This is a genomic window from Chryseobacterium sp. CFS15 (assembly GCF_031118795.1).
GTDB classification, from domain to species: Bacteria; Bacteroidota; Bacteroidia; order Flavobacteriales; family Weeksellaceae; genus Chryseobacterium; species Chryseobacterium indoltheticum.
This window is the reverse complement of the sequence record NZ_JAVHYL010000001.1, coordinates 519043-576713: the sequence shown is the minus strand read 5'-3', so window position 1 is coordinate 576713 and position 57671 is coordinate 519043. Positions and strand designations below refer to the sequence as shown.

Sequence of the window (57671 nt, the reverse complement as noted above, 5' to 3'; positions counted from 1 at the left end):
TTTTCTACTGTTGTATTCAATTTTTTCGAAATCCTGATCAAAAACATTCGTGAGATTAAACTCTTTTGAATGATTGATATTTAAAACATTATTGCTTACATTATTATTTTTTAAGTTCTGGTGAATCTGATGCAATGAGTTTAAGATTAAATTTTCATCAGCTACTTCATCAGAAAAGATCAAACTTGTACCGATAAAAGTGCCTGTTCTGTTAGAATTTTTCTCTTTTGCGTAGGTATAAACAGAGTAAGAGATCAAAAACTTATCGGTAACACCTTCTTTTCTGATTGAGTAAATACGGTCATTGGGAGATAATAATTGTATGGCATCTGTTTTTAGATCGAAGGTTTTTAAAGCTTTTTCTAAATTTTTATTTCCATAAATACAGGATTGTGTAAAACCGTTTGGAGTTCCAAATGTTGCAAAGCCGAAGACATTTATTTTTTTCATCTATTTTGAAAAGCTAAATTTTATTTTTTCCCAGAAAGTACCTTCATAATCCAAATCGTAGCCAACGATATTGTTATACAGCCATTTTGCAATAACTTCTGCTGACTCCAGATTCAGGAGTGTTATTTTTTCAATTCCGGCCTGATTCTGCACATTTCCTATGGTAAAATAGGTTTTGCTGAGGTTGTAAGTGTCAATTCGGTTATTGGTCATACTCAATCTTTCGCTGATGAAATTTTCAAGATGCTGCTCGTTATCTACGCCTGTATTTCCGGATTTATCCCATTTGGAAATCACAAGAAGTACATTTACATTTTTCAGATTTTTTCCTTTTTTTTCCAGATAATCTAAAAACTCCACGATTTTAGAATCTTCATGATGCGCTTTGTCATAGCTTGTTACAATCAAAAAGTTCAGCGGAATGTCTGAGTTTAAGTAGGCTTCAATATCTGCGTGATATCTTCCGCCTCTTGATATTTCGTTATGATTTTCTCCAGCAGTTTCTAAAAATGAAATATTAATGGAAGGAACTTTTTTCGATTGATTATTCGGGTCAAATACAAAATCTAATCTTGTGACCTGATCTCTCGTACTTCTATTGGGAAGGATACCTTTTTTTATATTTTCAAAAAAATCAGCCAATAAAATTTGTGCTTCTCTGGAATTTGGGCTTCCTAATTTCGGTCGCAAAACTCCGGCATAAGAATTCAGATAATACAAAATCGCTGATAAAATAACCGATTTTCCCGAGGCAGAGGTTCCGTAAAAGAAAACGAAATTGCTGTCTTTATTTTTTACAGTGGTTGTGCTGCCGTTTGAGGTGGGAACAAAACCATCATCTTCTATTTCAGGAAGCGTGTAAATATTTTCATTCGTTACAATCTCGTTTTGAGGCTCTGTAAAGTCATCGAATTTTTTAAAATCGTTGTCATAATCATAGTTATCAAAAGAAAAAGGTTTGTCATTATTCATCATGGTAATTTATTTATTAGGGATTAACGTTCTGCCTTTTTTTCTGTTTCCTAAAACGCTGTTATTGGTTCTGTTATCGGGACTTGTCACCAACAAAATAATGATCACAATAACGAAGTCTAATAAAATACATCCTGCCAAAACAACGAACTGATACATTCCGAAGTTTTTAATTGCGTGCTCAAAAGCATAACCGATTTTTCCAACGTTTTGTGTCTGAGAAAGTAAAGGTTCGAATTTAAATTTATCTTCTCCTAAAATGTTACTGCCTCGGTTTCCAAGTTTATTATAATCTGTTAAGGCATTATCTATAAGCGATTGTGCCAAATCATCCTTCTCTTTTTTAGGTAACAGTAAAAACTCCTGTACTCTTTTATTCCATTTCAGAACAGAATTATTGATATCTGATTTTAGATTTTTTTCATCCGGTGACAAATCCATTACCATATTATCGATTTGACTTCCCATTCTTTGTGCTAAATCTTCATAATCATTTCCAATTGGCGTTAAAAGATCTACTTTCTGACCCGTCATTTTCTCGATGTCTCTAATCAATGATTGCGCTCTTGTCCCGATTCCCTGGTTTGCGGGATCAACAATTTGAGCCATTAATTGTTTTTTCTTAATCTCAATATTCCGTGTGGTTTCTTTCGGGTATTTATAATTTAATTTTGCTTCTATATTGTTTTCCAATGTATTAAAATCTTCATTAATTGTTTTTAATTCGTTGGTATAGATGTCGGTACGCATAAATCTTGTGTACAAAGCGTTGAAATTGGCAATAAAACAAAATGATGCAATGAATATGTAAATTCCCACCAAGCTTCCGGTAGATTTACTTTCAAGTTTTGCCGCACGAAGCATCCAGCAGAGAAATAATAAAAGCAAAGAAAGCACGAGTGCGATTACAAATGATGCATTGCCAAAAATTTGCTCAAGCCCAACCCAGGTTTGATAAAAGCTCACGCTGATTAATAATATTGCGAGCACGCCTAGAAATAGATCTGATGCTCCTAAAGAATTTTTACTCATGGTTGATAGATATTTATAATATTGTTTTTTTCTTTTTTGTAAAACAAGAATCGGTATTCTAATTTTCTCCAAAACTACAGTGGCATTCTTGTTTTTTTTTACGGGAAACCATAAAGCATAGAGGTTTCCGGAAAAAAATTATATTTACAGAAAAAAAACGATGGAAAATTATTTAGAAATTAACAGGAAATCCTGGAACGCTAAAGTGGAGCCGCATTTGAAATCTGATTTCTATTTTGTAGATGAATTTTTGAAAGGAAGAACTTCATTAAATTCAATAGAATTAGGACTTTTAGGAGATGTAAAAGGTAAAACAATCCTTCATTTGCAGTGTCATTTTGGGCAGGATTCTATTTCGCTTTCGAGAATGGGAGCAAAGGTTACCGGAATTGATCTTTCAGATAAAGCAATTGAAGCGGGAAGAGATTTGGCGAAACAATGTAATACAGATACAGAATTTATTTGCTCTGATGTGTATGATTTGCCTACTATTTTAAATGAAAAATTTGATATAGTTTTCACGAGTTACGGCACAATTGGCTGGCTTCCCAATCTTGAAAAATGGGCGGGTGTAATTGATCATTTTCTAAAACCTGGCGGGCAGTTTGTCATGGTAGAATTTCATCCTGTTGTTTGGATGTTTGATGATGATTTTAAAGATATTTCGTATAATTATTTTAATGAAAAACCCATTGCTGAAACGTACGAAGGAACATATGCAGATTTTTCTGCCGAAATAGTTCAGGATTATGTGATGTGGAACCACTCCTTATCTGAAGTAATGCAAAATTTAGTTGATAAAAATATGGTTATAGAAAAGTTTCAGGAGTTTGACTGGTCACCATATCCGTGTTTTAAACACATTGAAGAGTTTGAAAAAGGAAAGTGGCGAACAGAGAAATTTGGAAATAAAATTCCTATGGTTTATGCCCTTTCAGCACAAAAAAAGTCATCGTAATGATGACTTTTTGTATATGAATGTTAAATTTTTAAGTTTATAAATTCAGATCTTATATATTAGATGCAGAATCTTCTACTTTTGTTTTCGCTTCGTCAAATTTACTTTGCGCCTGGGAAGCCACTTCATTTGCCTTATCTTTCAAATCATTTCCCCATTTGTTCAAATTATCCTTCGCAGAGTTGATTTTGTCTTTTACAGCTTGCTGCTGCTCCGGAGTAGATTTTTTGTATTTCCAATATGCTAATGCACCTATTCCTAATAAAGCTAATAAACCGTTTGTCTTATTTCCCATGATTTCTGATTTTAAAAGTTATAATATTAAATTTGTTATTAATAACTATGTAAAATGTGTGCCAAAAATTTTTCGGGAATAATAAAAATATGTTAAAATTATTTGAAAATATCAAATTGATTTCCATCAAAGCTTGCAAAAACCATGGTAGGATAAGAATCCTGATGATAAATATTTCCGTTTTTATCAATGGCGATAGCTCCGGCAAAACCATCGATTGTCTTTAACTCTGCAAAAGTTTTGTCAAAAGCTTCTTGTAAGCTCATTCCGTCTGTCACTCTGGTTACAATTTTCGCTGATGTAGCATTGCTTACAATATCTTCACCAACTCCGGTGCAGCTTACGGCACAAAATTCATTGGCATAATTTCCGGCTACCGTTGCAGAATCCGAAATTCTTCCCGGAATCTCAAAACCTTTACCTCCTGTAGAAGTGGCAACAGCTAATTTTGCGTTTTTATCGATGGCAACACAACCAACAGTTCCTTTTCCGCCATTATGTAATTTGGCTTCGTATTCTTTTCTTCTTTGAGGAATTTCTGTTGAGAAGTTTTCAAAACCGTTATTGTTAGCATAAATTTTAGCTCCATTTCCGCCTAAAACTCTGTCATCTTCTTTCATCAGTTCCTTTGCTACAAAAATCGGATTTTTCACATCCTGAATATTGATAACACCGCTCATTTTCTGAGTTTCACCATCCATCAATGCTGCGCTCATTCTGATAACGCCGTCACTTTGAATTTGCGAACCGATTCCAGCATTATACAATTCATCATTTTCCAAAAGAGAAACTGCGTACGCAACAGTATCGACCGCAGAATGGGTTTCTAGATATTGATATGCTTTTTCAGCAATGCTTTTTAAAGAATCTTGTTTGGCAATTTTCACTTCATTGCTTTGGTCACTTTCAGAGAAAAAACCTCCGTGGATAATGATTTTCATAAAAAGGATAGTTGATTATTGATAAATGATAATTGATCTAAGTTTTTGATTTTAAATGATTTTAATTTTTAAATACAAATCAAAATCATTTATTATTTATCGATTATCAATGATTATTTATTTTATGTCTGAGGTATCGGATTAAACTGAGAGTTTTCTATCGTCAGTTTTCTTGTCGTCAAATCATAATGATCATTCATCGACATGACATGAACGGTAAGATTATCTATTGAGATAGGTTCACCTAAATTGATGTTGGTAAGATTGGTGTCTTTAATAAATCTTCCATCAACAATAATTACCAATCCAGATCCTACAGCGGTCATGGTATCATTGTGAATGAAAAGTCCGGTATCTTCACCTAAACCGATGCCTAAAGTTCTAGGATTGTTTACAACAGCCTGAAAAAGTCTTCCGATTCTTCCTCTTTGTACGAAGTGCGTATCTACAATCACATTATCGATTAAACCTAAACCTTGAGTCGTTTTAATTTCACCTTTCAACAAAGCCTCAGAACTGCTTCCTTGGTAAATCATATTCTCAGAAGCTGCAGCAGCTCCTGCTGAAGTCCCGGAATAGATAAAATCCTGCTCCTGATATTTAAGTAAAATAGCATCGTGAAATCTTGTTCCGCCCAAAATGGAAGTCAGTCGTAGTTGATCGCCGCCTGTAAACATGACAACGTCGGCTGCATTTGCTCTTGCAACAATAGCATCCGAATTGGCTTCTTCACGGTTGTGAATATCCAATATATTTACGTTTTTGGCTCCTAAAAATTCAAAAGCTTTTTTATATTCAGAACCCACTATTTGCGGGATCTGCGAAGCCGTAGTAATGACTTCGATAACTGAGTTTTCTTTATTCTTAGATTCAGTAATGATTTTTCTTAAGATTCCTCTTTCAAAAAAGTTAAGATTTTTTTCAACATTCTGATCGTAATCGGTTTCAGAAAAACTGCCTTTATTAACAGCTCCACCGATAATAATTAATTTTCCAACAGGTTTCATAGCTTGCAAATTTAAAAAATAATAAATTGTTAATGAAATGTAAACCGCTTTTTAACGTATTTACTTTGATTTATAATTAATTACAGAAAGTGTATTTTTTTAATAAATCTTTAATAGCGCTATGGTTTTGTTTGAGGTTTTGCATTATCTTTGATTTAGAAAGATGTTTTTATTAATAAAATAAGGTATAGCTAAACTATGAAAATTGAGAAGATACAGGCGTTGCGTGGTCCAAATATTTGGAGTATACGAAGAAAGAAGCTGATACAGATGCGTTTGGATCTGGAGGAAATGGAAAATTTCCCTACAAATAAAATTGAAGGTTTTCGTGAAAGGATAGAACAGCTTATGCCGTCACTCATTAGTCACCGTTGTTCTGAAGGTACAAGAGGAGGTTTTTTTCATAGAATAGAAACCGGTACCTGGATGGGGCATGTGATCGAGCATATCGCTTTAGAAATTCAGACTTTGGCGGGTATGGAAACCGGCTTTGGGCGTACTCGTGAGACAAAAACTCCCGGAGTTTATAATGTAGTGTTTGATTATATCGAAGAAAATGCCGGAATTTATGCTGCTGAACAAGCGGTAGAAATTGCTTTAGCTTTAATTGAAAATAAAGAATACGATATCAATGCTTGTATTCAGAAACTGAAGGAAATCAGAGAACGGGTAAGATTGGGACCTTCAACAGGAAGTATCGTTGAAGAAGCGGTTTCAAGAAAAATTCCTTGGATAAGATTGGGAAGCAACTCTTTGGTGCAGCTAGGTTACGGTGTTAATCAGCAAAGATTTCAGGCGACAATTACGGGAAATACAAGCTCGATTGCTGTAGACATCGCATGTAATAAAGAACTGACAAAAAGAATGCTTCATGATGCTGCGATTCCTGTTCCGATGGGAGATTTAATTGTAGATGAGGAAGAACTTAAAAATGTTATTAAAAAGATAGGCTATCCAATTGTGATCAAACCTTTAGACGGAAATCACGGAAAAGGTTCATCAATTAATGTTAATGATTGGGTTTCATCGGTAACGGGGTTAGAGCACGCTCAGAAATACTCGAAAAAAGTAATTGTTGAAAAATACATTACCGGATACGACTTCAGAGTTTTGGTCATCAATAATAAAATGGTTGCTGCAGCGAGAAGAGTTCCTGCTCACGTTGTGGGTGATGGTGAATCTAATCTTAAGAAACTAATTGAAAGAGAAAATCAAGATACGAGAAGAGGATATGGCCACGAAAATGTCTTGACCGAAATTACGGTTGATAAAGATACTTTAGAATTACTTGAAAAACTTCAATATACTTTAGAAACGGTTCCTCAAAGAGGAGAAGTGGTTTATCTGAAATCTACCGCTAATCTTTCTACAGGCGGTACTTCTATTGATGTAACCGATATGGTACATCCTGAAAATATTACAATGGCAGAAAGAATTTCAAAGATTATTGGTTTAGATGTCTGCGGAATTGATATTATGGCAGAAAATCTTACCCAACCTTTGAAAGAAAGTGGTGGAGCGATCATTGAAGTAAATGCAGCACCTGGTTTCAGAATGCATTTGGCTCCGAGCGAAGGTCTTCCGCGAAATGTTGCTGCTCCGGTTGTCGATATGCTGTATCCGCAAGGAAAACCGTTTACCATTCCGATTATTGCAGTTACGGGAACCAATGGTAAAACGACAACCACAAGATTAATTTCCCATATCGTTAAAAATAACGGCTACAGAGTAGGTTTTACAACATCCGATGGAATTTATATTCAGAATACGATGTTGACGAAAGGGGATACTACCGGACCTGTTTCAGCAGAATTTATCCTAAAAGATCCAACCGTAGAATTTGCTGTTCTGGAAACCGCCCGTGGTGGAATTCTCCGCTCAGGATTAGGGTTTTCTCAATGTGATATCGGCGTTTTAACCAATATTAAAGAAGATCATTTAGGAATGAATGATATTCACAATCTGAAAGATTTAACCAAAGTAAAAAGAGTTGTATTAGATAGCGTAAAGAAAAACGGATGGAGTGTTTTGAATGCTGAAGATGAGTATTCAATGAGAATTATCAATGATTTGCCGAGTAATGTCGCGATTTTTAGTTTGGACGAAAATAACGAATACATCAAAAAATTCGCTAAAGAAGGCCGCATAACCTGTGTTTACGAAGAAGGTTTTGTAACCATTAAAAAAGGGGACTGGAAAATCAGAATCGGCAAAGTAAAAGATTTCCCGATTACAATGGAAGGGAAAGCAAAATTCATGATCGATAATGTTTTGGCAGCGAGTTTGGCTTGTTATCTTTATGGTTTTGGGATTGAAGATATTTCCAATTCACTACGGACATTTATTCCAAGTGCGCAGCTTACTCCGGGAAGACTGAATGTATTTAAATTCAAAAACTTTAAAGTTTTAATTGATTTTGCACACAATCCTGCAGGCTACGAAGCGATTGAAGATTATCTTAAAAATGTAGAATCTACCAAGAAAATAGGAATAATTTCCGGTGTGGGAGACAGAAGAGATGAAGATATCAGATTATGCGGAAAAATTGCCGGAAGAATGTTTGATCATATCATCATCAGAAATGAAAAACACCTTCGTGGAAGAACAGAAGAAGAAATCAATGGTTTGATTATAGACGGAATGCAATCTTCGGGAAGAGATGTAAGCTACGAGACAATTCCTAAAGAAATTGATGCGTTGAAACACGCAATGGGAATGGCAGAAGAGGGAACTTTTATCACTGCCTTAAGTGATGTAATTTCCAATGCAATCGACCTTGTTCAGGATTATCAGGCAAGAGAATTGCTCGAAGACGATAAATTTTAAATAAAGAAAAGGAGTAAAGTTAATTTACTCCTTTTTGATTTCCGGTTGTTCAGAATTAGCGTAAATCATGCCTAAAGTAAGATTTTTGTAATCCTTTAAAATCTGTGCATTAGATTTATTTTTTAAGCTGTCTCTATAAAATCCGATCCTTTTTGTTTCAGAATAAAAAAGTTTATTGGTTTCAACGTCTTGTTCTTTAATGAAAAGCGTTAATCTTGCGGGTTTAATTCCTTTTTGCTGAAGTTGATATTCATCTTTTCGATTATTAAATCTTAAAACAATGAAACTCATTTCTTCAGACCAGCCACCGCCAACATATGCTATCTCAAAATTTACTTTCAGGTTTCTTAAAATGTCTTTTACTTTTTTATTGAGGTAAAATTGTTCATTTTCTTTAAATTTTCCGATTTCCTGTTTAGAATAAACTTTTTGTTGAGCATTCAGCTTAAAAGTCAAAACTAAAATAATTGGCAAAATGATTTTTAATACATATTTATTCATGTTTCATAAACTATTCTTCCCCAAAAAACGCATGAGAACTTCCAATCCAAATTGCATCTTTTTTATTAAAATCTACATTTACCATTGCGGCTTTGGTCATTCTGGAAAGGTTTTGAAGTAAAATAGGTCGCTCTTCATTTTCTTTCCAGATATATAGTAAACGGATTTCTGCTCTTGAAAAATCTCCATTGATATCTTCAAAAATAGGTTCGTAATTTACTTTTCGCTGCAAGATATAATTTTCTTTATCTAAAATAGCATCAGTAATTTCTTTTGTTGGATTTAAATTTACACCGCTTCCTGCAAAAGAAAACAGAGGTTTTAAAACAAAATTTTCAAGTTTTTCATTTTCAGGAAATTCGTGTAGAAAATAGCTTTTCGGAACAAATTCGTGCTTAAGTAAAGGCAGAATATATTTAGAAATCTTAAAAAACCAATTAGGATGAGTAACCCATTCTACATCGGCCTCTTCACGGAAATTAAATTCAGTTTTTAGATCAGGAATTTTATCTAGCTCATCGAAAATTACGCGGTTATAAATTCTTTTAATTCTGATCAGTTTTCCATTATGTTCGTAAAATAATTGATTTTCCTGCTTTTTTACTTTTGTAAGACAAACTGTTTTTATGCCCAAAAGTTTCTCGGTTAAAGTAAAATCAATTGCGGTTTTCTGTTTTTCAGGATAAATTTCAAGTAAAATAACGTTTTCAGGATTTTCTTTACCAACGATCAGTTCATATAAATGCTTTTGATAATCTTCATCCGAAATATTGTTTCTCAATTGATTTAAGAAAGGATAAACTTCACAAAAAGTACCTTCATAAACATTCTGAAAAGCATAAAGAGAGGGGAAGGCCTGCAATTCTATCAGTTGAGGTTCTATTTTTCCGTTTTCACTTCTGCAGATTCCAAAATCTATGGTAAAAAAATGAGGCTGTTTGGTATCATTGGGAACTTTACAGTTTTCCGGAATTGAATTTTCTAAAGTTCCTTCAGGAAAATTTTTAATCTGATCAATAATACTTTCACTTGCAGAAACTAATTTTTCTTTGAATTGATGAGTTAAAAAAATAGGACTTTCAGACAATCTGAATGTTGGCAATAGGCCGCTTTTTTCTTTTAATATTGATTGAAGCTGATTGTACTTTTCGCTGCTGAATTCTTCGTTAAACTGTTTTCTGTATTTAGGGATCATATATTTTTCTTTTTGTGATTTAAAAAATCGAGCATTAATGCTCGATTTTAATTGTTTTTATTTGAATTTTTCATCAGGCTGTTGCCTTCTTTTGTTTCAAAATATTTTTTTTAGCATCGCTCAAAAAGCGAGGTAAAATTTGAGATTGTGTAAGAACGATTTTATCTTCGTCATTAATGCGGTCTACGGTTTCGAGATATTTTTCCATACCGTAATTTTCAATCATTGCTTCTTTATTTTTCTCGTCTTTCAGATTTTCAATCATTCCATCGGGATTAGCTTCAGGATGAAACTGTGTTCCGAAAATTTCATCAGAAAAACGAACTGCCATAATTGCCCGTTCCAGATCAATATGAGGACGAGATTTTTCAATAGCCACCATTTTCATTTCCAATTCTTCAAAACGCTCCACATTAGGCTCAATAAACTGATAGGCTCTGGAATCTACTGCATAAAAAGGATCTGGTAAGTTTCTGAATAAGAATTCCTCTTCGCCTTCTTCCGTCTTATGAATTGGCATTATTCCAAAAGAATAAGATTTTCTTTTACAGATATTTCCTAAATTCCAATGAATACTCGCCAATTGAAAAGAATGACAAATCAGAAAAAGATATTTTTTTGCCTCATTATGCTTGTTATGTTCATAAACTGCATTCAAAAAATCTGCAAATTTCTGTTCCCATTCAAAACCTTCACGGTGCGGATTTCCCGGTCCGCCGGAAGAAATGAATATATCAAAATCTTCAATATTTGGAATTTCGTTTTTATATCTTACATCAAAACCTGTAATGCTTATATTTTCGTCTGATTGCTTCTTAAAATTTTCAGAAATTTCTTTAATATTTTTAAACCCTTGATTCGCCTGATTGTTATTCATATCCAGCAAAGCAATTCTTACATCTTTCATAACTTCATAATTTCTGCAAAGTTATGAATTTATAATGAAGCAAATTCACCGTGCGTAATGCCGTATTCTGTCTCAGATATCATATAATCAACGACTTTCTTCAGATCTCCGGTTTCTTTATAGACCGCCAATTGTCGATCTGCACCCGTTCCGTTTTCCAGAATTTTCCAGGCATATTCTACTTCTTTTCTGCATCCCAAATCATCAACCACATCATCAATAAACTCTAAAAGTTCCTTTAAAAGATCAGGATAAGGCACCGATTCTTCTTTACCAAAATCAATCAGTTTAGAATGAACCCCATCTCTGGAAGCACGCCATTTATTTTCGTTAAGTAAGAGTCTTCTGTAGCTTCTGAAACTTAAATTTTGCTGATGTAGTTTGTAGATTTTAGCTACTAAGCTTTGCATAATCGCCGCAAGACAAACTGTTTCTTCAATTCTTAAAGGCATATCACAAATTCTGAACTCAATCGTAGGATAAAACGGATGAACACGCAGATCCCACCATATTTTTTTGGCATTATCAATAGTTCCTGTTTTCACCAAAAGATCTACATAACTGTCAAATTCAGCCAAAGAATTAAAGTAACTTGGAATTCCGGTTCTTGGGAATTTTACGAAAATTTCCTGTCTGTAAGACTTAAAACCTGTACTTCTGCCGATCCAAAAAGGTGAATTCACTGAAAGCGCATAGACATGCGGCAAGAAATAACGCATGACATTCTGTATTCTCACGCCTTCTTCACGATTGGGAATTCCGATATGAACATGCAGTCCGAAAATAAGATTTCCACGGGCAACATCGCCCATATCGTCTACAATTTTGTTATAACGTTCGCCGTTTGTAATGGTATTGTGTTCCCAGTTTGAAAAAGGATGAGTTCCGCCGCCAGAAACACGAAGTCCCTGTTCATGGGCTGTATTGATCAGATGTCTTCTTAGATTGGTGAGTTCAGCCTGAGCTTCCTGAATGTTTTGACAGATTCCTGTTTCCATTTCAATCATTGATTCGTGCATTTCGTGTTTTAAATTTTCACTTAAAACAGCCTTTCCGCCTTCAATGATTTTTGAAACATGAGAGATTAAATCGCGGCTTTCAACATCGATGATCTGATATTCTTCTTCTATTCCTATTGTAAATTGATGCATTTTTTTTTCAGTGTTTTTTTAATTTTTTATTTTACAGAATCTTTTACAAAAGTTCCCCACGAGATATTAGGTTTTCCGGGAACGTATTCTTTAGCTTTTTCAATGGCTAATTTTGCAGAATGTTCTACAATCCATGCGAAATTTTCTTCTCCAACAGAGTTCTTGTCTGCATCAGGAGCTGGATTACAGAAATCAATCGCATACGGAATTCCTTCTTTTACCGCAAATTCAACGGTGTTGAAATCATATCCTAAAGCCTGGTTCATTTTAATCGTGTAATCATGAATTGTTTTCAGTAATTTTTTTAAATCTTCGCCTTCTGTCTGATGCGTTGTTTCATATCTCAGATGAGGTGCATTTCTTGGCTCGTAAGGCATAATGTGAACGTATTTTTGCCCTAAACAATACACTCTGTAATAATCCTGAAAAACAATTTCTTCCTGAACCATCATGACCAATTGCTCTGTTTCGCTTAGTTTATCCCAAAGATCCTGCGGATTTTCTACTCTGTAAACGCTTTTCCAGCCACCGCCGTCGTGAGGTTTCATGTATGCCGGAAATCCTACATAATCAAAGATGTATTCCCAATCGTGTGGAAATTTTAAATTTCTGAATGAAGTTTCTGAAGTGTCGGTAGGTCTTTCATGTGAAGGAAGCAAAACTGTTTTAGGCAAAGGAATTCCTAGTTTTGTCATTAATGCATTGTTGAAGAATTTTTCATCAGCGCTCCACCAAAAAGGATTATTAATGACATAGGTTCCATTTAAAGCTGCGTTTTTCAGATAAGCTCTGTAAAAAGGGACATCCTGAGAAATTCGGTCAATAATTACTGCATAACCATAATCTGCGCCTTGCTCCAGTTTATCTATATTCACTGCTTCAGCGATAATTTCTCCCTTTCCGAGCTCGTTTACTTTATCAATAAATGCCCACGGAAAAGTGTCTTCCATCCCGAATAAAATTCCTACTTTTTTTGCCATAATTTTGTTTTTTTATTAGTATTAATATTTTGAATTATTTGATTAGAAAAATGTGCCTATATATGTTGGGAAAGTCATTCTCCAGAGAGGCCAGTCGTGATTGATCCATCTTTTTTCATCGTACCAGAAATCAATTCCTTTGGAGGCTAAAATAGCTGCCATTTCCACATTTTTATCTTTACAGATGTCTTCATCTGAGGTGCTCAAAACAATATGCATGTGTTTGTATTTCCAGGCGTCATCATTTTTAACAAACTCTCTCGGACAGTTAAAATAAACCAGATCATCATCATATCCATCCATAAAATTTCTGATGCTGAATGCGCCCGAAAGACAGAATAAATGAGAAATCACATCAGGAAATCTGAATGCAAAATTCGCTGCATGATAACCCCCGAAACTTGCGCCCGCAATAGCAACTCGATGTACTTGATGAATCTTTTGAATGTAAGGAACGAACTCCTGAATCAGAAACTGCACATATTTTTCATAATTTCTGATTCTTTGCTGAGGAGAAATTTTTTCGTCATAAAAACTCCACGAATCAATCGTCTGTATATTGTATAGTTTCACTTTTCCCTGCTCAATAAAATAATTGATACTGCTGTTCAGGTGAAAATCATGGTTTTGAGTATATAAACCCTGAGAAGTCGGAAACATAATAATCGGATAGCCATAATGTCCTGTAATTTCTACTTTTAGGCTTGTTCCTAATATGTGTGAGTAATAATCAGTATGTTCTATGTGTGGCATATTTTTTATAATTGATAAGTAATGAGTAATAGATAATAATTTTGCATCTAGCATCTAGCATCTAGCATCTAGCATCTAGCATCTAACATCTTAGCTTGATGGTTTGTCTTTCGGCGGAAGTACATTCAGCATTTCAGCGTGAATCTTTTCTGCTGCAAAATCTAATCTTTCCTGAACAATAGCAGAATCGCTTGATTTGTAAACAATTCCTACATGATAATCAATTGGAAGAAATTTTACGACCTCCTCACACTCAAAATCCTTATAATTGGGAGCTAAATCTTTTATTAATGCGACAATTAATCCTGAATAATATCCTGTAGGTTTTGAAACTTCATAATGATTTCCTCTTAAAAGCGAATCTTCAATTTTTGCCCATTCGCGCCAAATATTAATATTGCTCGAAGCCTCGACTAGATCAGGAATATGAGCGCCTCCCACTCTTGAAGAGGTTTCAAGGAAATACCATTTTCCATCTTCTTTACCACGAATAAACTCTGTATGGGTAGCCCCGTTCTGCAAACCGAAATTCGATAAAACTTTTGCATTGGCTTCTTCTAAAGCTTTGAATTCTTCTGAATATCTACCTAAAGTTTTGGTGCGGAAAACGCCACCTTCGTGAGAGACCTGCATCGGAGGAGCAAGATATTTTGAAGCCGAGGTAAAAACAATTTCTTTATTAAATGTTAAGCTGTCAACGTGATAAACGTCACCGGGTTTAAAGCTTTCGAGAAGAAATAAATGTCTCTCTTCGCCCAGCTTTTCAAGTGCTTCCCAAAGTTCTTCCTGGTTTTTTAACTTTTTGATTCCTGAGGCCGAAGCTTCTGATCGTGGTTTTAACACCCAGGGCGGAGAAATTTTATCGCAGAAATCTTTTACTTCCTGATCATTAAACACGGCGATGAATTCAGGAACATTGATTCCGGAATCTTTTGCTTTCTGCCGCATGGCCAGTTTATCTCTGAAATAACGATGCGTTGTCTGTCCCATTCCAGGGATACGGAATGTCTCACGAATCAGTGCGGCTTTTTCAACATCATAATCATCTAAGGCGATAACCGCATCTACTTTTCGGCTTTTCATCAAATGAGAAAATCCCTGAATAAGATGGTCGAGATTCCAAACCGAAGGTTTAAGTTCGGGCATGTAGAAAACTTCATCAACAGCGTGCCATGGCCAGTTTTTGTCTTTTAAATTCTCCGACGTAATGAGGATAATTTTATTTCCGAGTTTTTTCATCTCATCCATAAAATCGTAACCTTTATAGTAGCACGAAATGCACACGATGGTTTTCTCCTTCATATAATGATTTTTAATTTTTATTAAATTATAAAAAATAAAAGCTTATGATTATTGATTATTTAATACTAAAAACTAGTAATCGATATGCTTTTGAAAATTACTAATCAAGTATAAGAAGAAAATTTTTAAAAAACTAATTTTTAATGATAATTTTCAATTAAATCGGCCAATAGTTGTACTCCAAAGCCGGTTGCCGCTTTATCTTTAGCATATCCTACGTTTCCAAACGCCACTCCTGCAATGTCGAGATGTGCCCAGTTTGGATGACCTTCGATAAACTGCTCCAAAAATTTTGCGGCGATAATACAATCACCCAGAGGCTTCATTGATATATTTTTAAAATCGGCAACATCAGATTTGAAATCATCCAACCAAACATCCCATAAAGGTAGATTCCAAAGGCGCTGATTGGTTTTATCGCCAGTTTTAATCAACAGGTTTTTCAAGTCTTCATTGTTCGAAAACATTGCCCCGCACGTATCTCCAAACATCCTTACCGAACTTCCTGTAAGGGTTGCAAGATCGATCAAAATATCGGTTTTATAATTTTTTGAAAGATAAGATAAACCGTCTGCAAGCGTCATTCTTCCTTCTGCATCGGTGTTTAAAACTTCAATTGTTTTTCCGTTGTAAGCAGTAATTACATCGCTGGGTAAATAGGCATTTTCTGAAACTGCGTTGTCTGTAATCGGTAAAATCGCGGTAATGTTAACGGGAAGTTTCATTTGTGATGCATAAATGAGAGCACCAATCACGGCTGTTGCGCCTCCCATATCAGATTTCATGTAGTGCATATTGTCTGACGCTTTGATGGATATTCCTCCTGTATCAAATAAAACGCATTTTCCTACAAGCCCGAAAGTTTTGGCATTTTTCTCCGTTGTTTTATATTCTAAAATGGTAAAAGCCGCATCGTAAGCACTTCCCTGATTTACCGAAAGGAAGGCTCCCAGACCCAATTCTTCGCATTTTTTTCTATTAAAAACGGTATATTTCAATTGGTTTTTCTTGGCTAGATCTTTAAGATAAGTATTGAAAATTTCAGGCTTTTTTAAATTAGCTGGTTTATTAAGCCAATCCTGACAAGCTGCTTGTCCATCGCAAATGGCGTCTATTCTTAAAGAAATAGTTTCAAGTTTTTTCTGACTTAAATTTCCGAAGTGAAGCTCAAAAGACTCGTTCCAAAAAGGATGATTTTTATCAAATGGATAGGCGTAAGTTCCCAGGAGCATTCCTTTTGCGAACTCTTCAAACTGTTTTTCGTTAATAAATTCAGAGATCAGTAGGGTAGGAACGGTTTGTATGTTTTTTTTCTGAGTCTGGGAGAATTTCATTCCATTCTGTTGAAATTCAAAATTCTGTAAAGTTTCTTTTCCTAGACCTATATAATAAATAATATTTTCTTCACTGGTTTCAATGAAAATTTCGTGTTTTTTACCTGCGAAAAGCAGTGTTATATTTTTGTTGAAATTTTTAGAATGTAAAGCCCAGGTTTCTTCTGTAAATAATTGAAAGATCTGTGTGTACTGTTTATTTTTTTTGTTGAATAATTTCATAATCTAATTTTTAATAGTGTCTTGATGAGGTTTTACTTCTACAGGGTTTTCGGTATTATTATAAAACAACCATTCGATTGCCCTCGGAAATTCCTGAGACCAGTGAAATTCGCTGTGAGAACCTTCGGGATTTATATTAGTTTTAAATTCAAAATCAAAAAGATTTTTCTTTTCCCATCTTTCCAGATAATTTTCGAATAGCTGGATTCTTTTTACCATTTTAGAGCCTTCCTTTTCGCCCCCGTACAAATAAATTTTCATTTTATAGGGAATTTTAAAACTCATCATCGGAAATCTGTTGTTGGGTTCCACCCAAAGTGAAGGCGAAAAAATCAACAGTTTTGAATAAACTTCTGGATACAAAAATCCGCTGTAGATACTGATTAAAGCGCCTAAAGAACTTCCGCCGATTCCTGTGTTTTCGCGGTCTTTTTTGGTGCGGTAATGATCATCAACGAAAGGTTTTAATGTATCTGCAATAAAACGGATGTATTTTTTTCCTTCGGAACCTTTTGTGATATTGTCGTTATCAAAAATATATTCCTTAATTCGGTCTTCACTGCCGTGTTCTACTGCAATTACAATAACGTCTCCACGACCGTATTCAGCAAGTATAGATAGTTTTTTGTCGATTTCCCAATTTCCGTACTGACTTCCTTCGTTAAATAAATTCTGCGCATCCTGAAGATAAAGCACGGGATATTTTTTATCTGAAATATAATAATCGTAGGGAAGAAGTGCCCAGACTTTGCGGTAACGCTCCAGCTGTGGAATGTAAAATTCTTCAGATATAATTTCAACAATAGGGAAAAACTCGTCTTTGAAAGGTCCCCAGTTGAGTCTCCATTTTTCTACAAAATCAATAGCTTTTGCCGAATGCTTCTGGATTTTCCTGTTTGGCGTAATATTTCCGTATTGGTCTAATTCTACATTTTCCCAGCCTCCTTTTGTGAATTTGTATTCGATCTCATCTGGAAGCAACTGATCATCAATCTCAATGCTGTATGTACTTTCATCCGAAATATCGAGTTTGAAATTGTAATCTTTAGGGTTCCATTTATTAAAGTTTCCGGTGATAAAAATAGGTCTGCTGTCTTTTTCTGCCGTATTGAGTGTAAATTTCATTAAGTGTTTTTAACGGTTTAAAACTTTTAAATTTATAAAAAATATTTTTATGAATTCTTTTTAATATTGATTAAAAATAGCTTCTGCCAAGGGAAAATTTCATATATTTGATAGTCATCGTTATTCAGTAAAGATAGATGTAGATGATTTAGACCAAAAACCGATTATGATGAATTTTGTAAAAACCTACACCCTTTTTACGGATCACGATGTATATCTTTTCAAAGAAGGTAAACATTACAAGCTCTACGAAAAGTTTGGTGCACATTCTGTTGAAAAAGACGGAGTAAAGGGGGTTTATTTTTCGGTTTGGGCTCCGAATGCGAAAAAAGTGTCTGTTATAGGGAACTTTAACAACTGGAATCACCGTGAACATATACTTTTTCCCAGATGGGATCAATCCGGTATCTGGGAGGGTTTTATTCCTGCGCTTTCGTGGGGTACACTTTATAAATATGCGATAGAAACAGCTCAGGGACAGATTTTAGAAAAAAGCGATCCTTATGCATTAAGCTGGGAACAAAACCTGCAGGCAGCTTCCATGGTTTCTACTAACTGGTACGAATGGGAAGATAAAGAATGGCTTGAAAAACGCTGGAAGAAAAATAGTTTAGATGCGCCTATTTCTGTTTACGAAATACATTTAGCGTCATGGATACGAAATGAAGATCATCCTGAATTATTTTTAAATTATAGAGATATAGCCGCCAAATTAGTTCCGTATATTACCGAAATGGGTTTTACGCATGTAGAATTTATGCCTGTAATGGAGTATCCGTATGATCCGAGTTGGGGATATCAGATAACCGGTTTTTTTGCCGCAACTTCTCGCTTTGGCTCTCCGCAGGATTTAATGTTTCTGATCAATGAACTTCACAAAAATAATATTGGCGTTATTTTAGATTGGGTTCCTTCGCATTTTCCGGGTGATGCCAATGGTTTGCATCGTTTTGACGGTTCTTATTTATATGAACATGAAGATCCCAGAAAAGGGTTTCATCCGGATTGGAAATCATATATTTTTAATTACGGACGAAATGAAGTGAAGTCTTTCCTGATCTCAAATGCAGTGTTCTGGCTCGATCGTTATCATGCAGATGGGCTTCGGGTAGATGCAGTAACGTCTATGCTTCATCTTGATTACTCAAGAAATGAAGGTGAATGGGAACCTAATATTTTTGGTGAAAACGTAAATCTTGAAGCGAAAACTTTCCTACAGGAATTTAATACCGCCGTTTATAAAGAATTCGGAGATAATATAATGACCATTGCCGAAGAAAGTTCAGATTTTCCAATGCTTACAAAACCTGTGCACGACGGTGGCGTAGGATTTGGAATGAAATGGATGATGGGCTGGATGCACGATACTTTATTTTATTTTAAAGAAGATCCTGCAGACAGAAAAAACCACCATCACAAGCTCACTTTTTCGTCGATGTACATGTATAATGAAAATTATATGATTCCGCTTTCACATGATGAAGTGGTGCATGGAAAAGCCAGTTTGATCTACAAGATGAAAGGTGACGAATGGCAGAAATTTGCCAATCTCAGAGCCTTGTATGTTTATATGTTTACCCATCCCGGAGCAAAATTGCTTTTTATGGGAGATGAATTCGGGCAAACCAACGAATGGAATTTTAAGAAAAGCTTAGATTGGCATTTGTTGCAATATCCGGTACATAAAGGTTTGCAGACGTTAGTGAAAGATTTGAATCATCTTTATAAAAGCGAAACAGCACTTTTTGAAAATCAGTTTAACCAAAATGGTTTTGAATGGGTTGAAGCCAACGATCAGGATAATTCCGTTTATATTTATTTAAGAAAAGGGAAGAAAAGAGATGATGTTTTTATGGTGATCTTAAATCTTACGCCTAATGTTCTAGATTATAAAGTTGGCGTAAATTCAGGCACACAATGGGAAGTGGTTCTTAATTCTGATGATGAAAAATATAGTGGAAGCGGAGTAGATGCGAATATTTTCAGAGAAGATCGTGATGAATGGATGAATCGTCCAAAATCAATCAGTCTCAATCTTCCGCCACTTTCCGGAATTGTTTTAAGACAGAAAAAAGATAAAAATTATAAATTAAATAGGATTAAACAACATAAAAAATGACAATATTTCACCTCAGTACAGAATGTTATCCCGTAGCAAAAGTTGGCGGACTTGCAGATGTGGTCGGTGCTTTACCAAAATATCAGAATAAAATAAAAGACGTCAATGCAAAAGTGGTAATGCCTTGGTACAACAAGCATTTTGTGTATGATTATGATTTTGAAATAGTTTTTGACGGTTTTATTCATCAGGGATCCAATATGCTTCAGGTACAGGTGTTGAAAGAGACTACTGATGTATTGGGATTTGAATTGTTTATGGTGAAAATACCGGGATTACTTGACCGCGAAAATCCTTACGGATATGCAGATGAAAATTTTCAGTTTTTAGCTTTCCAACATGGCGTTCTGCATTGGTTGTCTGCCATGAAAATACGTCCTGATGTTTTGCATTGTCATGATTATCACACAGGTTTGGTTCCTTTTATGATAGAAAACTGTTACGAATTTGAATTTCTGAAAGGCGTTAAAACTGTCGGAACCATTCACAATGGCGAATATCAGGGAATGATGAGTTGGGATATGGTAAGCTATATGCCTGCTTTTGATCACTACAAATGGGGACTTCTGGATTGGAATGGCCTTATCAATCCTTTGGCGAGTATGATTAAATGCTGCGGTGCTTTTACGACAGTTTCCGAAGGTTATCTTGAAGAGTTGTTTGTGAGTTTCAGAGGTCTTGAAAGTTTAGTAAGAGAAGAATTTTCTAAAGCATACGGGATTATCAATGGTATCGATACCGATGTCTGGAATCCTCAGACTGATCCGATGATCGATTTTAATTTTAACACTAAAAACGTTTTAAAAACGAAGAAAAAAAATAAAATTAAACTTTGTAAGGAGTATGGCTTAAATCCTGATCTTCCTTTATTTGCATTTATCGGAAGATTTGCTACAGAAAAAGGTGCCGATTTGCTACCGGATTTAATCTGGAGAAGCATAAAGCAAAGTTTTGGAGGGTTGAATATTATGGTGCTTGGCTCAGGTAATGCTTATATAGAACAACAGTTGAGAGAGCTTGATTCTGTATACTCCAATTTTGCCACAGATATCGGATATAAAGAACATCTTTCTCACAAAATTTACGCTTCGGCAGATTTTTTGTTGATGCCTTCTAGAGTTGAACCTTGTGGTCTCAATCAGATGTATGCGATGCGTTACGGAACTGTTCCTGTCGTAAGCTACACCGGCGGATTGAGAGATACTGTAAAAGATATTACAACCGGAGGTTCCGGCTTGAATTTTACTTACCCAGGGGTAGATGATATCATTCACGCAATGAGCCGTGCTTTGAATATTTACAAAGACAAAGCGAAAATGGATGAATTGATTTTGTCTAATATGAAATTTGACTTTGCATGGGAGAAATCAGCAGAAAAGTATTTAACACTATATAAAAATTAAACAAAACGCAGATATTTATGAAACACAACGTCATTTCCATTGTGTTGGGAGGAGGTAGAGGAACAAGGCTTTTTCCGTTAACGTATACAAGATCAAAACCCGCTGTTCCTATTGCTGGAAAATACAGATTGGTAGATATTCCGATTTCAAATTGTCTTAATTCAGGGCTTAATAAGATATTGGTTTTAACCCAGTTTAATTCGGCTTCCCTCAATTCGCACATCAAAAATTCTTACCACTTTGATATTTTTAGTCAGGGTTTTGTAGATATTTTGGCGGCTGAGCAGAATGTTGACAGCGACAGTTGGTTTCAGGGTACTGCAGATGCGGTTCGCCAATCGATGAAGCATCTTGAGAAGTACGATTATGAGTATATTCTTATTCTTTCCGGAGATCAGTTGTATCAGATGGATTTTAATGAAATGCTCGATTTTCATATTGATAATGGTGGTGATGTTACAATTGCAACCATTCCCGTTAATGCAAAAGATGCAACCGGATTTGGAATTTTAAAATCTGATGATGAAGGGAATATTACTTCATTTGTTGAGAAGCCGGGCTTTGATGAGCTTGACGGTCTGCAATCTGAAGTTTCAGATGAAAACAAAGTGAAAGGAAAAGAATTCTTAGCATCGATGGGAATTTATATTTTCTCTAAAAGCATTCTTAAAAAAATGTTTGAAGATGGTGCGGGAGACGATTTCGGAAAAGATATTATCCCAAATTCTATCGGAAAATATACAACACTTAGTTACCAATACGAAGGATATTGGACAGATATAGGAACAATTGAATCTTTCTACGAAGCCAACTTAGATCTTTGCCACGATTTCCCGCAGTTTAACCTGTTTTCTTCAGCACCTATTTTTACGCGTGCTAGAATGCTTCCACCTTCTAAAGTTAATGGCTCTTATGTAAGTAAGGCGGTATTCGGAGACGGATGTATTATTATGGCAGATAAAATAGAAAATTCTGTGATTGGAAACCGTACAAGAGTTGATAAAGGAAGCACGATTGTAAATTCATATATTATGGGAGCCGATTTTTATCAAAATACCTTAGAGATTGTAGATAACGACCGAAAAGGTTTACCCAATATGGGAATCGGAAAATACTGCTATATCGAAAAAGCGATTTTAGATAAAAACTGCTACATCGGCGACAATGTAAGAATTATTGGAGGAAAACATCTTCAGGATGGTGATTACGGAACACATTCGGTACAGGACGGAATTGTTGTGGTGAAAAAAGGTGCAATGCTTCCTCCGGGAACTCATATCGGATAAGGGGTTAGACGTTTGATGTTGGAAGCTGGATGTTTTTGAGAGTTAATAATTTTCAAGTTTAGTTTTTAATTTAAAATTTTTGTAGCCGAATATCAAGCGTTAAACATCAAACCTCCATTACCCATCAAAAATAAAAAACAAGAGTGATCAAGATATTGGTCACTTTTTTTATTTGTATTACTTTTGTGCGATGCGTTTTTTCAAAATCATAGCGGTTATTATAATTTTGTTGGTGGGTGCTTATGCAGCTTCCATGTACTATTTTGTAGATGAAAGTAAAGAGTTTACCATAGAAAAAGAGGTTGATTATCCTGTGGAAAAGGTTTTTAATCAGTTTAATAATTTACAGAATTTCACCCGTTGGAATAATTTCTTTTCAAGTTCAAAAAGTATTGCCATTGATTACTATTCTCCGTACGAAGGAAAAGGAAGCGCTATCAGCTACAATGATCCTAAAAGTGAAGATGGAGGCGAGATGTTTATCCGTTATGAAAATCCCAACAAAACGCTTAGGTATCAGCTTTTTGAAGATGAAGATGAAAATCCTACTTTGATTGATGTGAAATTTACTGCAGTTTCAGCCGAAAAAACAAAAATTACCTGGTATGTTCATACGCCGAAATTATCGGTTTTATCAAGAGCCCAGAATTTTTGGACGGAAGATAAATTTGCAGAAAATATTGATAAAAGCATGCTTAATCTTAAAAATGTTTTAAGCAACAAAGTGGAAAAAGATAATCAGCTGGCTGCGATAAAATATGACAGTCTCATGGTTGAAAAAGAAGAAGAAAAAATGATTTTGGGAGTGAATGTAAGTACTTCCAATAAAAAAGATGCTTTATACAGAAACATCGTTATGAATTACAACAAAATAAATAATTTCGTAACAATGGATTTAGGTAAAAAAAATGATGAAGTAGGATACCCTGTTCTTATCACTGATGCCGACAATTTTAAAGATAACGAGGTGTCTTATTTTTTCGGAATTCCATTGTCAAAAAAAATAGGAATTGCAGATAATAATTTCAGTTTCAGATCTGTGAGCCCCACAGAAAATTATGTGATGTATTACAAAGGATCTTATTCGGCGAGAATAAAAGCAATTCAGCAGCTTATACAAAAAGCAAAGAAAGATGAAATGCGCTATGGTGATGTTTATCAGACTTTTATAGAACCGCCTGTAGATGGTCAGAATGTTAATCTTAAACTTTCTCTCTCTGTTTATAGATGATTTTTTCCCAATTATCTTTTTTATATTTTTTTTAAGGTTTTGAGGCTATCCCAACTCGGTTTTTTTTATTAAATTTGAAGATTAATACGTTAAACAAAATTTAATAATAGATAAACTGTAATAATGGACAGATTTTCATTCCTAAACGCAGCTCATTCTCAGTTAATTGAGGATTTATACCAACAATACTTAAAATTCCCTGACTCCTTAGAACCATCATGGAAAGCCTTTTTTCAAGGCTTTGATTTTGCGATTGAGAACTACAGTGATGACGAAAGCATCCAGTATGTACAAAATTCGGTGAAATCTTCACCTGCAGTACAGCAGATTTCTCAGGCGGCTTCAAATGGTGAAGTTCCGGAGCACATCAAGAAGGAATTTAAGGTGGTAAACCTTATTGAAGCTTACAGAACGAGAGGTCACTTGTTTACCAAAACCAATCCGGTGCGTGAAAGAAGGCATTATACGCCGACTTTGGATATTGAAAATTTTGGTCTTGACAAGTCAGATTTAAATACAAAATTCAACTGCGCAGTTGAAACAGGAATGAAAGGTCCTGCAACTTTACAGGATTTGATCACGCATTTGCAAAGCATCTACTGCGATTCTATCGGTGTTGAATATATGCACATCAACAATGTTCAGGAGAAAGATTTTATCAAGCAGTGGCTTCAGGTGAACGAAAACCACCCGGTTCTTTCTGCAAACGAAAAAACCGAAATTTTGTTGAAATTAAATCAGGCGGTTGCGTTTGAAAATTATCTTCACACAAAATTTGTTGGCCAGAAAAGATTCTCACTTGAAGGTGGTGAAACTTTAATTCCAGCTTTGGATCAGTTGATCTCAAGATCTTCTCAACTTGGCGTTGATGAGGTTGTTCTTGGGATGGCTCACAGAGGAAGATTAAATGTTCTTACAAATATTTTCGGGAAATCTTACAAGCAGATTTTCTCAGAATTTGAAGGCAAAGAATTTGAAGAAGATGTATTCTCAGGTGACGTAAAATATCACTTAGGTTCATCCAAAAAAATAAAAACAGCTTCCGGTGAAGAAGTTGCCATTAATTTGACGCCGAACCCGTCTCACTTAGAAACTGTTGCTGCTTTGGTAGTAGGTATTTGCCGTGCAAAAGTAGATGATAAGTATAAAGATTATTCTAAGGTTTTACCAATCATTATCCACGGAGATGGTGCATTGGCAGGTCAGGGTATTGCTTATGAAGTGGCTCAGATGATGACTTTGGAAGGGTACAAAACCGGAGGTACAGTTCATATCGTTGTAAATAACCAGGTGTCATTTACGACCAATTATATGGATGCGAGATCTTCTACATATTGTACAGATATTGCAAAAGTAACAGAATCGCCTGTAATGCACGTGAATGCAGATGATGCTGAAGCGGTAGTTCATGCGATGCATTTTGCAGCTGATTTCAGAGCTAAATTTGGTAAAGACGTTTATATCGATTTATTAGGATACAGAAAATATGGTCATAACGAAGGGGATGAGCCAAGATTTACTCAGCCTAATTTGTATAAACTGATCTCAAAACATCCTAACCCAAGAGAGATTTATAAAGAAAAACTGTTGAAAGACAGCGTGACTTCAAATGATGTTATCGCCAAAATGGAAACAGAATTCAAAGCGCTTTTAGATAAAGACTTTGATGCTTCTAAAGAAATCGAAAAGAATGTGATGGATATTTTCATGGCAGATGACTGGACGAATTTCCCGATTGCAAAAAGAGGAGCTGTTCAGGATGCCGTTGATACAAAATATGATTTAGCGAAGTTGAAAGAATTGGCAATTAAAATGTCAACACTTCCAGCAGATAAAAAATTCATCAACAAAATTACGAGACTGTTTGATAACAGAATCAAAGCTATTGAAGCAAACTCTTTAGATTGGGCTTTAGGAGAATGGCTGGCTTATGCTACTCTTCTCGTAGAAGGTAACAACGTAAGAATTTCTGGTGAAGATGTAGAAAGAGGTACATTCTCTCACAGACACGCTGTTGTAAAAACTGAAGATACAGAAGAAGAATATGTTCCTTTAAAAGAAGTTTCAGAAAGCAGATTTGATGTTTTCAACTCTCACCTTTCAGAATACGGAGTTTTAGGATTCGATTATGGGTATGCAATGGCATCTCCAAATACTTTAACGATTTGGGAAGCACAGTTTGGAGATTTCGTAAACGGAGCTCAGATTATTGTTGACCAATATCTGGCTGCAGCAGAAGAAAAATGGAAAATTCAGGACGGTTTGGTAATGTTGTTGCCTCACGGTTCAGAAGGTCAGGGAGCAGAACACTCTTCAGCAAGATTGGAAAGATTCCTTACCCTTTGTGCTAACGAAAATATGGTGGTAGCGAATATTACTTCTCCTGCTAACTATTTCCACTTGTTGAGAAGACAGTTGAAATGGTCGTTCAGAAAACCATTAATTGTAATGAGTCCAAAATCATTATTAAGACATCCAAAAGTGGTTTCTCCGCTTGAAGATTTTGCAAATAAAGGATTCCAGCCGATTTTAGATGATCCTACTGCAGATCCTGCGAAAGTAGAAAAATTAGTATTGTGTTCTGGTAAATTATACTTCGAATTATTAGCTAAAAAAGAAGAACTGAATTGTGAAAATGTTGCATTAGTAAGATTTGAACAATTATATCCGCTTCAAAATGACGCTATCGAAGCTGTATTTGCTAAATATGCAAACAAAAAATCAATCGTTTGGGCTCAGGAAGAACCGGAAAATATGGGGGCTTGGTCTTATATCTTAAGAAATTTCAGAGATACAGGAATTCAGGTTGTTTCGCCGGTGCCAAGTGGTGCTCCGGCTCCGGGAAGTCACAAAATGTTTGAGAAAAACCAAAATGCTGTAATCAACAGAGTATTCGACAGAGATGATGCTCCGGCTAAAAGACCGGTAACAGCTTAATAAAAAATTAGAAGTTAGAAATTAGAGGTTAGAAATTAGGTTTTAAAAGTCTTTTATCTATTGTCTTTACTCTTCTAGTCTAAAAAAACTTAATATCAATTAAAAAAATAAAAAATACGATATGTCAATTTTAGAAATGAAAGTTCCTTCACCGGGAGAATCAATTACAGAAGTTGAAATTGCAACTTGGCTTGTAAAAGATGGTGATTATGTACAAAAAGATCAACCAATCGCTGAAGTAGATTCAGACAAGGCAACTTTAGAATTACCTGCAGAAGAGAGTGGTATTATCACTTTAAAAGCAGAAGAAGGTGATGTAGTACAAGTAGGTCAGGTTGTTTGTTTAATTGATATGGATGCTGCTAAACCAGAAGGTGCTGCTCCAGCTGCTGAAGCTCCAAAACAGGAAGAAGCGCCTAAAGCTGCTGAACCTGCGAAAGCTGAAGCTCCAAAACCAGCTCCGGCTGCTCCTCAATCTTATGCTACAGGTACTCCTTCTCCGGCTGCCAAGAAAATTCTTGACGAAAAAGGAATTGATGCTGCTCAGGTTTCAGGTTCTGGAAGAGACGGAAGAATCTCTAAATCTGATGCTGAATTAGCTGCTGTTCCGGCAATGGGAGGAAGCTCTTTAACAGCTACAGGTGCTAGATCTACTACAACAACTAAACTTTCAGTTCTTAGAAGAAAGATCGCTCAGAGATTAGTTTCTGTAAAGAACGAAACTGCAATGTTGACGACTTTCAATGAGGTTGATATGTCTGAGATTTTCAGATTAAGAAAGCAATATAAAGAAGAATTTGCTCAGAAACACGGAGTAGGACTTGGTTTCATGTCTTTCTTTACAAAAGCGGTTACTAGAGCATTGCAAATGTATCCTGATGTGAATGCATCAATTGACGGAGATTTCAAAATAAACTATGATTTCTGCGATATTTCAATTGCCGTTTCAGGTCCTAAAGGATTGATGGTTCCGGTATTGAGAAATGCAGAGAATATGTCTTTCAGCAGTGTTGAAGCAAACATCAAAGATTTGGCTATCAAAGTAAGAGACGGTAAAATTACGGTTGACGAGATGACTGGTGGTACTTTCACGATTACAAACGGTGGTACTTTCGGGTCTATGTTGTCTACGCCAATTATCAACCCGCCACAATCTGCAATTTTAGGAATGCACAACATTATCCAGAGACCGGTTGCGGTTGACGGGCAGGTTGTTATTCGTCCAATGATGTATGTTGCAATGTCTTATGACCACAGAATTATCGACGGTAAAGAATCTGTAGGATTCCTTGTTGCGGTAAAAGAAGGGATCGACAATCCGGTAGAAATTCTATTGGGTGGAGACGAAAGAAAAGGCTTAGGATTATAATATTTTTTTAAATAGATATATATCTACAATCTCGCCTTCAAAAAAGGCGAGATTTTTGTATTTAATGTTTTAAATTGAATGAAATGTTTTCTAAAATTACTTCTAATATCAAGGTTTCGGTAGATCCTGAATATGATAGCAAGAATTCTTATCCTTCAGAAAACCGTTATGTTTTTAAATATAATATCGTCATAGAAAACGATGGTGACTTCCCGATTAAGGTTCTCAAAAGAAAATGGCTTATTTTCGATGTAGGATTTGGGTTTACAGAAGTTGTCGGTGACGGTGTAATAGGTCTGACTCCGGATGTGGAAATCGGGGATAATTTTGCATATTTTTCTAATGTAATGCTGCGTTCAGGCGTTGGCAATATGAGTGGGAAATACTTGGTCGAAAACTCAGATACCAAAGAGCAATTTGAAATTGATATTCCCAAATTTAATCTTTTATCTCAGGTTTTAAGCAATTAATTTGGATAAGATTTTCTCAAGTATGCTTTGAAGACAGTGATTCTGTAAGCGGAAATTTGATGACTAAAGCATTTTGATTTTCTGCTTCATAAAATCTGAAACTTCATCGTTACTTGTAATAAAAAGCTTCTCAAAAGCTAAAAGCGAAATTCTGGCACAAGCTTCTGCATCATCTCCGGCTCTGTGATGTTTAAATTGAATATTATGATATTCTGCAAGATGTTTTAAACCATATTTTGGAAGATAATTCCATGATTTTTTAGCTAACTGAATACTGCAGAGATAATTTAATTTTGGGGTAAACATCCCATAATAATCAAGGCATCCTTTCAAAACTCCTGCATCAAAACTCGCATTATGCGCAATCATCAATGTACCGTACATCATTTCCTGTACTTCGTACCAGATATCATCAAATCTCGGTGCATTTTTTACATCACTTGGTAAAATGCCATGCACATCAATATTTCTCTGATGAAAATACGGAAAGCTTGGCGGTTTTATAAGCCACGTTTTAGTTTCCACAATTTTAGAATCCTGAACAATACATATTCCCAATTCACAAGCAGAATGTCTCTCGTGAGTGGCGGTTTCAAAATCTAATGCGCAGAAATCCATTGTAATAATTTATAAATTATAAGTTACGAATTATTTACTTAAAAAATGCTTGAAAATAAGCCATTTCGTTTGGTAAAACTTTGATTTTTGGTGTTTTTGACGAAGTTTAAGTGTTCCGGGAAGCTGCCTGTAAAACCCAAAATGTCCTCTTCCAACAGCCCAAAGATGTGAGAATCCGTACTTATAGGCAAAATATAGAGAAGCAACTCCATCTAAGAGCATTCTTATAAATATAACCCAAATCAATTGAGGAAAAGGGAGATTTTTCACCATCATCGAAAGGTTATTTCTAATGTTAAGAAAAGTTTTTTGAGCGCTCTGTTTATTTAAAGTTCCGCCTCCCACATGGTAAACTTGTGATTTTCCGGTATAAAATATTTTCTTGCCGGAGTTAATCAATCTCCAGCAAAGATCGATCTCTTCCTGATGTGCAAAAAATCTTTCATCAAAACCATTCTGCTCCCAGAAATCTTTTGATCTTATGAAGAAGCAACATCCTGAAGCCCAGAAAATTTCTGTTTCGTCATTGTATTGCCCTTTATCTTCTTCCAAATCATCAAAAACTCTTCCTCTGCAATACGGATACCCCAAATTATCGATCAAACCACCTGCAGCTCCGGCAAATTCAAAATAATTTTTATTGTTAAAAGACAAAATTTTAGGCTGAATTGCAGCAATTGATTTATCTTTTTTAAATAAATCTAAAACAGGTTCGATCCAGTTTTCTGTAACTTCCACATCAGAATTCAGAAGACAATAATATTCTGCATTTATTTTTTTTAACCCTTCATTATAACCTCCGGCAAAACCATAATTTTTATCATTAATTACAATTTTTACAGTAGGAAAGTTTTGTTTTAAAAAATCAATAGAATCATCTGTTGAATCATTATCGATAACGTAAATTTCAGCTTCTTGAGAAAAGCGGATAACATTTGGAAGAAATTTTTGAAGCCAGTTTTTACCGTTCCAGTTTAAAATAACTACGGCTATATTTTTAGAATTTTCTGTCATTTATTCACCATCATAAGTTTTAATAGAATCCTGATATTTCCACTTTCTGTGTGACCAAAGATAATTGTCGGGATTTTTTCTGATCGTATTTTCAAGTAACTGATGAAATTTTCTTACGACTTCATTTTTTACAAACTTTTCTCCATCCGGATAAATTCTGTGATAATTAACCTGATAAAAACCTCTTTTTACCTTCTTCATTTCACAATAAATAAAAATCAGATCCATTCTTGTTGCCAGTTTATCATAACCGATAAAAGCAGGAGTTCGCTGGTTTAAAAATTTTAAACCATAATTGACGTGAGCAACATGCGGAGTCTGATCTGCTACAAACATATAAATAGATTCACCGTCATTTTGGTTCCTGAAAATATTTAAAATAACTTCATTAGCCTCTAAAGCTTCGTTTCCGAACTTGTTTCTGACTTTCTTCATCTGATCTTCCCAAAAGCTGCTGTTTACCTTTCTGTAAACCGGATGTGAGTTTTTTTGTGGAGTCAGTGTTGCCAAAGCATTCATCCATTCCCAGTTAAAAACGTGTCCCGCCATGAGAATGATATTTTTACCTTCAGCTTTAGCCTCGTGAAATAAATGCTGATTGATATGCTGCATTCTGACACGTGTTTCAGTTTCAGAAATACTGAATGACTTTACGGTCTCAGCCAAATAATCTGAGAAATTGAGATAGAATTTTTTTCTTATTTCTTTAATTTCCGCTTCTGTTTTTTCAGGAAAAGAATTTTTTAAATTTTGTGTAATAATCTTCTTTCTGTAGCCGACAAAATAGAAATTTAAAAAGAAGATAATATCCGAAAAAATATATAATATTTTAAGCGGCATCTTAGAAATCAGGAAAAGTATTTTTATCAGAAAATTCATAAAGTATGCAAATTTAGTGATAAAAAAAATATGGTTTCATTTTTGCTGGTAATAACTATTATTTTTATTTTTAAAGTATGAAAAAAATGTCGTTAGTAGCTCTTCTAGCTTTAAGCACTTTGGCTTGGGCTCAGAAGATTGAAAAACCAACAAAAGTTAAAAATTCAAGCGATAAAGCTTTGTTGGTAAAAAGTGGTGCAGCAGAACTGGAAGCGAAGAAAAAAGCTGCGGCAGAAGAAAAAGCAAAGCTGCCTAAGCCTTACGATCCTAAAGCGGATGCACAAGCGGATATTAATAAACTGGTAGCTCAGGCTAAGAAAGAAGGAAAAAACATTATGATTCAGGCGGGTGGAAACTGGTGTATTTGGTGTTTGAGATTCAATCAATATGTACAGACAACTCCGGAATTGAAGAAAATGGTTGATAAAAATTATCTTTATTATCACTTAAATTATTCTCCGGATAATAAAAACGAAAAAGTTTTTAGTCAGTATGGAAATCCTGGAGAGAAATTTGGTTATCCTGTTTTTATTGTTTTAGATAAAAATGGTAAAATGATTCACATCCAGCAAAGTGATGTTTTGGAAGAAGGAAAAGGATACAGTTTAGAAAAAACAAAAGAATTTTTCAATCAGTGGGCTCCAAAGTCATAAAAAGTAAAACCGGGAAAATTTTCCCGGTTTTTGTTTTACATAAATCTTTTAATCCAGCCTAGTTTTTTCTCGGAATAAGGCGGATATTTTATGTCTGGTTCGCCCCAGGTTGCTCGTTGTAGAACGGCTTTTTGATGTGAAAAAGTTTCAAAACCAAATTTTCCGTGATAATTTCCGATTCCGGAGTTCCCAACACCTCCAAACGGAAGGTTTTCATTTCCTAAATGCATCATTACATCATTAATACAGCCGCCTCCAAAAGAAAGTTTATTCGTGAAGTTTTCTTTTTCTTCAGCATTATTTGTAAATAGATATACAGCTAAAGGCTTTTCCAATTCTATAATTTCATTTAAAATTAAATTGAAATTAGTGAAAGAAATTACAGGTAAAATCGGCCCAAAAATTTCTTCCTGCATCACGTCATCTTTCCAATTAATATTTGTTAGAATCGTTGGTTCTATGTATAATTTTTCTTCAACATATTCTCCTCCAAAATAAATCTTGTCCTGATTGACCAATTTAATTAACCGTTCAAAATTCTTTTTATTGATGATTTTTGTGTAATGTTCAGATTCAGGTTCATATTTAAATTGCTGAATATTTTTTCTTAGCATTTCTAAAAACTGCTCCTGTACAGATTCTTCGATCAATAAGTAGTCCGGAGCGACGCAGGTTTGTCCGGCATTTAAAAACTTGCCCCAAACAATTCGTTTAGCTGCCACTTCAAGATTGGCGTCTTTTGTAATAATTGCCGGAGATTTCCCTCCTAATTCTAAAACAACCGGGGTTAAATTTTCTGCAGCAGCTTTGTAAACGATATTTCCTACTTTCGTACTTCCTGTGAAAAATATTTTATCAAATTTCAGCTTTAAAAGTTCTGTTGTTTCATCAATTCCGCCTTCGTAAGCGAATAAATATTCTGGTGGAAAATTGTCATTGATGATTTTTACCATCACTTTCATTGTATTTTCGGCAATTTCGCTTGGCTTTAAAATACAGCAGTTTCCGGCTGCCAAAGCTGCAACGATTGGAGATAATGAAAGTTGATAGGGATAATTCCATGCGCCGATCACTAAAATATTTCCTAAAGGTTCGGAATGAATTCTACTTTTTCCAATCTGATTAACAAGATTTGTGCGTACTTTTTTAGGTTTTGAAAGCGACTTTAAATTCTTTAGATAATACTTAATATCATTTAAAATAAAGGAAATTTCTGTGGTAAATGTATCAAATTTTGACTTTCCAAAATCTTTGTAAATAGCTTCGTATAAAAGATTTTCATTTTGTAAAATCACATCCCGAAGTTTTTCAAGATACATTTTTCTGAACCTGATATTTTTCGTTTGCTGTGTTTTAAAAAATGCTTTCTGTTTTGAGACGATTTCCTGAATTTCCATAAATCAATTTCATGAATGATAGCAAATTTTCTGCCTAAAAATTTTACATAATATTTCTGACGGCAATCCTTACCGGATGATACAGTAAAACCACAAATGCTGTTATTAAAGCTAACCAAAATAATCCGGTAAAAATCTCCATATTAGACAACAATATTGCCTGCGCATTTATTTTAGCTTTAAAAGCTCCCGCGGTTAGGGATAAAGATTCATTTATGGGAAGTTGCGTGATATTTGATCCAAAAAGTTGGTTCCATTGCGAGGAAAAAATCGGATTTGTATCAGTAAATTGAGAACTTAAAGCATCGGAATGTTTTAACGTTAAAAAAAGCATTAAATTCTGCATTAAAGCGTAACCGATCGCAGTTGTCCAGAAACGGGTTGTAGTTCCTAAAGCAGTGGCATTGGCAACATAATCTTCCGGCATTCCTGAAATTAAAAAGAAAACCAAAGGCGTAAATAATAAACCCTGCGCAATTCCTTGCAAAAATAAAGGCGGACAAATCGTTGAAAGGGTAGTGTCTGGATAAAATGTATAAGTAAACCAGGCGCAATCAACCGCCAATAAAATAAATCCGGTAAAAAAAACAATTCTTGAGGAAACACCTTTAGTTAAACAAATTCCTGATAAAAATACACCAATAAGTGTTCCGGCAACATTCCAATATTGTATATCGACGATATAATCCCAAGGCCATTTCCAGACGGTTGCCATGATGGCGTAGACATTATTTAAACCTGAACGAATCAAATAAAAAATAAAAAACAATAACATTCCGACGATCACATTTTTAGAACTAAAAACTTCAAAATGAAAAAGTGGACGCTTAGAATTTCTCTGTTTTAACATAAATAAACCTCCCGAAATCAGAAAGATGAAAAAACTTACAATAATGATGTCAGATTCAAACCACATCAGTCTTTTCCCGTAGATAATAGCATAACCTCCCGATTGTAAACAAGTCCAAAGTAGAAACCAACTTGTGATATCTAACTGATACAAAGGTTTTTTTGGGAAAAACCTGTTTCTGTTAAAAATAGCAATTCCGATAACTAAAATAAAAACATGAAAATAAACCATCATTAGAATCATATGCTGAAAATCGTAATCTTCAATGCTAGATTTTAATAAAGAAGTCGTAATCGTTCCGCCCGTCAACATGATGGAATACATGAAAAGATAGGCGATGATTTTGGCGTGTCTGGTTTTTAATTCGGCGATAATTAGCGGTAAAAAAATAGCACCTTCCAATACTCCGAAAATTCCTTCCAAAAACCTGATTACCAAAATAGCATAATAATTATTGGTAACCGATAATAAGTAGAGTATGATGACCGAAATGGAAGACATTAAAAGTACATAATATTTCACACTGAAATACGCCATAAACCGCTGTATTACTAAAAGTGTAACCACAAATGTTCCGTACATTAAAATCATTAAATATTGAATATCGTCTGAATCTACATCCATAAAAGAAGATGTGAAGGCGCTATTAGAATGTAATATCGACAACAACATCAGGTGAGGAAACAGCGCTAAAACCAAAAGAGGAATCTTCAGCCATTGCGGCACCCATCTATGATAAATTGTATTGTGTTGCATGTTTTTTTTGAAACAAAATGCGAAAAGACAAAAGGGCAACGGTGTAAAAGTAAAGGTAAGATGGCAAACTTGCGATTCTGTCTTTTCGCTAAAATATTGTAATTTGAAAATTTGACAATGAGATAATTTGAAAATTGCGAGCCGAATATTTTTATTCTAAAACTCTAAAACTCTAAAACTCTAAAAACTCTAAAACACTCCCACCCTCAAACTCTATATCTTTTTAGCACTCACCAGAACATTCATTCCGGAAAGTAGTTTTTCGTTGTTTTGATGATTGTTAAGAATAATTTTCACCGGAAATCTTTGTTCTATTTTCACAAAATTTCCTGTTGCATTATCAGGTTTTATTAAAGAAAACTGAGAACCTGAAGCTGGAGAAACCGAAACTATTTTTCCTTTAAATTCTACGTCAGGATAAGCGTCTGCTGTGATGATAACTTCTTTATTTTGGTTGATCTGCCCCAACTGAGTTTCTTTATAATTGGCAATAATCCATTTTTCTTTGCTTACAATTTGAACCAAAGCCTGACCTTCTTTAATCAACTGACCTTCCTGGATGGTTTTCTTACCAACCCAACCGTCGTAAGGAGCTGTCACTACTGTATAAGAAAGAAAAAGCTTAGCATTGTTCAAACTTGCTGAGCTTTGCTGAATCTGACTTTTTACCGGAGCAACTTTTGTTTCCTGTTCATTTACGCTGGCTTTCACTGCATTTTTCTGCTGTTCTAAAGCTAAAAGGTTTGCTTTTGCCTGCTCATAAGAAGCTTTGGCATTTTCAAACTGTTGTTCAGTTGCGGCATCTTCTGAAACTAAGTTTTTATATCTTTTAAAATCCTGTTCGGTTCTCCAGATGTCTATTTTGGCGGAAGCAATTTTAGCATCGATGATTTTAGTATCGCTCGCTTTGGTTTTTACTCCGCTTTCGATGGTATTAATATTTTTTGAATTGGCATTAAGGCTGGCTTCAGCCATTTTCACTTGGTTTACAAATTCACGATTATCAATTATAATTAAAGTGTCTCCTTTGTGAACGAATTGATTTTCATTAAACATAATCGTTTGAATAAACCCCGAAACTTTGCTTGAAACTGGCGTTATATATTGTTCGATCTGCGCATCGTTTGTCGTCACATTTTTTCGAGAAAAAAGATAAAAGCTTAGCATTCCGGTAATTCCTGTTATAATGAGAATCCACGCCAATAAAGTAATCGTTTTGTTGATTCTTTTTTCCTTTCTTGTTAATTGCTTTTGTGCCATAGTTTTTATAGGTTTCCAATCGCGTATTGGAGTTGGTAATATTTTAGCTGACGATTTATTTTTACTGAAATTAGATTAGATTGAGCTTCTAAATAAGCATTGTCAGCATCAATTAATTCGGTAATCAAGCTTAATTTATTGGTGTATTTTGTTCTTACAATTCTGTAGTTTTCTTTAGCCTGATTAATGGCTTCTTCTGCAATTTTTACCTTCTGATCGGTTTCTTCAAATTTCTTGTAAGTTTCGTAAACACTGTGCCTGATGTTCTCTTCATTTTCTTCGATCTGTAATTTTGCAAGAGTAATATTTTCCTTTGCTTCCTGCATTTTGTATTTATTTTTATAGAGACTTTCGATAGGATAAGTAAGATTGACACCGATCATTCCTAAACGATACGCATAAGGTTCGGGCGGAAAAAACATCATGTTCGGATATTTTAAAAAATATTCTCCTCCTGCGGTTATTTTCGGTAAATAATTCGCTTTTGTAATTTTTTGATCTATTTCTTTAAGCGAAAGATTTTTGTTGGCCATTTCTACAGATTCGTTTTTATGCAAAGCTGTTTCTGTTAATTCATCCACGTAAGGAATTTCTGCATTCTCCGAAATCAAATCTTCTGTATCAACATGCATTTCCTGATTTTCGGGAAGTGAAAGAATAGTTTTTAATTTATGTTCGGCAATCTGTACATCGTTATCCAATTCTGTCCAGCTCATTTTATGATTAGAAAGCTGTAACGAGGTTCTCAATACTTCATTTACTGTTACAACGCCATTTGCTTTTAAGGCTTTCACTTGTTTAATATTGACAGAATCTTCGTGCATTTTATCATTAATCAAACCTTGCTGCTCTTTTAAATGATGAATCTGAAGAAAAGCGGTGATGATTTCCATCGTTAATTGTCTTTTGTCTAAATGTGTTTTTAATGAAGAAATTTCAGTGTCAATGGCTGCTTTTTTCTCTGTATTTTTAATTTTTCCACCCATATAAACCGGAATGGAAGCCGAAAGCGTAAAATCATACATTCCATTGATGATGTCATACTTTGTCGCTTTTCCAAATACGCCATTTTCATGTTGAAAAAGATTTGAAACCTGATTGTAGCTTGTATGAAACTCAATGTCCGGAAGTTTTTCCATTTTGAGATCTTTTTCTTTGGTTTCCGACATTTCGTTTTTCAAATGACTGATCTGAATTTTTTTATTGTGTTTTAATCCGATCTCAACCGCTTGCTGCAAGCTGAGATGTTGATAATTGATCATCTGTGAGTGTAAAAGATTGCTTATGAGTAATAAGCACAACGCCATACAGTGATATCTGTGTGCGTTAAATATCATTTTCATAAATTTATTAAAGGTTTTTTGCTAAATTGATTTTGATACTGCAAATTTACGCAGTGATAACAAAGACATGATTTGTGAAAACAGAAAAATATTTGTCCATTTACGCCAATTTGATTTTTTTTCATACCTTTATTTTATGAATGACAGTCATTTTGGAGCCGTTGAAGAATTGGATGCTGAGTTTTATATTTATCATGTTCTTGCAGGCAATGTGAAAACAGAGATTCATCATCATAGTTCTGCACAATTAGTCTATGCTGAAGGCGGTATTGTGCATGTTTTTACCGATTTGAAACACTGGTATTTACCGGCAAGATGCTTCATGTGGATTCCCGCTGGAACACCGCATTATATTTTTTCTACAAGCTCGAAAGTAGATTTGTATAATTTTTATTTTAAAAAAGAGGAAAATGAAGATGGCTTTTTTGATGAAATTAATATTTATTCGGTCAGTCATTTATTGAGAGAGATGATTTTATATACAAAAGATTGGGATGGGAAAATCACAAAGAATGATGGTGCTAATTATTATTTCCTTAAAGCTTTAAAAGGTATTTTACCTGAAAAGCGAGATAAAAAACTGTCATTTCCGGTTCAGCATCCTTTTCCTAATGATGAAACTTTATTGAAGGTTGCCCAATACATTCATGCTAACCTTGAAAAGCCTTTAACCATTGAATCTACCGCAAAAGAATTTGGAATGAGCACAAGAACGCTATCGAGAAAGTTTAAAGAGATTTTAGGGATGAATTACGTTCGTTTTCTTCGTGCATTGAGGATCACCCGCTCTCTGGAATTAATGATTGAAGAAAAATATAATATGTATGAAATTGCCATGATGGTGGGATACAACAGTCTATCTTCTTTCAGTAATATCTTCAAAAAAGTAATTGGAATTCCGCCGACTGAATATCTGCATAAATTGAAAGGGAATACTTGAGTGGGAGTGTTTTTGGGTGGGAGTGTTTTAGAGTATTGGAGTTATAGAGTTTTAGAATTTTTGGCGTGATGTTTTGTGTCATTGCAAGAAATGACTTGACGAAGCAATCTCTTTAAAAAAAATAATAAAGATTTTCAAAAAGTTTGTCATCCTGAAAGGATCTAGGCGATAGTTTTCATAACTCAGTCTCTACAAAGAGAGTTTATATTCCTACGGAATGACAAAGTAGATGTAGTTTTTAATTTGCTTATCGTTTTATTTTGAGATTGCTTCATCACTACGCTCCTCGCAATAACAAATATTGAATGAAAGACAGATTTCCTAGCCCCGATAGAAACGGTTACCCCGCAACAAGGAGTGGGGAAGTTTGAGGGTTTTGGTGTGGGAGAGTGGGTGGCGTGAGGAGTATGAGTGGATAGCGGGAAATAGCTTCTAAAAAATATAATAAAAACAAAAAACCACTTCAAACGAAGTGGTTTATATTTTAGAGAAAAATCTCTTGAATTCTTATGCTTCTTCAGAAGGAGTTTCTTCTACTTTAGCTACTGGCTTTGGAGCAGCTGGTTTAGGAGCTTCTACCGGTGCGTCAGATACGATGTCGAATTCGAAGTTGTATTCTACATTTCTGTGTAATCTGATGTTTGCAGTTACTTTACCAGTTCTCTTAATAGTGTTTCCAGGGATTTTGATATACTTCTTATCAACAGTAACTCCAGCTTTAGCAAGAGCAGCAGAAAGATCTGCATTGTTGATAGATCCGAATAATTTGTCACCAGAACCTACTTTTGCAGGGATAGTAATAGAAGTTTTCTTCAATTGATCTACTACACCGTTTGCTGTAGCGATTAATTTAGCTTCTTCTTCTTTTCTAGCTTCCAAAGTAGCTTCAAGAGCTGCAATGTTTTTAGGAGTAGCTAAAAGAGCGTAACCTTGAGGTAACAAGAAGTTTCTTGCATAACCTGGCTTTACATTTACTGTGTCGAATTCAAGACCTAAGTTTTCTACGTCTTTTTTAAGAATAATGTTCATTGTTGTTGTCCGTTTTTTAGTTTTAGAGAAAAGAACAAAGAAAAAAGAAGAAAGACCAATGTCTTAAAAATTATTTCTTTTCTTCAATCTAAAAATCGTTAGAATTAAATTATTTATTCAGCAACTTAAAAAAAGAGAAAAAGATCAAAACCTTTTCTCTTTTCTCTTGTTTCTTTTTAGCTTATTTCAATAAGTCAGCTACGTAAGGCATCATAGCAAGGTGTCTTGCTCTTTTGATAGCCGAAGAAACTTTTCTTTGGTATTTCAAAGAAGTTCCAGTGTATCTTCTAGGTAAAATTTTACCTTGCTCGTTTACGAATTGTAATAAGAAATCAGCATCTTTGTAATCAACGTGCTTGATTCCGAATTTTTTGAATCTACAGTACTTTTTATCAGTTTTAGTATTGATATCAAGTGGTGTAAGGAATTTTACTTCAGATTCTCCTCCAGCTGAGGCTTGTTTAGCCATATCATCTATTGCCATGTCTTGTCTTTTTTAAATTTTGGGTTAATAAATAATTAAGCTCTTGAAGCTTTAAGTTTAGTTCTTCTAGTTACAGCGTACTCGATAGCGTGCTTGTCTAGTTTTGTAGTCAGGTAACGAATTACTCTTTCGTCACGTTTGAATGCCAATTCTAAGTCAGCAACTACAGTTCCTTCACCTTTAAACTCGATTAAAGTGTAGAATCCATTCTTTTTAAGTTGAATAGGATAAGCTAATTTTTTTAATCCCCAATTTTCTCTAGTGACAATCTCACAGTTCTTTTCTTTCAAAAGATCTACATACTTGTTCACTGCTTCCTCCACCTGAGCTTCAGATAGAACGGGAGTTAAAATGAAAACAGTTTCGTAATTGTTCATAATGTTAAATGAATTTGTTAATTATTTCGAGGTGCAAAAATATGAAATCTATTTGTAATATGCAATATGCAGCAGATTATTTATAAAACTAAAAAGACCCGTAAAAACAGGTCTTTTAGTTTATCATAAAATAAAAATGATTATTTCTTGATTATTTTTGCAGACTGCAAACCGGTTTCTGATTCTGCAGTTATTACATATGTTCCGGAGATTAAGCTGGAAACATTAAGCGTTGGTTTGTTTGTATTTACTACTTCAGTTAACACATTTTTGCCACTCAGATCATATATTTTCACTGATTTTATTTTTGATGCTGAATCAATATTCAAAACATCAGAAACAGGATTAGGATATATTTTTAGATTTGAATCTTTTTTAGCAACATCATTTACAGATAAAGATGAAGTGACGTTTACCGTGTAATCTTCTGCCTGTCCGTAATCTGAGCCTTCACAAGGATCGGTAAGATCTGTACTTCCATAGATTTTCTTAACTCTCATTCTTGTATTGCCCGATAGAGCGGTTGTAGGCACCGTAATAGTGTGTACAGCCTGAAGAGCATCTGTACCCGTAGAATTGGTAATAGTTTGTGTTACGGCATAAACTTCTCCAGGATCATTCAGGTTTCCGTTTTGATTCCAATCAATAAAAACTGCAAAGTTACTCGCATAGTTTCCGCCTGTATTCCCTTTTAAAGTAATGTCATACGACTGGCCGGATGTAACATTAGCTGTTTGTGAAAGAAAAAATTCATGACTGTTTCCTGTATAAGCAATGGCAGCAGTTGTATTATTAATTCCTGCAAAATTTACCAGTGTTATTGGTTCATCGCCATCTTCACCAAATAAACTGTCTACAAAAGAAAGAGGCCCACAATAAGAAAGCGGTGGTGCCACATAGGTAAAATCTACTTTGATGTTATCTACCATCAGCATAAATTTATCTGTACTATTATTTACAAAAGCAAATCTAACGTTTTGACCTATGTAAGGAGTTAAGCTTGCTGCTCTGCTTGTCCAGTTACTGTTTTCACCGGTAGTACTGTAAAGTTCAACTGTAAAATCTGCAACTGTGTTGCCTGCATTTGGAGCAAGCATTACTTTGTAACCGTCGGGATAATCTGCATCCTGCGCTTTTGCATCCCAGTATAAAGTAGGTGAAGCTCCGGAAACAGGAATTGTTGGTGAGATTAGCCAGTCATTTGAAGTTCCTGCAGGTGTATACCATGAGGTACTCATTGCTGCGTAATTTCCGGCAGGGCCTCCAAAACTTCCGTTAGCTCCATCTCTGTCGATGCGGTTCCATCCATTAGTTATAAAATTTACAGAGGTTGCAGGTGTTAATCCATCTACATTTAGTACAGTCCAGGCTGCGATTCCCTGACCATTTCCATCAAAGTTTTCCAGAAATATCTGGCTGAAACCAAATACGGGAAACCCTAACAGCATTACATTGAGTAATTGTCTTTTCATAATAATTAGTTTTTGTATTCTTTCCCAAGTTAATAAAAAATTGAATACAATTCTAATATAAGTGATATTTGTGGTATATTTTTAAGAAAATTTTAATCTTTCCTAATTTCTGCTAAGAAGTTCATCTTCAAGACATCATATAAAGAATGCCTGCTTACTAATATTGAAAATAATGAAGAAACCATTCCAGCCAACATTAAATGGAAGATCAAAGAATGCCTGTCGGTCATTTCTAAAACAATAATGGCAGAAGTAAAGGGAGCTCTCGTTATTCCGGTAAGAAACGCAACCATTCCCGCCAGAATTACAACGTTGGTTTCATTAGGAGTTAAATGAATTATACCCGAAATTACAGAACCAATACTTGCACCCGCCGTTAAAGCCGGGGCAAAGATTCCGCCTGCACCTCCGGAAGTAAAAGATAGGGCAGGGCCAAGCATTCTTAGCAAAGGAACGTACCAATCTTCATGTTTGTCGCTGGTGAACAGAACACGTTCCATAATTTCTTTTCCTGAACCTAAAACTTCTCGGCTTATAAAAAATGAAATGAAAGCAATGACTAAAGCGCATCCTACAAGAAATAGTACATTGGCTCTGTCGTTTTTCAGTTTTCTTTTTTTCCAATCATTTATCCTAAGCATAGTTACTGAAAGCTGGCTCGCCAAAATTCCTGCAACGCCTGCAACCAAAATAATAGGAAACATCACCATTAATGAAACATCATTAGTTTTAGGATAGCCTAAATATAAATAAGAACCTGCTAAAGTCTGCGCGGTTAAACCTGCGATGATAACTGCCGTGAAAAGCGCTGTTTTAAAGTAATTGATGTGTGTTTTGGACAATTCTTCGACCGCAAATACGATTCCACCAAGAGGCGTGTTGAATGCAGCTGCCAATCCGGCTGCAGCACCGGTCATGATCATGTTTTTTTTAGATATTTTTGGCCACCATTCCGGAAGATATTCATTCACTTTTCTGAAAATAGAGCCAGCAATCTGTATCGTCGGTCCTTCTCGACCAACAGCTCCGCCTCCAATAACCAAAATAACGGAAGAAATGATTTTAAATACTATAATTTTTATACTTAAAAGACTTCTTATTTTCGTATGTTCCTTAGGATTTGCCAATTCTACAGCGGCCATTACCTGTGGGATGCCGCTTCCTTTGGCATTGGGTGCAAATTCTTTCACCAACCACCACGATAATACAAATCCGATGGGAGCGATAATAAAAATCATCCAGTCGTGCCATTCTAAAATAAAATGAAGCAGATTTTCTCCCCAAGCAAATATTTTAGCATACATGACCGCAAAAAAACCAGTGATCACCGAGCCTATCCAAAAAGGAATTGCCTGAAGCAAATTATGTTTCAGCTGTTCGTTTCGGATGTTATCGAAAGATTTTTTAAGGCCTTTTCGGATGTAGACCAATATTCTACGCATGTCTCAAATCTAAACTAATTTTTACGAATATGAAAATTTTATAGCCAATTCTGATTACTAAATTTTGAAATTCATAATAAGTAGATTTCTGAAGTTTTCCAGATTCTTTTATAGATTAAAAACACGTTGTGTATTTTGAATCATTGTCTTTCGAAATAAGTGAAACGGCTTTGTTTAGCTTAATCTGAGTATTTATTTATAATTCTTTGTTTTTCAGTGCGTTTTTTATCGCAAGGAAAGACCAAGTTTATAAGAAATGTATTTTTTTTCTAAGGTAAACAAAGACATTTCATTTAGTAAAGAAATACAAAGTTCTAGTGATCAGTAACTTGATGCTATTTTCGAAAATGCACAACAGGTATTAAAAATGATAATGAATTACTTTAAAAACAAAAAACCTCCGAAAAAATTCGAAGGTTTTATACTTTGATTGGTAAAAATTACTTATTACCAATTATTTATTACTTATATCTCAGTGTTCAGATCCCAGTTTTGAAGGTAATCATGAACGTGCTTCAACATCATTCCGCCTAGAGAACCGTCTACGACTCTGTGATCGTAAGAGTGAGACATGAACATCAACTGACGAATAGCGATTACATCGCCATCTTTAGTTTCAAGAACAGCAGGCTTTTTAACGATAGCTCCGATTGCCATAATAGCAACCTGAGGCTGAGGAATAATAGGTGTTCCCATTAAGTTTCCGAAGCTTCCTACGTTAGAAATAGTATATGTTGCGCCCTGAGTATCTTCAGGTCTTAATTTTTTGTTTCTTGCTCTGTACGCCAAATCGTTGATCGCTTTTGCCAGACCTGAAAGTGATAACTGATCAGCATTTTTAATTACAGGAACGATAAGATTTCCGTCTGGTAAAGCAGTTGCCATACCGATATTGATGTTTTTCTTCTTGATAATGTTATCACCATTGATAGAAACATTGATCATAGGGAAATCCTGGATTGCTTTTACAATTGCTTTTACGAAAATAGGCATAAAAGTCAATTTTTCACCTTCACGTTTTTCGAACATATCTTTGTTTTTAGCTCTCCATTTTACAACGTTGGTAACGTCGGTTTCGATGAAAGATGTAACGTGTGGAGCAATATGTTTTGCTTTCACCATGTTTTCAGCGATGATTTTTCTCATTCTGTCCATAGGAATGATTTCGTCACCTGCAGCTGTACTTATTGTAGTTGCCGGCGCTGAAGTTACTGCTGGTGGAGTAGCTGTCGCCTGAGCAGGAGCCGCTTGTTGCTGAACTGCCTGTTGAGGCTGGTTTCCTCTGTTGGCAACGTGCGCTAAAATATCTTCTTTGGTAATTCTTCCTTCTAAACCGCTTCCTTTGATGGTTTTTAGTTCAGATTCAGAAATATTTTCTTGTTGAGCGATAGATTTTACAAGTGGAGATAAGTAAAGATCTCCTGAAAATTCTATGTGAGAAGTCGCCGTTGCGTTTAAAGGCTCTTCAATTGCTTTAATGGTTGCTGCGTCGGGAGCTGTAGTTTCAGTTTTTACTTCTTCAGAAGCTGTGTTTCCGCCTTCTCCCTCAATTTCTAAAATAGCGATGGCTTCACCTACTTTTGCAACTTCGTCTTTTTGTTTTAGGATTTTTACAATTTTCCCCGAAACTGGTGTCGGAACGTCTGAATCTACCTTATCTGTTGCAATTTCTACTACCGAATCATCTTCCTTTACCTGGTCGCCTTCATTGAATAACCAAGTGATAACTGTAGCTTCCATCACGCCTTCACCCATAGAAGGAAGCAATAATTTGTATTCTGCCATTTTTAAATTTTAGATTTTGACAAATATATAAAAAAAATCGGTTTTTTTATGAAATAGATAATTTTAGAAAAATTCTATGTAAATATTTTCTCCCACATTAAGCCCGAAAAGTGTTTTTGCACCATTTTTTTTGCTGCCTTTGTAGATGGTTAATTCTAGTTGGTCACTGTCATTAAAGATGGCTGCAGATTGCCCATGATACTCGGTTTCTCTTTCCCAGTCTACTACCAATTCTGTATGGCTGGAATATATTTTTGAAAGACTTAAGTTCCTGAATTTGATGGTGAAACTTTCAAAACCTTTAGCCAAAGTTTCAAAAAAATCTTTGTTAATATTTGAGATTATATTTCCGAAATTATCAATATACATCACCTCGCCAATGATCATTTTTTCAGGTTCATTGTAAACGGGTTTTGGGAACAAAAGCTGTTTTGCAGATTCTATCTTTCTGCCGATTACCTCCGGAAGCCCGCCATTAGCCAAATGTACGGCTACAGGAACAAAAACGTCGGTAGAAGTAAAGTTTACCACATCATCAAATCTGTTGTTGAGCGTGATTTCGTAAATGGCTTCAGGTTTGATGTCAAAAAAAACCAGACTTAGAAGCCCGTTATCTGCTGCCAGAAAATAATGCCCGTCTGCTTTATATAAAATATTTTTTCTTGATTTATGAAAAAAACTGTCTACAGAAACAATATGAATGGTTCCGCTTGGAAAATATTTGTAAGCATTTCTTACAATATAAGACGTCTGAATAAGGTTGTAAGCCTGAATATCATGGGTAATATCTACGCTGTTTACCTCAGGATTTAAAGACAGAATTTTTCCTTTCATAGCCGAAACTCTGTAATCTAAACGTCCGAAATCTGAAGTGAGGGTAATAATTGACATGAATAAAAGAGATGAACTGCAAATTTATCTAAAATAAAAAGAAAGAAACAGCTATTGTGGATAAGAATTTAATTTAAAATTAAAAAAAAACTTCTAAATTTAAATTCTAATATAAAAATATTTGCATGTTTGAATTAACGTATGATTTAGAAGGTATTGATTCAAAAAACTTTTATGGAGTAAACAACCAATATTTCAATTTAATAAAATCGAGCTTTCCGACAATTAAAATTACAGGTCGTGATCATTTTATCTTTGCGATGGGAAATCAGGAAGCTTTAGATATATTTAAGCAAAAGCTTGACGATATTGTCGCTTTTATTTCTAAAAACAATTCTATCGGGCTGAAAGACGTAGAAAATATTCTCAATTTAAAAGATGAAAACGAAAAACAGCTTGTCTTTGATCAGGATATCATTGTTAAAGGGGTTAACGGAAAAATCATTAAAGCTAAAACGACCAACCTTAAAAAGCTTGTTAAAGAAACCGAGAAAAAAGATATGGTCTTTGCAATCGGACCTGCAGGAACCGGTAAAACTTATACCAGTGTTGCTTTGGCAGCGAAGGCTTTAAGAGATAAGGAGGTTAAAAGAATCGTGTTGACGAGACCTGCAGTAGAAGCGGGGGAAAGTCTTGGTTTTTTACCGGGAGATCTGAAAGAAAAACTTGATCCTTATTTGCAGCCTTTATATGATGCGCTCCGTGATATGATTCCCCACGAAAAGCTGGAAGGCTTTATGGAGAAAAAAGTAATTGAAGTGGCGCCTTTGGCTTTTATGCGAGGCCGTACATTGGATGATGCTTTTGTAATTTTGGATGAAGCGCAGAATACTACTCATGCTCAAATGAAAATGTTCCTTACGAGAATGGGGATGAATGCAAAATTTATCATCACAGGAGATCCTACGCAGATCGATTTGCCACCAAAGCAACATTCAGGTCTGAAAGAAGCGATGCGAATTTTGAAAGATGTAAAAGAGATTGGTTTTGTGTATCTAACAGAAGAAGATGTGGTACGTCATCCTGTGGTGAAAAAGATTATCTTGGCATATAACGAAGAAGATAAAAGAACCAGAGAATAATACATTTTGTCATAATTTTTCAAAAAAGTTTAAAAATATTTTGTGATTCCAGTAAAAGTGATATATTTGGGCTCTTAAAATATGTTAAAAAAAATTAAACTATGAAAAAATTATTACTTATTGCTTCTGTAGCAGTAATGGGAGTTGCTGTTAAAGCGCAAGAATTTAAATTTGGTCCAAAGGCAGGGTATTCATTGTCAATGTTAAACGCAGAAGGAGATGGAGAATCTTATAAATTCGATTCAAAATCAACTTTTTATGTTGGTGCAATGGCTGAATATAAATTCAATGACAGGTTTGCTGTACAAGGTGAAGTTTTATATTCGCCAATCGGAGGTAAGCAAGAAGAATCAGTATCTTACACTGAAATGGGTGTAACGGTAACAGGAACTCAAAAATCAGATTGGAAATTTGGGACTGTACAAATTCCTGTAAGTGCAAAATATTATGCTACTGAAAGTTTAGCATTCGGGTTAGGTCTTAATGTAGGTATCGTTACTTCAGCAAAAGTTGAAGCTAGTGCAACATTATCAGGATCTGCTTTGGGTGAATCATTTTCAGAGTCTACAAGCACAACTGAAGATGTAAAAGATGATGTTAATACGTTAAACTTAGCACCTTTTATTGGCGCTGAATATACATTAGAAAACGGATTGTTCTTTGATGCAAGATATAACTTAGGGGTTTCGAATCTTATTAAGAATCCGGAAGGAAATGAAACGTTAAAAAACAGTTTTTTCCAAATTGGTATTGGTTTCAAATTCGGAGGAAACTAATTCATAATAAAACTATTACAAAGCAAGACAATTATTTGTCTTGCTTTTTTTTGTTTAAATAAGCTTCTGCGGCATTGTGTTTGCTACAAACAATCATTGAGTTAATAACAAACGTTTAAATTTTTAAAATGAAAAAATTACTATTGTTGGGTGCATTCGCATTTTTGGGCGGAGCAGCTCAGGCGCAGGAAGGTTTTAAATTGGGAGGCCATATTGGTGCGCCAGTTGGTGATGCTGCAGATTTTGCTTCATTTACTTTAGGTGTTGATGCGGCATATATGTGGAATATCACCAAAGGTCTGGATGTGGGTGTTGCTACAGGATATTCTCATTTTTTCGGTAAAGACCGTTGGGAAGATTTCGGATTTATTCCTTTGGCTGCATCAGGAAAATACAGATTTAATGGGCTTCCACTTTTTGTAGGTCTTGATCTGGGAGGTGCAATTTCTACTAAAGATGGTATTGATAGCGGTCTGTATGTATACCCGAAAGTAGGTTTTCAGTTACCTAAAGCAGAATTGTATCTAGGATATCAAAACATAGGAAGTGAAAGAGGAGATTGGGACAGAGATAGAGACAGAAGAATCGATTCTAATTTTGGAGCCATCAATTTGGGTGTGAACTTCTTTTTAAAGTAAAATATTTATAAGTGACCTTATATTATACTCCAGTTGAAAAATTGGAGTATTTTTTTTGATTTTTTTAAATTAAATATAATTATCTCTCAAGAGTGCGATTTTAATTCGAAAAAAATGAGTATTGACGGGTGATATTAATCATGTTAACAAATTTTAATATTAAATGATGTCATTATACATTTGCAGTCAAGAAAGTATAAAATTATTCAAAATGAAAAAATTATTAATTGCAAGTGCTGTTGCACTTTTCGGGTTATCAAACGCTCAGATTGCTAAAGGAACTGTATATTTATCTGGATCTGTTGGTTATTCTCAAGAAGAAACTAACAATGGAAATTCTAAAGTTGAAAACTTCAACGTACTTCCTACAGTAGGATATTTCGTAGCTCCAAACTTCGCAGTAGGTGTAGGTGTTGGTTACCAAACTCAAAAAAGTACTTTGATTTCTACAACTACAACTCCTGTGTCTACAACAGTAAACACTGCAGAAGTTAAGAATCCTGCTTTCGTAATTGCTCCTTTCGCTAGAAAATACTGGACTTTATCTGATAAATTGTATTTCTTCGGTCAGTTAGCTGTACCAATGCAGTTTGGAAAAACAGAAACTGAAAATTCTTCTGTAACTACAGCTGGAAACGTTGTATCTACTTCTTCTCTTTCTACAGAAGCTAAATACACTCAAGTAGGTGTTACTGTGAAGCCAGGTTTAGATTATTTCTTAAACAAAAACTGGACTATTGAAGCTACAATCGGTGAATTCGGTTACAACAACTTCAAACCAAAAGACGGTGATGCTACAAACAACTATAGCTTTGGTTTAAACCTTGCTAACGTAGGTATCGGTGTTAAATATGTATTTGCTAAATAATTAGTAAACATAAATTAATATAAATCCTGAGATTTTTTCTCAGGATTTTTTTACATTTAAAAAATATATCAAACAATAATGAATAAAATATTACTTACTATTGCAGTATTGGCGGGCGCATTAGCATCTGCACAAATTGCTAAAGGAACAGTTTATCTTTCAGGCCAGGCAGGTTATTACAAAGACGGAACCGAAAGCTCAAATAATTATGTAGAAAACCTGAAAGTATTACCAACAGCCGGATTTTTTGTTGCACAGAATTTCGCAGTAGGTTTAGGTATTGGGTTTACAAAAAATGAAAGCTCTCAAAGCTATATACTTTTTGATGGCGGTACTTCATTCCTGTATTCGAAATATACTAAAGAATCTGCTTTTGCATTGAGTCCATTCGCAAGAAAATACTGGGCTTTGAGTGATAAACTTTACTTTTTCGGGCAGCTGGAAGTTCCTTTAGAATTTGGTAAAACCGAATTGTACGAATATCAGTCTCAGCCTTTCAATCCTATCATAGGAGATTATTATGTAGGGAACATGAATACTTACGACGCAAATTATACTTCGGTAGAAGTTAATATAAAACCTGGTTTAGACTATTTTATTACTAAAAACTGGACGGTTGAAGCTACAATCGGAGAGTTTGGGTTTAATTCTTATAAACTTGATTTAGAAGGCGCTAAAAACATCAATAAAACGGATCTAGGCGTTAAGCTTTCTTCTGTAACATTAGGCGTAAAATACGTGTTCGCTAAATAATTAGTAAAATCAAGATTAAATAAAAATGAAAAATATATTTTTAGCAGGTGCGATTGCTGTTTTTGGGTTTTCGACTGCGCAAATCAATAAGGGAACGGTTTATCTTTCGGGTCAGATCTCTTACGCTCACGAAAAAGATAATAATGTAAACAGTAAAAAAAATACCGTCATCATCATGCCTACTGCCGGATTTTTTGTTGCTCCAAATTTAGCGGTAGGAGCCGGAGTAGGATACGTTAATACTAAATTTACAAAAGACGAAACCATCAACGGGGAAGCTGGAGTTTTTAGATTTAACAACATCAATGAGCAGTCTGCATTTAGAATTGCGCCCTTTGTAAGAAAATACTGGACTTTATCTGAAAAATTATTTTTCTTCGCACAACTTGAAGTTCCGATCGAATTTGGGAGAGAAGAGTTTGAAGCACATTCTAGTTTTGTAGGCAATTTTGGAAACTATGCTTTTAATGATAATAGTGGTAAGACAAAATTCACAACGGTAGGGGTCAATATTAAGCCGGGATTAGATTACTTCCTTAATAAAAATTGGTCTGTTGAAGCTACTTTGGGAGAATTTGGATACAGTAATTATAAAGTAAATGATACAGATTATTCAAAAGATACTTATAATTTAGCAGTAAATCTTGCTTCTGTAGGTATCGGTATTAAGTACGTTTTTGCGAAGTAATTATCATTCAAAAAACGATCAAAAAATCTTATATTTTGATGAATGATAATTGATTAATTTGATTTAAATATAATCCGATTCAAACATTTGAGTTGGATTTTTTTTATGCTAAAGACACAAAAAACTCTCAGAAAAAAATCTGAGAGTTTATATATTTTAAAAAATTTGATTTAATTATTTTCCAAACATTCCGCCCATTCCCGGCATATTTGGCATTTTGCTCATCATCTGCATCATTTGTTTTCCTTGAGGTCCCTGCATCATCTTCATCATTTTTCCCATTTGGTCAAACTGTTTCATCAAAGCGTTTACATCTTCAATTTTTCTTCCTGCACCTTTTGCAATTCTGTTTTTTCTCTGAGTATTGATGATAGAAGGTCTTCTTCTCTCATCCGGAGTCATAGAATGAATAATCGCCTCGATATGTTTGAATGCATCATCGCTGATTTCAACGTCTTTAATGGCTTTTCCAACTCCTGGAATCATTCCCATCAAGTCTTTCATATTACCCATTTTTTTGATCTGATTGATCTGCTTTAAGAAATCATCAAAACCAAATTCGTTTTTAGCGATTTTTTTGTGAAGTTTTTTTGCTTCCTCTTCGTCAAACTGCTCCTGAGCTCTTTCTACCAAGGAAACAACGTCTCCCATTCCTAAGATTCTGTCGGCCATCCTTTCCGGGTAGAAAAGATCTAAAGCTTCCATTTTCTCACCTGTAGAGATAAATTTGATTGGCTTTTCAACTACCGCACGAATCGTTAAAGCAGCTCCACCACGAGTATCACCGTCTAACTTCGTTAAAACAACTCCGTCAAAATTCAAAGTATCGTTGAAGGCTTTTGCAGTATTCACCGCATCCTGACCTGTCATTGAATCTACTACAAAAAGAGTTTCGTTGGGTTGAATAGTAGAATGAACGGTTTTAATTTCCTTCATCATCTGCTCATCAATCGCAAGACGACCTGCTGTATCGACGATTACAATATCATGACCGTTCGATTTAGCAAAATTAATCGCATTCTGAGCAATACTTGCAGGATCCAAAGAACCTTCTTCGCTGTAAACAGGCACTCCGATCTGCCCGCCAAGAACTTTCAGCTGATCAACAGCTGCAGGACGGTAAACGTCACAAGCAACCAATAATGGCTTTTTAGTTCTTTTAGTTTTTAAATAATTAGCAAGCTTTCCGGAAAAAGTAGTTTTACCTGAACCTTGAAGACCTGCAATCAAAATCACAGACGGTTTTCCTGAAAGATTGATGCCTTCCTGAGAACCTCCCATCAAATCTACCAACTCGTCGTGAACGATTTTTGTCATCAATTGTCCCGGAGTAAGCGAAGTCAGAACGTTTTGTCCTAAAGCTTTATCCTGAACTCTTTTGGTAAGATCTTTAGCAACTTTATAGTTAACATCGGCATCTACCAATGCTCTACGAATTTCTTTTACGGTCTCCGCAACGTTGATTTCGGTGATTTTTCCACGTCCGGTAATATTATGAAGGGCCTTGTCTAATTTATCCTGTAAACTATTAAACATACTTTTAATTAATTAAATGGTTTGCAAAAATAACAATTTTATATCTAAAAACCTTGATATGATTGATATTTAAAAAATAGTGAAGGAAAGAATGGGGAAAAGCTCTTGTCAAGGTTCAAAATCTTGACAAGGATATTTGAATTAATAATAATTATCACACATTCTAAAATTTAAGTTGACCTAATCTAGAAATAAGTTAATGTCGTTTAACGAAAGGTAATTTAATATTTTGTGAATAGATTTTTTAGTTAATTAAATTATAGCGCCATTGCCAATAATGTGTGAATGTCATTTTAATTATTAAAACGATATTGATAAATTTTGGTAGTTTTGCAGCCAATGGAAAAGTTTTTAGTTGTATTAAAAGGATTAGGATTGTTTTTGCTGTTTTCTGCTGTATTATTTATTATACAATGGCAATTAGCAGAAAATAATGTAGTGATGCTGTCCTACAAAATTCATTTTCTGATGTTTTTTGTTACACTAATCAGTTTGTTAACGATTTTGGTAGTTTTTGCCTTAGAAAAAAAGAATATAATAGGATTTATTTTTCTGGGTTTTGTAGTTTTTAAAATTTTCGCAATAGGCTATGTTGCGATGTTTGAGAAAGATTTTGAGCTTAATATCGTTCCTTACTTCGTTCTGTACTGGATTTACCTGTTGATAGAAGTTATTTTTGTTTTAAAATTAGTTAAAAAACAAGACTAATATCATGTAATATAAACTTGAAGAATTACCAAAAATCGAATAAAAATTTATATTTTTGCAAAAATTTTAGAAATAAAAGTCAAGTCATGAGTTTTAAAAAACTGTTAATCGCCCTTTATCTTTTTGTCTTCTGCTTCTCGTTTGCAGAAACACATGAAGGTACTGCGGAAACTGCAAAAGAGGAAGCGTACAATCCTGTTCCATTTATTATGCACCATATCGCGGATGCACACAATTGGCATCTTTGGGGTGAAGGTCACAATTCTGTAGGAATTTCTTTACCTGTCATTCTTTGGGATAACGGTTTGAAAGTTTTCAGCTCTGAAAAATTCGGACATGAAGAAGAGAAGGTTGCTGAAGTAGATGGTAATTTCTACAAAGTACACCACAACAAAATTTATTCTACAAATGCTGCAGGTGATCTAGAAATGCACGACGGTCATCCTACAAATAATGAGCCTTTAGATTTCTCAATTACTAAAGTAGTTGCTCAAATGATTTTGGCTGCTATTATTTTATTAATCATCGGTTTTGCTTCAGCAGCAAGTTATAAAAAATCTCAAGTTCCTTCAGGAATAGCAAAATTCATCGAGCCGCTTGTGGTTTTTGTAAGAGACGATATTGCTTTACAAAACATCGGTTCTGTAAGATATAGAAAATACGTACCATATTTGGTTACTTTATTCCTATTTATATGGCTTCTTAATATTTTAGGTTTACTTCCGGGAGCTGCAAATACAACGGGTAACATTGCCTTCACAATGGTTCTTGCAGTATTTACATTATTAATTGTAAACTTAAGCGGTAGAAAAACATATTGGATGCACATGTTGGATCCTTTGGGGAAAAACATGCCATTCGGTGGGAAAATTTTAATCTATATTATCCTTATTCCTGTAGAATTATTAGGAATTATAACTAAGCCTTTTGCATTGATGATTCGTCTATTTGCTAACATGACAGCAGGGCACATTATCATTATGAGTTTGATTTCTTTGATTTTTATCATGAAAACTTACTTAATCACACCGGTATCATTAGGTTTATCATTATTTATCTATGTATTGGAAGTATTGGTAGCGGCTTTACAGGCTTATATCTTTACGATGTTGACGGCATTATTTATCGGGTCGGCTGTAGAAGAGCCTCACCACGATCACTAATTAAAATTAGAATTAAAAAAAAATAACTTTTTAAATATAATATTATGACAGGTAGTATCGCAGCAATCGGAGCTGGTTTAGCAGTAATCGGAGTTGGATTAGGAATTGGTAAAATTGGTGGTAGCGCAATGGAAGGTATTGCAAGACAGCCAGAGCAATCAGGAAAAATCCAAACTGCAATGATTATCGCAGCAGCTCTTATCGAAGGTGCTGGTCTATTCGGTATCGTAGTAGCATTACTAGGTAAATAAGAATAGTAAACAAATAGAATTCTACAAACGGTTGGTTTGTAGAATTCTTTTAAAAAAGTTAAAAAACAAATTAAAAATAATAATTGAATATAAAATGGATTTATTAACCCCTTCAATTGGTAACATATTCTGGACAGCAGTAGTATTTTTATTATTGGTCGTTCTTCTTAAAGCTTTTGCTTGGAAACCAATTCTTTCTGCAGTGAAAACCAGAGAAGACAACATTCAGGATGCTCTTAATCAGGCTAAACTGGCTAAAAGAGAGATGGAAACTCTAAAAGCGGATAACGAAAGAATTATGCGTGAGGCTAAAATCGAAAGAGATGCTATCTTAAAAGAAGCTAGAGAAATTAAAGACAGAATCGTAGCTGAAGCTAAAGATGCGGCTAAGTCTGAAGGAGATAAATTAATCGAAGCAGCAAAACAAACCATCAATGCTGAGAAAAATGCTGCAATGGCAGACATCAAGTCTCAAATTGGAATTTTGTCTGTAAATATCGCAGAATCTATCCTGAAGCAAAAGCTTGAAAACAGCGAAGCTCAAAATGAGTTGGTTCAGAATTATTTAAACAAATCAAATCTTAACTAAGAATGCTTACATCTAAAGTAGCCAAAAGATACGCACAGGGTTTACTAGATTTCACAAAAGAATCTGGGCAAACCGACGCTGTTTTTGCTGAAATGAAAGATGTGGTGAAGCTGATGTCTGAATCTAAAGATTTGAACAAATTTTTCCTGACACCTTACATCGACGCAAATAAGAAAACTGAGGTAGCAAACGAAATCTTCAAAAGCTTTTCGCCTGTTTCTCAGAATTTGATCAGACTGATCATCAAAAACGGAAGAGAAAGTCAGCTGAAAAATGTAGCACAGCAATTCATTAATAAAGTTGAAGACATCAACGGTATTCAGAGAATTACGCTGACGACTGCAACACAGCTTTCTAACGAAAATATTGAGCAGATTTTAAAATCTACAAACCTTGTTAATGCAAGTGCTAATTTTGACATTAAAGTAAATGTAAATCCTGCAATTTTGGGAGGTTATATTTTAAGAGTGGGAGATCAGCAGATAGATGCATCTGTAAAATCACAATTGAATAAGATTAAAAAAGACTTTCAGTTAAACTAAGAAAAAAAACCATATAATGGCAGAAATAAATCCGGCAGAAGTATCTGCGATCTTAAAACAACAGTTGGCCAACTTCGACACTCAATCAAACGTTGAGGAAGTAGGTACAGTTTTAACCATAGGTGATGGTATTGCTCGTGTATACGGGTTAGAAAATGTACAATACGGTGAGTTGGTAAAATTTGCTAGCGATGTAGAAGGTATTGTACTAAACCTTGAAGAAGACAACGTAGGTGTTGCTCTTTTGGGTGAAAGTAAATTAGTAAGAGAAGGAGACACCGTAAGAAGAACAAACAGAATCTCTTCTATCAAAGTAGGAGAAGGTATGTTGGGTAGAGTAGTTGATACTCTTGGTAACCCAATTGATGGTAAAGGTCCTATCACTGGGGATTTATACGAAATGCCATTAGAAAGAAAAGCTCCGGGTGTTATCTACAGACAACCTGTAACCGAGCCTTTACAAACAGGTATCGTTGCAATTGACTCTATGATCCCTGTAGGAAGAGGTCAGAGAGAGCTTATCATTGGTGACAGACAGACAGGTAAAACTACTGTTGCTATTGATACAATTATCAACCAGAAAGAATTTTTTGATGCTGGTCAGCCAGTATATTGTATATATGTTGCAATCGGGCAAAAAGCTTCTACAGTAGCTCAGATTGTAAAAACGTTATCAGATAAAGGTGCTTTGGCGTATACAGTAATTGTTGCAGCTAATGCTTCAGATCCGGTTCCTATGCAGGTTTATTCTGCAATGGCTGGTGCATCTATCGGAGAATTCTTCAGAGACTCAGGTAGACCGGCTTTGATTATCTATGATGATTTATCTAAACAAGCGGTAGCTTACCGTGAGCTTTCTCTTCTATTGAGAAGACCACCGGGCCGTGAAGCTTATCCTGGAGACGTTTTCTATCTTCACTCAAGATTATTGGAAAGAGCTGCAAAAGTAATCGCTGATGATACTATTGCAAGCCAGATGAATGATTTACCTGAGTCTCTAAGACCAATTGTAAAGGGTGGTGGTTCATTAACGGCACTTCCGATCATCGAAACTCAGGCAGGTGACGTTTCTGCATATATCCCAACGAACGTAATCTCTATTACAGACGGACAGATTTTCTTGGAGTCAGACTTGTTCAACTCAGGGGTTCGTCCGGCAATCAACGTAGGTATTTCTGTATCTCGTGTTGGAGGTAATGCTCAGATCAAATCTATGAAAAAAGTTTCTGGTACTCTTAAATTAGACCAGGCTCAGTATAAAGAATTGGAAGCGTTTGCTAAATTCGGTTCAGACCTTGATGCTTCTACTTTAGCGGTTATCTCTAAAGGTGAAAGAAACGTAGAGCTGTTGAAGCAGCCGGTAAATTCTCCACTTCCTGTAGATAGCCAGGTTGCTATGATCTATGCAGGTACAGAGAATTTAATGAGAAACGTTCCTATCAAGAAAGTAAAAGAATTCCAAATCGAGTATATCGAGTTCCTAAGATCTAAGCACCCTGAAACGATGGCTGCTCTTAAAGCTGGAAAAATCGATAACGATATTACTGGTGTTCTTAAGCAGGCTGCTAATGATATAGCTGCAAAATATAACTAAAAATTAGTTGATGGTTTTTGGTTGATAGTTGACAGAATTTTCTAAAACTAGCAACCAACAACCGACAACCAACAACTAACCCGATATGGCAAACTTAAAAGAAATACGAGGAAGAATCAGTTCAATTTCATCTACGATGCAAATTACACGTGCTATGAAAATGGTTTCGGCTGCGAAACTAAAAAAAGCACAAGATGCCATCGTAATGTTGAGACCTTATTCTGAAAAACTTCAGGAGATCATTCAGAATGTAAATTCTAGTTCAGATCCTGATCAGGTTTCTGTTTACGCTCAGAAGAGAGAAGTAAAAAAAGTACTATTTATTGCTGTAACTTCAAACAGAGGTTTGGCAGGTGCTTTTAACTCGTCTGTTGTAAAAGAATTAAACCAACAGTTTCAGAACAACGCTCAGTACGAAGTTGAAGTTCTTACCATTGGTAAAAAAGTTTATGATGCTGTAAGAAAAAACCGTGCAGTGTTTTCAAATGAAAGCGCAATTTTCGATAATCTTAGCTTTGATAAAGTAG

54 protein-coding genes (2 of these 54 only partly in view) are annotated in these 57671 nt (G+C 34.9%); 24 read left to right on the top strand and 30 right to left on the bottom strand.

Features of this window, described 5'->3' with window-relative positions:
- The 3 genes in view from OH814_RS02780 to OH814_RS02770 are tightly spaced (at most 6 nt apart) and all read right to left on the bottom strand, a layout consistent with a single transcriptional unit that may run on beyond the window.
- Positions 1-450, bottom strand: the 5' portion of a protein-coding gene (locus tag OH814_RS02780; RefSeq protein WP_308826991.1) for a hypothetical protein. 1149 nt of this gene lie to the left of the window's left edge; only the first 450 of its 1599 coding nucleotides appear in the window; the start codon lies at positions 448-450; its stop codon lies off the left edge, out of view.
- Positions 451-1425 (bottom strand): hypothetical protein, encoded by a 975-nt coding sequence (locus OH814_RS02775; RefSeq protein ID WP_308826990.1) that lies wholly within the window; start codon positions 1423-1425, stop codon positions 451-453.
- A gap of 6 nt (positions 1426-1431) precedes the next feature.
- A complete protein-coding gene (locus tag OH814_RS02770) occupies positions 1432-2454 on the bottom strand; it encodes a hypothetical protein (protein ID WP_308826989.1) in 1023 nt (340 codons plus the stop codon).
- A gap of 160 nt (positions 2455-2614) precedes the next feature.
- Here OH814_RS02770 and OH814_RS02765 point away from each other — a divergent pair, with 160 nt between their 5' ends.
- Positions 2615-3412 (top strand): class I SAM-dependent methyltransferase, encoded by a 798-nt coding sequence (locus tag OH814_RS02765; protein WP_308826988.1) that lies wholly within the window; start codon positions 2615-2617, stop codon positions 3410-3412.
- 52 nt (positions 3413-3464) lie between these two features.
- On the opposite strand, the gene OH814_RS02760 is transcribed toward OH814_RS02765, so the two are convergent.
- The 3 genes from OH814_RS02760 to OH814_RS02750 form a co-directional block, all read right to left on the bottom strand.
- Entirely contained in the window at positions 3465-3707 is a 243-nt protein-coding gene (locus OH814_RS02760) for a YtxH domain-containing protein (RefSeq protein ID WP_076559936.1), read from the bottom strand.
- Between the two features lie 98 nt (positions 3708-3805).
- Positions 3806-4648, bottom strand: coding sequence for an isoaspartyl peptidase/L-asparaginase (locus OH814_RS02755; protein ID WP_308826987.1), 843 nt, complete (start codon positions 4646-4648; stop codon positions 3806-3808).
- 122 nt (positions 4649-4770) lie between these two features.
- Positions 4771-5655 carry a cyanophycinase gene (locus OH814_RS02750; RefSeq protein WP_076559940.1) on the bottom strand — a complete coding sequence of 295 codons (885 nt, stop codon included), beginning with the start codon at positions 5653-5655 and terminating at the stop codon, positions 4771-4773.
- A 198-nt stretch (positions 5656-5853) separates the two neighbouring features.
- Between OH814_RS02750 and cphA the strand changes: the two genes are divergently transcribed.
- Positions 5854-8481, top strand: a complete 2628-nt coding sequence (gene cphA, locus OH814_RS02745; RefSeq protein WP_308826986.1) for a cyanophycin synthetase — start codon at positions 5854-5856, stop codon at positions 8479-8481.
- A 24-nt stretch (positions 8482-8505) separates the two neighbouring features.
- Here cphA and OH814_RS02740 read toward each other — a convergent pair whose 3' ends face one another.
- From OH814_RS02740 to OH814_RS02700, 9 genes are all read right to left on the bottom strand, one after another.
- Positions 8506-8982, bottom strand: a complete 477-nt coding sequence (locus OH814_RS02740) for a hypothetical protein (protein ID WP_308826985.1) — start codon at positions 8980-8982, stop codon at positions 8506-8508.
- 10 nt (positions 8983-8992) lie between these two features.
- Complete coding sequence (locus tag OH814_RS02735; protein ID WP_308826984.1) at positions 8993-10177, bottom strand: hypothetical protein; 1185 nt, start codon at positions 10175-10177, stop codon at positions 8993-8995.
- A gap of 73 nt (positions 10178-10250) precedes the next feature.
- A complete protein-coding gene (locus OH814_RS02730) occupies positions 10251-11084 on the bottom strand; it encodes a GMP synthase (RefSeq protein ID WP_308826983.1) in 834 nt (277 codons plus the stop codon).
- Positions 11085-11113: 29 nt separating this feature from the next.
- Entirely contained in the window at positions 11114-12235 is a 1122-nt protein-coding gene (locus OH814_RS02725; protein ID WP_076559950.1) for a carboxylate-amine ligase, read from the bottom strand.
- Positions 12236-12261: 26 nt separating this feature from the next.
- The gene (locus tag OH814_RS02720) at positions 12262-13215 is read right to left on the bottom strand and encodes a hypothetical protein (RefSeq protein ID WP_308826982.1); all 954 of its coding nucleotides are present in this window, start codon (positions 13213-13215) and stop codon (positions 12262-12264) included.
- A gap of 42 nt (positions 13216-13257) precedes the next feature.
- Complete coding sequence (locus tag OH814_RS02715) at positions 13258-13968, bottom strand: alpha/beta hydrolase-fold protein (RefSeq protein WP_308826981.1); 711 nt, start codon at positions 13966-13968, stop codon at positions 13258-13260.
- 90 nt (positions 13969-14058) lie between these two features.
- The gene (locus OH814_RS02710) at positions 14059-15270 is read right to left on the bottom strand and encodes an ATP-grasp domain-containing protein (RefSeq protein ID WP_308826980.1); all 1212 of its coding nucleotides are present in this window, start codon (positions 15268-15270) and stop codon (positions 14059-14061) included.
- A gap of 140 nt (positions 15271-15410) precedes the next feature.
- Positions 15411-16826: a leucyl aminopeptidase family protein gene (locus OH814_RS02705; RefSeq protein WP_308826979.1), complete on the bottom strand. Its 1416-nt coding sequence runs from the start codon at positions 16824-16826 to the stop codon at positions 15411-15413.
- 3 nt (positions 16827-16829) lie between these two features.
- Entirely contained in the window at positions 16830-17951 is a 1122-nt protein-coding gene (locus OH814_RS02700; protein WP_308826978.1) for an alpha/beta hydrolase-fold protein, read from the bottom strand.
- 169 nt (positions 17952-18120) lie between these two features.
- Here OH814_RS02700 and glgB point away from each other — a divergent pair, with 169 nt between their 5' ends.
- From glgB to apaG, 7 genes are all read left to right on the top strand, one after another.
- Positions 18121-20070, top strand: a complete 1950-nt coding sequence (glgB, locus tag OH814_RS02695; RefSeq protein WP_308827006.1) for a 1,4-alpha-glucan branching protein GlgB — start codon at positions 18121-18123, stop codon at positions 20068-20070.
- A complete protein-coding gene (locus OH814_RS02690; protein ID WP_308826977.1) occupies positions 20067-21473 on the top strand; it encodes a glycogen/starch synthase in 1407 nt (468 codons plus the stop codon). The genes glgB and OH814_RS02690 overlap by 4 nt, the downstream gene beginning before the upstream one ends.
- 17 nt (positions 21474-21490) lie before the next feature.
- A complete protein-coding gene (locus OH814_RS02685; protein ID WP_076559966.1) occupies positions 21491-22759 on the top strand; it encodes a glucose-1-phosphate adenylyltransferase in 1269 nt (422 codons plus the stop codon).
- A 190-nt stretch (positions 22760-22949) separates the two neighbouring features.
- Positions 22950-23990 (top strand): SRPBCC domain-containing protein, encoded by a 1041-nt coding sequence (locus OH814_RS02680; protein WP_115618846.1) that lies wholly within the window; start codon positions 22950-22952, stop codon positions 23988-23990.
- Between the two features lie 123 nt (positions 23991-24113).
- On the top strand, positions 24114-26927 hold the full coding sequence (locus OH814_RS02675; RefSeq protein WP_076559970.1) for a 2-oxoglutarate dehydrogenase E1 component: 2814 nt from the start codon (positions 24114-24116) through the stop codon (positions 26925-26927).
- A gap of 121 nt (positions 26928-27048) precedes the next feature.
- Positions 27049-28296 (top strand): 2-oxoglutarate dehydrogenase complex dihydrolipoyllysine-residue succinyltransferase, encoded by a 1248-nt coding sequence (gene odhB / locus OH814_RS02670; protein ID WP_308826976.1) that lies wholly within the window; start codon positions 27049-27051, stop codon positions 28294-28296.
- Positions 28297-28379: 83 nt separating this feature from the next.
- Positions 28380-28766, top strand: a complete 387-nt coding sequence (apaG, locus tag OH814_RS02665; RefSeq protein ID WP_076559974.1) for a Co2+/Mg2+ efflux protein ApaG — start codon at positions 28380-28382, stop codon at positions 28764-28766.
- Positions 28767-28829: 63 nt separating this feature from the next.
- Here the strand turns inward: apaG and OH814_RS02660 are convergent, their stop codons facing one another.
- Genes OH814_RS02660 through OH814_RS02650 form a run of 3 tightly spaced genes read right to left on the bottom strand, consistent with a single transcriptional unit; the run spans position 28830 to position 31277 of the window.
- Complete coding sequence (locus OH814_RS02660) at positions 28830-29384, bottom strand: 3'-5' exonuclease (RefSeq protein WP_076559976.1); 555 nt, start codon at positions 29382-29384, stop codon at positions 28830-28832.
- 30 nt (positions 29385-29414) lie between these two features.
- Positions 29415-30398, bottom strand: coding sequence for a glycosyltransferase family 2 protein (locus tag OH814_RS02655; protein WP_308826975.1), 984 nt, complete (start codon positions 30396-30398; stop codon positions 29415-29417).
- On the bottom strand, positions 30399-31277 hold the full coding sequence (locus OH814_RS02650) for a lysophospholipid acyltransferase family protein (RefSeq protein ID WP_308826974.1): 879 nt from the start codon (positions 31275-31277) through the stop codon (positions 30399-30401).
- Between the two features lie 77 nt (positions 31278-31354).
- Here OH814_RS02650 and OH814_RS02645 point away from each other — a divergent pair, with 77 nt between their 5' ends.
- The gene (locus OH814_RS02645; RefSeq protein ID WP_308826973.1) at positions 31355-31930 is read left to right on the top strand and encodes a thioredoxin family protein; all 576 of its coding nucleotides are present in this window, start codon (positions 31355-31357) and stop codon (positions 31928-31930) included.
- Between the two features lie 35 nt (positions 31931-31965).
- Here OH814_RS02645 and OH814_RS02640 read toward each other — a convergent pair whose 3' ends face one another.
- From OH814_RS02640 to OH814_RS02625, 4 genes are all read right to left on the bottom strand, one after another.
- Positions 31966-33327: an aldehyde dehydrogenase gene (locus tag OH814_RS02640; protein WP_308826972.1), complete on the bottom strand. Its 1362-nt coding sequence runs from the start codon at positions 33325-33327 to the stop codon at positions 31966-31968.
- A gap of 43 nt (positions 33328-33370) precedes the next feature.
- Positions 33371-34933, bottom strand: coding sequence for a hypothetical protein (locus OH814_RS02635; RefSeq protein WP_308826971.1), 1563 nt, complete (start codon positions 34931-34933; stop codon positions 33371-33373).
- A gap of 213 nt (positions 34934-35146) precedes the next feature.
- The gene (locus OH814_RS02630) at positions 35147-36193 is read right to left on the bottom strand and encodes an HlyD family secretion protein (RefSeq protein ID WP_308826970.1); all 1047 of its coding nucleotides are present in this window, start codon (positions 36191-36193) and stop codon (positions 35147-35149) included.
- A gap of 5 nt (positions 36194-36198) precedes the next feature.
- Complete coding sequence (locus OH814_RS02625) at positions 36199-37530, bottom strand: TolC family protein (protein WP_308826969.1); 1332 nt, start codon at positions 37528-37530, stop codon at positions 36199-36201.
- A gap of 142 nt (positions 37531-37672) precedes the next feature.
- Here OH814_RS02625 and OH814_RS02620 point away from each other — a divergent pair, with 142 nt between their 5' ends.
- Complete coding sequence (locus tag OH814_RS02620) at positions 37673-38476, top strand: AraC family transcriptional regulator (protein WP_308826968.1); 804 nt, start codon at positions 37673-37675, stop codon at positions 38474-38476.
- A gap of 507 nt (positions 38477-38983) precedes the next feature.
- On the opposite strand, the gene rplI is transcribed toward OH814_RS02620, so the two are convergent.
- The 7 genes from rplI to OH814_RS02585 form a co-directional block, all read right to left on the bottom strand.
- A complete protein-coding gene (gene rplI, locus OH814_RS02615) occupies positions 38984-39505 on the bottom strand; it encodes a 50S ribosomal protein L9 (RefSeq protein ID WP_115618855.1) in 522 nt (173 codons plus the stop codon).
- A 181-nt stretch (positions 39506-39686) separates the two neighbouring features.
- The gene (gene rpsR / locus OH814_RS02610; RefSeq protein WP_034757623.1) at positions 39687-39989 is read right to left on the bottom strand and encodes a 30S ribosomal protein S18; all 303 of its coding nucleotides are present in this window, start codon (positions 39987-39989) and stop codon (positions 39687-39689) included.
- Between the two features lie 35 nt (positions 39990-40024).
- On the bottom strand, positions 40025-40366 hold the full coding sequence (gene rpsF / locus OH814_RS02605) for a 30S ribosomal protein S6 (protein ID WP_076558797.1): 342 nt from the start codon (positions 40364-40366) through the stop codon (positions 40025-40027).
- A gap of 140 nt (positions 40367-40506) precedes the next feature.
- A complete protein-coding gene (locus OH814_RS02600; protein WP_308826967.1) occupies positions 40507-41838 on the bottom strand; it encodes a T9SS-dependent choice-of-anchor J family protein in 1332 nt (443 codons plus the stop codon).
- A gap of 92 nt (positions 41839-41930) precedes the next feature.
- Entirely contained in the window at positions 41931-43280 is a 1350-nt protein-coding gene (locus OH814_RS02595) for a chloride channel protein (protein ID WP_308826966.1), read from the bottom strand.
- 465 nt (positions 43281-43745) lie between these two features.
- A complete protein-coding gene (locus tag OH814_RS02590; RefSeq protein ID WP_308826965.1) occupies positions 43746-45065 on the bottom strand; it encodes a dihydrolipoamide acetyltransferase family protein in 1320 nt (439 codons plus the stop codon).
- A 63-nt stretch (positions 45066-45128) separates the two neighbouring features.
- Positions 45129-45956 (bottom strand): S-adenosyl-l-methionine hydroxide adenosyltransferase family protein, encoded by an 828-nt coding sequence (locus OH814_RS02585; RefSeq protein WP_076558789.1) that lies wholly within the window; start codon positions 45954-45956, stop codon positions 45129-45131.
- A 125-nt stretch (positions 45957-46081) separates the two neighbouring features.
- On the opposite strand from OH814_RS02585, the gene OH814_RS02580 reads away from it, so the two are divergent.
- The 6 genes from OH814_RS02580 to OH814_RS02555 all read left to right on the top strand — a co-directional run bounded on the left by OH814_RS02580 (position 46082) and on the right by OH814_RS02555 (position 50761).
- The gene (locus tag OH814_RS02580; RefSeq protein ID WP_115618858.1) at positions 46082-47038 is read left to right on the top strand and encodes a PhoH family protein; all 957 of its coding nucleotides are present in this window, start codon (positions 46082-46084) and stop codon (positions 47036-47038) included.
- Positions 47039-47139: 101 nt separating this feature from the next.
- On the top strand, positions 47140-47814 hold the full coding sequence (locus OH814_RS02575; protein ID WP_201133990.1) for a porin family protein: 675 nt from the start codon (positions 47140-47142) through the stop codon (positions 47812-47814).
- Positions 47815-47942: 128 nt separating this feature from the next.
- Positions 47943-48452 (top strand): hypothetical protein, encoded by a 510-nt coding sequence (locus tag OH814_RS02570; RefSeq protein WP_076558783.1) that lies wholly within the window; start codon positions 47943-47945, stop codon positions 48450-48452.
- Between the two features lie 211 nt (positions 48453-48663).
- Complete coding sequence (locus tag OH814_RS02565; protein WP_076558781.1) at positions 48664-49320, top strand: outer membrane protein; 657 nt, start codon at positions 48664-48666, stop codon at positions 49318-49320.
- A gap of 78 nt (positions 49321-49398) precedes the next feature.
- Positions 49399-50073, top strand: a complete 675-nt coding sequence (locus tag OH814_RS02560) for a porin family protein (protein WP_308826964.1) — start codon at positions 49399-49401, stop codon at positions 50071-50073.
- Positions 50074-50098: 25 nt separating this feature from the next.
- A complete protein-coding gene (locus OH814_RS02555; protein WP_308826963.1) occupies positions 50099-50761 on the top strand; it encodes an outer membrane beta-barrel protein in 663 nt (220 codons plus the stop codon).
- A gap of 174 nt (positions 50762-50935) precedes the next feature.
- On the opposite strand, the gene ffh is transcribed toward OH814_RS02555, so the two are convergent.
- Positions 50936-52297: a signal recognition particle protein gene (gene ffh, locus OH814_RS02550; protein ID WP_308826962.1), complete on the bottom strand. Its 1362-nt coding sequence runs from the start codon at positions 52295-52297 to the stop codon at positions 50936-50938.
- Between the two features lie 339 nt (positions 52298-52636).
- On the opposite strand from ffh, the gene OH814_RS02545 reads away from it, so the two are divergent.
- The 7 genes from OH814_RS02545 to atpG all read left to right on the top strand — a co-directional run.
- Complete coding sequence (locus tag OH814_RS02545; protein ID WP_076558773.1) at positions 52637-53005, top strand: hypothetical protein; 369 nt, start codon at positions 52637-52639, stop codon at positions 53003-53005.
- A gap of 86 nt (positions 53006-53091) precedes the next feature.
- Complete coding sequence (atpB, locus tag OH814_RS02540) at positions 53092-54168, top strand: F0F1 ATP synthase subunit A (RefSeq protein ID WP_308826961.1); 1077 nt, start codon at positions 53092-53094, stop codon at positions 54166-54168.
- 44 nt (positions 54169-54212) lie between these two features.
- The gene (gene atpE / locus OH814_RS02535) at positions 54213-54419 is read left to right on the top strand and encodes an ATP synthase F0 subunit C (protein ID WP_066676872.1); all 207 of its coding nucleotides are present in this window, start codon (positions 54213-54215) and stop codon (positions 54417-54419) included.
- Positions 54420-54513: 94 nt separating this feature from the next.
- Positions 54514-55008, top strand: a complete 495-nt coding sequence (locus OH814_RS02530) for a F0F1 ATP synthase subunit B (RefSeq protein ID WP_076558769.1) — start codon at positions 54514-54516, stop codon at positions 55006-55008.
- 2 nt (positions 55009-55010) lie between these two features.
- Positions 55011-55550, top strand: a complete 540-nt coding sequence (gene atpH / locus OH814_RS02525; RefSeq protein ID WP_076558767.1) for an ATP synthase F1 subunit delta — start codon at positions 55011-55013, stop codon at positions 55548-55550.
- Between the two features lie 16 nt (positions 55551-55566).
- Complete coding sequence (gene atpA / locus OH814_RS02520) at positions 55567-57144, top strand: F0F1 ATP synthase subunit alpha (RefSeq protein WP_115618866.1); 1578 nt, start codon at positions 55567-55569, stop codon at positions 57142-57144.
- Positions 57145-57229: 85 nt separating this feature from the next.
- On the top strand, positions 57230-57671 hold the 5' portion of the coding sequence (gene atpG / locus OH814_RS02515; protein ID WP_076558761.1) for an ATP synthase F1 subunit gamma. It continues 428 nt past the right edge of the window; 442 of the gene's 870 nt are visible here — the first part of the coding sequence; its start codon is at positions 57230-57232; the stop codon falls past the right edge of the window.

What these genes read in the sequence shown, in the direction of transcription:
- OH814_RS02750 (WP_076559940.1), bottom strand. Translation starts at nt 5,655, where the DNA reads ATGAAACCTGTTGGAAAATTAATTATTATCGGTGGAGCTGTTAATAAA.
- OH814_RS02755 (WP_308826987.1), bottom strand. Translation starts at nt 4,648, where the DNA reads ATGAAAATCATTATCCACGGAGGTTTTTTCTCTGAAAGTGACCAAAGC.
- OH814_RS02570 (WP_076558783.1), top strand. Translation starts at nt 47,943, where the DNA reads ATGAAAAAATTACTATTGTTGGGTGCATTCGCATTTTTGGGCGGAGCA.
- OH814_RS02555 (WP_308826963.1), top strand. Translation starts at nt 50,099, where the DNA reads ATGAAAAATATATTTTTAGCAGGTGCGATTGCTGTTTTTGGGTTTTCG.
- OH814_RS02660 (WP_076559976.1), bottom strand. Translation starts at nt 29,384, where the DNA reads ATGGATTTCTGCGCATTAGATTTTGAAACCGCCACTCACGAGAGACAT.
- apaG (WP_076559974.1), top strand. Translation starts at nt 28,380, where the DNA reads ATGTTTTCTAAAATTACTTCTAATATCAAGGTTTCGGTAGATCCTGAA.
- OH814_RS02735 (WP_308826984.1), bottom strand. Translation starts at nt 10,177, where the DNA reads ATGATCCCTAAATACAGAAAACAGTTTAACGAAGAATTCAGCAGCGAA.
- OH814_RS02700 (WP_308826978.1), bottom strand. Translation starts at nt 17,951, where the DNA reads ATGAAATTTACACTCAATACGGCAGAAAAAGACAGCAGACCTATTTTT.
- OH814_RS02710 (WP_308826980.1), bottom strand. Translation starts at nt 15,270, where the DNA reads ATGAAGGAGAAAACCATCGTGTGCATTTCGTGCTACTATAAAGGTTAC.
- OH814_RS02725 (WP_076559950.1), bottom strand. Translation starts at nt 12,235, where the DNA reads ATGCATCAATTTACAATAGGAATAGAAGAAGAATATCAGATCATCGAT.
- OH814_RS02650 (WP_308826974.1), bottom strand. Translation starts at nt 31,277, where the DNA reads ATGAATTTTCTGATAAAAATACTTTTCCTGATTTCTAAGATGCCGCTT.
- OH814_RS02685 (WP_076559966.1), top strand. Translation starts at nt 21,491, where the DNA reads ATGAAACACAACGTCATTTCCATTGTGTTGGGAGGAGGTAGAGGAACA.
- OH814_RS02595 (WP_308826966.1), bottom strand. Translation starts at nt 43,280, where the DNA reads ATGCGTAGAATATTGGTCTACATCCGAAAAGGCCTTAAAAAATCTTTC.
- OH814_RS02675 (WP_076559970.1), top strand. Translation starts at nt 24,114, where the DNA reads ATGGACAGATTTTCATTCCTAAACGCAGCTCATTCTCAGTTAATTGAG.
- OH814_RS02775 (WP_308826990.1), bottom strand. Translation starts at nt 1,425, where the DNA reads ATGATGAATAATGACAAACCTTTTTCTTTTGATAACTATGATTATGAC.
- OH814_RS02740 (WP_308826985.1), bottom strand. Translation starts at nt 8,982, where the DNA reads ATGAATAAATATGTATTAAAAATCATTTTGCCAATTATTTTAGTTTTG.
- OH814_RS02630 (WP_308826970.1), bottom strand. Translation starts at nt 36,193, where the DNA reads ATGGCACAAAAGCAATTAACAAGAAAGGAAAAAAGAATCAACAAAACG.
- OH814_RS02580 (WP_115618858.1), top strand. Translation starts at nt 46,082, where the DNA reads ATGTTTGAATTAACGTATGATTTAGAAGGTATTGATTCAAAAAACTTT.
- OH814_RS02680 (WP_115618846.1), top strand. Translation starts at nt 22,950, where the DNA reads ATGCGTTTTTTCAAAATCATAGCGGTTATTATAATTTTGTTGGTGGGT.
- OH814_RS02565 (WP_076558781.1), top strand. Translation starts at nt 48,664, where the DNA reads ATGAAAAAATTATTAATTGCAAGTGCTGTTGCACTTTTCGGGTTATCA.
- OH814_RS02655 (WP_308826975.1), bottom strand. Translation starts at nt 30,398, where the DNA reads ATGACAGAAAATTCTAAAAATATAGCCGTAGTTATTTTAAACTGGAAC.
- OH814_RS02620 (WP_308826968.1), top strand. Translation starts at nt 37,673, where the DNA reads ATGAATGACAGTCATTTTGGAGCCGTTGAAGAATTGGATGCTGAGTTT.
- atpA (WP_115618866.1), top strand. Translation starts at nt 55,567, where the DNA reads ATGGCAGAAATAAATCCGGCAGAAGTATCTGCGATCTTAAAACAACAG.
- OH814_RS02715 (WP_308826981.1), bottom strand. Translation starts at nt 13,968, where the DNA reads ATGCCACACATAGAACATACTGATTATTACTCACACATATTAGGAACA.
- atpB (WP_308826961.1), top strand. Translation starts at nt 53,092, where the DNA reads ATGAGTTTTAAAAAACTGTTAATCGCCCTTTATCTTTTTGTCTTCTGC.
- OH814_RS02585 (WP_076558789.1), bottom strand. Translation starts at nt 45,956, where the DNA reads ATGTCAATTATTACCCTCACTTCAGATTTCGGACGTTTAGATTACAGA.
- OH814_RS02730 (WP_308826983.1), bottom strand. Translation starts at nt 11,084, where the DNA reads ATGAAAGATGTAAGAATTGCTTTGCTGGATATGAATAACAATCAGGCG.
- OH814_RS02760 (WP_076559936.1), bottom strand. Translation starts at nt 3,707, where the DNA reads ATGGGAAATAAGACAAACGGTTTATTAGCTTTATTAGGAATAGGTGCA.
- atpH (WP_076558767.1), top strand. Translation starts at nt 55,011, where the DNA reads ATGCTTACATCTAAAGTAGCCAAAAGATACGCACAGGGTTTACTAGAT.
- OH814_RS02645 (WP_308826973.1), top strand. Translation starts at nt 31,355, where the DNA reads ATGAAAAAAATGTCGTTAGTAGCTCTTCTAGCTTTAAGCACTTTGGCT.
- atpE (WP_066676872.1), top strand. Translation starts at nt 54,213, where the DNA reads ATGACAGGTAGTATCGCAGCAATCGGAGCTGGTTTAGCAGTAATCGGA.
- OH814_RS02530 (WP_076558769.1), top strand. Translation starts at nt 54,514, where the DNA reads ATGGATTTATTAACCCCTTCAATTGGTAACATATTCTGGACAGCAGTA.
- glgB (WP_308827006.1), top strand. Translation starts at nt 18,121, where the DNA reads ATGAATTTTGTAAAAACCTACACCCTTTTTACGGATCACGATGTATAT.
- OH814_RS02640 (WP_308826972.1), bottom strand. Translation starts at nt 33,327, where the DNA reads ATGGAAATTCAGGAAATCGTCTCAAAACAGAAAGCATTTTTTAAAACA.
- OH814_RS02560 (WP_308826964.1), top strand. Translation starts at nt 49,399, where the DNA reads ATGAATAAAATATTACTTACTATTGCAGTATTGGCGGGCGCATTAGCA.
- OH814_RS02770 (WP_308826989.1), bottom strand. Translation starts at nt 2,454, where the DNA reads ATGAGTAAAAATTCTTTAGGAGCATCAGATCTATTTCTAGGCGTGCTC.
- odhB (WP_308826976.1), top strand. Translation starts at nt 27,049, where the DNA reads ATGTCAATTTTAGAAATGAAAGTTCCTTCACCGGGAGAATCAATTACA.
- OH814_RS02625 (WP_308826969.1), bottom strand. Translation starts at nt 37,530, where the DNA reads ATGATATTTAACGCACACAGATATCACTGTATGGCGTTGTGCTTATTA.
- OH814_RS02765 (WP_308826988.1), top strand. Translation starts at nt 2,615, where the DNA reads ATGGAAAATTATTTAGAAATTAACAGGAAATCCTGGAACGCTAAAGTG.
- rplI (WP_115618855.1), bottom strand. Translation starts at nt 39,505, where the DNA reads ATGAACATTATTCTTAAAAAAGACGTAGAAAACTTAGGTCTTGAATTC.
- OH814_RS02545 (WP_076558773.1), top strand. Translation starts at nt 52,637, where the DNA reads ATGGAAAAGTTTTTAGTTGTATTAAAAGGATTAGGATTGTTTTTGCTG.
- OH814_RS02575 (WP_201133990.1), top strand. Translation starts at nt 47,140, where the DNA reads ATGAAAAAATTATTACTTATTGCTTCTGTAGCAGTAATGGGAGTTGCT.
- OH814_RS02705 (WP_308826979.1), bottom strand. Translation starts at nt 16,826, where the DNA reads ATGAAATTATTCAACAAAAAAAATAAACAGTACACACAGATCTTTCAA.
- cphA (WP_308826986.1), top strand. Translation starts at nt 5,854, where the DNA reads ATGAAAATTGAGAAGATACAGGCGTTGCGTGGTCCAAATATTTGGAGT.
- OH814_RS02720 (WP_308826982.1), bottom strand. Translation starts at nt 13,215, where the DNA reads ATGGCAAAAAAAGTAGGAATTTTATTCGGGATGGAAGACACTTTTCCG.
- rpsR (WP_034757623.1), bottom strand. Translation starts at nt 39,989, where the DNA reads ATGGCAATAGATGATATGGCTAAACAAGCCTCAGCTGGAGGAGAATCT.
- rpsF (WP_076558797.1), bottom strand. Translation starts at nt 40,366, where the DNA reads ATGAACAATTACGAAACTGTTTTCATTTTAACTCCCGTTCTATCTGAA.
- ffh (WP_308826962.1), bottom strand. Translation starts at nt 52,297, where the DNA reads ATGTTTAATAGTTTACAGGATAAATTAGACAAGGCCCTTCATAATATT.
- OH814_RS02635 (WP_308826971.1), bottom strand. Translation starts at nt 34,933, where the DNA reads ATGCAACACAATACAATTTATCATAGATGGGTGCCGCAATGGCTGAAG.
- OH814_RS02690 (WP_308826977.1), top strand. Translation starts at nt 20,067, where the DNA reads ATGACAATATTTCACCTCAGTACAGAATGTTATCCCGTAGCAAAAGTT.
- OH814_RS02600 (WP_308826967.1), bottom strand. Translation starts at nt 41,838, where the DNA reads ATGAAAAGACAATTACTCAATGTAATGCTGTTAGGGTTTCCCGTATTT.
- OH814_RS02590 (WP_308826965.1), bottom strand. Translation starts at nt 45,065, where the DNA reads ATGGCAGAATACAAATTATTGCTTCCTTCTATGGGTGAAGGCGTGATG.